At 61.7% G+C, this 57,671-nt stretch carries 49 protein-coding genes and 2 pseudogenes (2 of these 51 running past the window's edge); 24 read left to right on the forward strand and 27 right to left on the reverse strand.

The window, feature by feature from the left end; translation table 11 throughout:
- The 4 genes from NIBR502772_RS11510 to NIBR502772_RS11525 form a co-directional block, all read right to left on the reverse strand.
- Positions 1-511: the start of a 1-phosphofructokinase family hexose kinase gene (locus NIBR502772_RS11510; RefSeq protein WP_141140282.1), read on the reverse strand. It extends 587 nt beyond the left edge of the window; 511 of the gene's 1,098 nt are visible here — the first part of the coding sequence; the start codon lies at positions 509-511; the stop codon falls past the left edge of the window.
- Between the two features lie 20 nt (positions 512-531).
- Entirely contained in the window at positions 532-1,464 is a 933-nt protein-coding gene (locus NIBR502772_RS11515) for a transketolase family protein (protein WP_141140283.1), read from the reverse strand.
- Positions 1,461-2,354, reverse strand: coding sequence for a transketolase (locus NIBR502772_RS11520; RefSeq protein WP_011691649.1), 894 nt, complete (start codon positions 2,352-2,354; stop codon positions 1,461-1,463). Before NIBR502772_RS11520 ends, NIBR502772_RS11515 begins: the two co-directional genes overlap by 4 nt.
- Before the next feature lie 86 nt (positions 2,355-2,440).
- Positions 2,441-3,472: a zinc-binding dehydrogenase gene (locus NIBR502772_RS11525; protein ID WP_141140284.1), complete on the reverse strand. Its 1,032-nt coding sequence runs from the start codon at positions 3,470-3,472 to the stop codon at positions 2,441-2,443.
- A gap of 187 nt (positions 3,473-3,659) precedes the next feature.
- On the opposite strand from NIBR502772_RS11525, the gene NIBR502772_RS11530 reads away from it, so the two are divergent.
- The gene (locus NIBR502772_RS11530) at positions 3,660-4,475 is read left to right on the forward strand and encodes an IclR family transcriptional regulator (RefSeq protein ID WP_141140285.1); all 816 of its coding nucleotides are present in this window, start codon (positions 3,660-3,662) and stop codon (positions 4,473-4,475) included.
- The gene (locus tag NIBR502772_RS11535) at positions 4,475-5,215 is read left to right on the forward strand and encodes an IclR family transcriptional regulator (protein ID WP_011691652.1); all 741 of its coding nucleotides are present in this window, start codon (positions 4,475-4,477) and stop codon (positions 5,213-5,215) included. The genes NIBR502772_RS11530 and NIBR502772_RS11535 overlap by 1 nt, the downstream gene beginning before the upstream one ends.
- Here the strand turns inward: NIBR502772_RS11535 and NIBR502772_RS11540 are convergent.
- The gene (locus NIBR502772_RS11540) at positions 5,212-5,460 is read right to left on the reverse strand and encodes a hypothetical protein (RefSeq protein ID WP_141140286.1); all 249 of its coding nucleotides are present in this window, start codon (positions 5,458-5,460) and stop codon (positions 5,212-5,214) included. The two genes, NIBR502772_RS11535 and NIBR502772_RS11540, sit on opposite strands and share 4 nt — an antisense overlap.
- 493 nt (positions 5,461-5,953) lie before the next feature.
- On the opposite strand from NIBR502772_RS11540, the gene NIBR502772_RS11545 reads away from it, so the two are divergent.
- Positions 5,954-6,733, forward strand: coding sequence for an HAD family phosphatase (locus tag NIBR502772_RS11545; protein ID WP_246848475.1), 780 nt, complete (start codon positions 5,954-5,956; stop codon positions 6,731-6,733).
- A 225-nt stretch (positions 6,734-6,958) separates the two neighbouring features.
- Here the strand turns inward: NIBR502772_RS11545 and NIBR502772_RS11550 are convergent, their stop codons facing one another.
- From NIBR502772_RS11550 to NIBR502772_RS11595, 10 genes are read right to left on the reverse strand one after another with little or no spacing between them, the layout of a single operon-like run.
- Positions 6,959-7,888, reverse strand: coding sequence for a MurR/RpiR family transcriptional regulator (locus NIBR502772_RS11550; protein ID WP_141140287.1), 930 nt, complete (start codon positions 7,886-7,888; stop codon positions 6,959-6,961).
- A 22-nt stretch (positions 7,889-7,910) separates the two neighbouring features.
- Positions 7,911-8,864, reverse strand: coding sequence for a phosphoglycerate dehydrogenase (locus tag NIBR502772_RS11555; RefSeq protein ID WP_246848476.1), 954 nt, complete (start codon positions 8,862-8,864; stop codon positions 7,911-7,913).
- Between the two features lie 5 nt (positions 8,865-8,869).
- Entirely contained in the window at positions 8,870-9,460 is a 591-nt protein-coding gene (locus NIBR502772_RS11560) for a glucose-6-phosphate isomerase (RefSeq protein ID WP_011691657.1), read from the reverse strand.
- Positions 9,457-10,419 (reverse strand): shikimate dehydrogenase, encoded by a 963-nt coding sequence (locus NIBR502772_RS11565; RefSeq protein WP_141140289.1) that lies wholly within the window; start codon positions 10,417-10,419, stop codon positions 9,457-9,459. The genes NIBR502772_RS11560 and NIBR502772_RS11565 overlap by 4 nt, the downstream gene beginning before the upstream one ends.
- Before the next feature lie 9 nt (positions 10,420-10,428).
- Positions 10,429-11,958: a glycerol kinase GlpK gene (gene glpK / locus NIBR502772_RS11570; RefSeq protein ID WP_141140290.1), complete on the reverse strand. Its 1,530-nt coding sequence runs from the start codon at positions 11,956-11,958 to the stop codon at positions 10,429-10,431.
- Positions 11,959-12,003: 45 nt separating this feature from the next.
- On the reverse strand, positions 12,004-13,053 hold the full coding sequence (locus NIBR502772_RS11575; RefSeq protein WP_141140291.1) for a zinc-dependent dehydrogenase: 1,050 nt from the start codon (positions 13,051-13,053) through the stop codon (positions 12,004-12,006).
- Positions 13,050-14,117, reverse strand: coding sequence for a galactitol-1-phosphate 5-dehydrogenase (locus NIBR502772_RS11580; protein ID WP_141140292.1), 1,068 nt, complete (start codon positions 14,115-14,117; stop codon positions 13,050-13,052). The genes NIBR502772_RS11575 and NIBR502772_RS11580 overlap by 4 nt, the downstream gene beginning before the upstream one ends.
- A gap of 6 nt (positions 14,118-14,123) precedes the next feature.
- Positions 14,124-14,963, reverse strand: coding sequence for an SDR family oxidoreductase (locus NIBR502772_RS11585; RefSeq protein WP_141140293.1), 840 nt, complete (start codon positions 14,961-14,963; stop codon positions 14,124-14,126).
- 55 nt (positions 14,964-15,018) lie between these two features.
- The gene (gene eda / locus NIBR502772_RS11590; RefSeq protein ID WP_141140294.1) at positions 15,019-15,687 is read right to left on the reverse strand and encodes a bifunctional 4-hydroxy-2-oxoglutarate aldolase/2-dehydro-3-deoxy-phosphogluconate aldolase; all 669 of its coding nucleotides are present in this window, start codon (positions 15,685-15,687) and stop codon (positions 15,019-15,021) included.
- Positions 15,684-16,712 (reverse strand): MBL fold metallo-hydrolase, encoded by a 1,029-nt coding sequence (locus NIBR502772_RS11595; protein ID WP_246848477.1) that lies wholly within the window; start codon positions 16,710-16,712, stop codon positions 15,684-15,686. The genes eda and NIBR502772_RS11595 overlap by 4 nt, the downstream gene beginning before the upstream one ends.
- A 169-nt stretch (positions 16,713-16,881) precedes the next feature.
- Here NIBR502772_RS11595 and glmS point away from each other — a divergent pair, with 169 nt between their 5' ends.
- From glmS to pntB, 8 genes are all read left to right on the forward strand, one after another.
- Complete coding sequence (glmS, locus tag NIBR502772_RS11600; RefSeq protein WP_141140295.1) at positions 16,882-18,777, forward strand: glutamine--fructose-6-phosphate transaminase (isomerizing); 1,896 nt, start codon at positions 16,882-16,884, stop codon at positions 18,775-18,777.
- A gap of 171 nt (positions 18,778-18,948) precedes the next feature.
- The gene (locus tag NIBR502772_RS11605) at positions 18,949-20,115 is read left to right on the forward strand and encodes a substrate-binding domain-containing protein (RefSeq protein ID WP_141140296.1); all 1,167 of its coding nucleotides are present in this window, start codon (positions 18,949-18,951) and stop codon (positions 20,113-20,115) included.
- A 1-nt stretch (position 20,116) separates the two neighbouring features.
- The gene (locus NIBR502772_RS11610) at positions 20,117-21,667 is read left to right on the forward strand and encodes a sugar ABC transporter ATP-binding protein (protein ID WP_168223528.1); all 1,551 of its coding nucleotides are present in this window, start codon (positions 20,117-20,119) and stop codon (positions 21,665-21,667) included.
- 98 nt (positions 21,668-21,765) lie between these two features.
- Positions 21,766-22,569 carry an ABC transporter permease gene (locus tag NIBR502772_RS11615; protein WP_168223529.1) on the forward strand — a complete coding sequence of 268 codons (804 nt, stop codon included), beginning with the start codon at positions 21,766-21,768 and terminating at the stop codon, positions 22,567-22,569.
- Positions 22,542-22,697 (forward strand): hypothetical protein, encoded by a 156-nt coding sequence (locus NIBR502772_RS22410; RefSeq protein WP_168223530.1) that lies wholly within the window; start codon positions 22,542-22,544, stop codon positions 22,695-22,697. The genes NIBR502772_RS11615 and NIBR502772_RS22410 overlap by 28 nt, the downstream gene beginning before the upstream one ends.
- Positions 22,698-22,749: 52 nt before the next feature.
- Positions 22,750-23,544, forward strand: coding sequence for an SDR family NAD(P)-dependent oxidoreductase (locus tag NIBR502772_RS11620; RefSeq protein WP_141140299.1), 795 nt, complete (start codon positions 22,750-22,752; stop codon positions 23,542-23,544).
- Positions 23,545-24,064: 520 nt separating this feature from the next.
- Entirely contained in the window at positions 24,065-25,621 is a 1,557-nt protein-coding gene (locus NIBR502772_RS11625; protein ID WP_141140300.1) for a Re/Si-specific NAD(P)(+) transhydrogenase subunit alpha, read from the forward strand.
- Positions 25,618-27,093: a Re/Si-specific NAD(P)(+) transhydrogenase subunit beta gene (gene pntB / locus NIBR502772_RS11630; RefSeq protein ID WP_246848478.1), complete on the forward strand. Its 1,476-nt coding sequence runs from the start codon at positions 25,618-25,620 to the stop codon at positions 27,091-27,093. The genes NIBR502772_RS11625 and pntB overlap by 4 nt, the downstream gene beginning before the upstream one ends.
- Before the next feature lie 303 nt (positions 27,094-27,396).
- Here the strand turns inward: pntB and NIBR502772_RS11635 are convergent, their stop codons facing one another.
- Both NIBR502772_RS11635 and NIBR502772_RS11640 read right to left on the reverse strand, forming a co-directional pair.
- Complete coding sequence (locus NIBR502772_RS11635; RefSeq protein WP_141140301.1) at positions 27,397-28,338, reverse strand: LLM class oxidoreductase; 942 nt, start codon at positions 28,336-28,338, stop codon at positions 27,397-27,399.
- Between the two features lie 131 nt (positions 28,339-28,469).
- Positions 28,470-29,690 (reverse strand): MFS transporter, encoded by a 1,221-nt coding sequence (locus NIBR502772_RS11640; protein WP_141140302.1) that lies wholly within the window; start codon positions 29,688-29,690, stop codon positions 28,470-28,472.
- Positions 29,691-29,854: 164 nt separating this feature from the next.
- Here NIBR502772_RS11640 and NIBR502772_RS11645 point away from each other — a divergent pair, with 164 nt between their 5' ends.
- Positions 29,855-30,304 (forward strand): MarR family winged helix-turn-helix transcriptional regulator, encoded by a 450-nt coding sequence (locus NIBR502772_RS11645; protein ID WP_011691674.1) that lies wholly within the window; start codon positions 29,855-29,857, stop codon positions 30,302-30,304.
- Between the two features lie 461 nt (positions 30,305-30,765).
- Here the strand turns inward: NIBR502772_RS11645 and NIBR502772_RS11650 are convergent, their stop codons facing one another.
- Genes NIBR502772_RS11650 through NIBR502772_RS11665 form a run of 4 tightly spaced genes read right to left on the reverse strand, consistent with a single transcriptional unit; the run spans position 30,766 to position 34,515 of the window.
- Positions 30,766-31,551, reverse strand: coding sequence for an SDR family NAD(P)-dependent oxidoreductase (locus NIBR502772_RS11650; RefSeq protein WP_141140303.1), 786 nt, complete (start codon positions 31,549-31,551; stop codon positions 30,766-30,768).
- Positions 31,548-32,561: a hypothetical protein gene (locus NIBR502772_RS11655; RefSeq protein ID WP_141140304.1), complete on the reverse strand. Its 1,014-nt coding sequence runs from the start codon at positions 32,559-32,561 to the stop codon at positions 31,548-31,550. Before NIBR502772_RS11655 ends, NIBR502772_RS11650 begins: the two co-directional genes overlap by 4 nt.
- Positions 32,558-33,592 carry a zinc-binding dehydrogenase gene (locus NIBR502772_RS11660; protein ID WP_141140305.1) on the reverse strand — a complete coding sequence of 345 codons (1,035 nt, stop codon included), beginning with the start codon at positions 33,590-33,592 and terminating at the stop codon, positions 32,558-32,560. Before NIBR502772_RS11660 ends, NIBR502772_RS11655 begins: the two co-directional genes overlap by 4 nt.
- 14 nt (positions 33,593-33,606) lie before the next feature.
- Complete coding sequence (locus NIBR502772_RS11665) at positions 33,607-34,515, reverse strand: SMP-30/gluconolactonase/LRE family protein (RefSeq protein ID WP_141140306.1); 909 nt, start codon at positions 34,513-34,515, stop codon at positions 33,607-33,609.
- A gap of 249 nt (positions 34,516-34,764) precedes the next feature.
- Between NIBR502772_RS11665 and NIBR502772_RS11670 the strand changes: the two genes are divergently transcribed.
- From NIBR502772_RS11670 to NIBR502772_RS11690, 5 genes are all read left to right on the forward strand, one after another.
- Complete coding sequence (locus NIBR502772_RS11670) at positions 34,765-35,817, forward strand: zinc-dependent alcohol dehydrogenase family protein (protein ID WP_141140307.1); 1,053 nt, start codon at positions 34,765-34,767, stop codon at positions 35,815-35,817.
- Positions 35,818-35,870: 53 nt separating this feature from the next.
- Positions 35,871-36,827: a substrate-binding domain-containing protein gene (locus tag NIBR502772_RS11675; RefSeq protein ID WP_141140308.1), complete on the forward strand. Its 957-nt coding sequence runs from the start codon at positions 35,871-35,873 to the stop codon at positions 36,825-36,827.
- Positions 36,828-36,878: 51 nt separating this feature from the next.
- Positions 36,879-38,351, forward strand: a complete 1,473-nt coding sequence (locus NIBR502772_RS11680; RefSeq protein WP_210412282.1) for a sugar ABC transporter ATP-binding protein — start codon at positions 36,879-36,881, stop codon at positions 38,349-38,351.
- 120 nt (positions 38,352-38,471) lie between these two features.
- On the forward strand, positions 38,472-39,383 hold the full coding sequence (locus NIBR502772_RS11685) for an ABC transporter permease (protein WP_198011549.1): 912 nt from the start codon (positions 38,472-38,474) through the stop codon (positions 39,381-39,383).
- Between the two features lie 27 nt (positions 39,384-39,410).
- Entirely contained in the window at positions 39,411-39,722 is a 312-nt protein-coding gene (locus NIBR502772_RS11690; RefSeq protein WP_141140310.1) for a putative quinol monooxygenase, read from the forward strand.
- A gap of 650 nt (positions 39,723-40,372) precedes the next feature.
- Here the strand turns inward: NIBR502772_RS11690 and NIBR502772_RS11695 are convergent.
- The 3 genes and pseudogenes from NIBR502772_RS11695 to NIBR502772_RS22935 form a co-directional block, all read right to left on the reverse strand.
- Complete coding sequence (locus tag NIBR502772_RS11695; RefSeq protein WP_141140311.1) at positions 40,373-42,190, reverse strand: glycoside hydrolase family 15 protein; 1,818 nt, start codon at positions 42,188-42,190, stop codon at positions 40,373-40,375.
- A gap of 1,840 nt (positions 42,191-44,030) precedes the next feature.
- A pseudogene (locus NIBR502772_RS11700) lies at positions 44,031-44,297 on the reverse strand (isocitrate lyase); the annotation flags it as partial.
- 91 nt (positions 44,298-44,388) lie between these two features.
- Entirely contained in the window at positions 44,389-44,511 is a 123-nt protein-coding gene (locus NIBR502772_RS22935) for a hypothetical protein (RefSeq protein WP_256370753.1), read from the reverse strand.
- A gap of 265 nt (positions 44,512-44,776) precedes the next feature.
- Between NIBR502772_RS22935 and NIBR502772_RS11705 the strand changes: the two genes are divergently transcribed.
- From NIBR502772_RS11705 to NIBR502772_RS11725, 5 genes are all read left to right on the forward strand, one after another.
- Positions 44,777-46,705 (forward strand): hydantoinase/oxoprolinase family protein, encoded by a 1,929-nt coding sequence (locus NIBR502772_RS11705; RefSeq protein WP_141140312.1) that lies wholly within the window; start codon positions 44,777-44,779, stop codon positions 46,703-46,705.
- Positions 46,706-46,760: 55 nt separating this feature from the next.
- On the forward strand, positions 46,761-47,204 hold the full coding sequence (locus NIBR502772_RS11710) for an acetone carboxylase subunit gamma (protein WP_246848479.1): 444 nt from the start codon (positions 46,761-46,763) through the stop codon (positions 47,202-47,204).
- A 15-nt stretch (positions 47,205-47,219) separates the two neighbouring features.
- Positions 47,220-49,346, forward strand: a complete 2,127-nt coding sequence (locus tag NIBR502772_RS11715; protein ID WP_141140314.1) for a hydantoinase/oxoprolinase family protein — start codon at positions 47,220-47,222, stop codon at positions 49,344-49,346.
- Positions 49,347-49,409: 63 nt separating this feature from the next.
- A complete protein-coding gene (locus tag NIBR502772_RS11720; RefSeq protein ID WP_141140315.1) occupies positions 49,410-51,740 on the forward strand; it encodes a hydantoinase B/oxoprolinase family protein in 2,331 nt (776 codons plus the stop codon).
- A 124-nt stretch (positions 51,741-51,864) separates the two neighbouring features.
- On the forward strand, positions 51,865-52,683 hold the full coding sequence (locus tag NIBR502772_RS11725) for a hypothetical protein (protein ID WP_141140316.1): 819 nt from the start codon (positions 51,865-51,867) through the stop codon (positions 52,681-52,683).
- Between the two features lie 41 nt (positions 52,684-52,724).
- Here the strand turns inward: NIBR502772_RS11725 and NIBR502772_RS11730 are convergent, their stop codons facing one another.
- The 3 genes and pseudogenes from NIBR502772_RS11730 to NIBR502772_RS11740 all read right to left on the reverse strand — a co-directional run.
- A complete protein-coding gene (locus NIBR502772_RS11730; RefSeq protein WP_168223531.1) occupies positions 52,725-55,316 on the reverse strand; it encodes a LuxR C-terminal-related transcriptional regulator in 2,592 nt (863 codons plus the stop codon).
- Between the two features lie 317 nt (positions 55,317-55,633).
- Positions 55,634-56,032 (reverse strand): carboxymuconolactone decarboxylase family protein, encoded by a 399-nt coding sequence (locus NIBR502772_RS11735; RefSeq protein WP_210412283.1) that lies wholly within the window; start codon positions 56,030-56,032, stop codon positions 55,634-55,636.
- Positions 56,029-56,241 (reverse strand): annotated as a pseudogene (locus NIBR502772_RS11740) (hypothetical protein); the annotation flags it as partial. The pseudogene NIBR502772_RS11740 and the gene NIBR502772_RS11735, both read right to left, overlap by 4 nt.
- 867 nt (positions 56,242-57,108) lie before the next feature.
- On the opposite strand from NIBR502772_RS11740, the gene NIBR502772_RS23085 reads away from it, so the two are divergent.
- Complete coding sequence (locus NIBR502772_RS23085) at positions 57,109-57,609, forward strand: trehalase-like domain-containing protein (RefSeq protein ID WP_371706661.1); 501 nt, start codon at positions 57,109-57,111, stop codon at positions 57,607-57,609.
- Between the two features lie 43 nt (positions 57,610-57,652).
- Positions 57,653-57,671: the start of a glycoside hydrolase family 15 protein gene (locus tag NIBR502772_RS11745; protein ID WP_371706662.1), read on the forward strand. Its footprint extends 1,262 nt past the window's final position; the window shows 19 of its 1,281 coding nt (coding positions 1-19); it begins with the start codon at positions 57,653-57,655; its stop codon lies beyond the right edge, outside the window.

Below are 57,671 nucleotides of genomic sequence, written 5' to 3' on the forward strand. Positions count from 1 at the left end.
GCCAGTCGGCGTCCAAAGTGCGGAGCTCATCCAGGGTGGCCTCGCACACGGACCGCCATTCGGCCTCCGGCAGGAGTCCTGGCTTCTGATTGGCGTTAGTGGTGGATCCGTCCGAGGAAACCAGCACGGTGTTGATGCGCGTGGGAGGCGACACGAGAACCGTGCGGATAAGCTCGCCCTCCCGGCGCATGAGTTCCAGCCCGGAAGGATCCTTGGCCGATACCGGCGCGACCGCGCGGGTGAGGTTACCGGCCAGCCGCAGGGTGCGGGCGACGTTGATGCCGTTTCCACCCAAGTACTGCTCGACAGTGAGCGCCCGGTTGACGGTCCCGGGCACCAAATCTTCAAAGAAGTAGACACGGTCCACCACCGGGGACGGAGTCAGTGTCACCACGACCTGCCGTCTGCCGACAGTCTCTTGCTCTGACTCCTTCCCGGTTCGGCGGGTGCTGAGCGCCCCGTGCCGGGCGGCTTCTCCTGCGCGGCTGGTCTTTTGAGTGATGAGGCTCATAGGGATCAGCGTCCCGTTGGCTAGTCGTCGGCCAGGGCGTGGCTGACTTGCTCAGCGACGCGCACTGCCGAAAGCCCGTACTTGTCGAGCAGGTACGCGTTTGGAGCGGATTCGGACCAGGCGTCTGCCAAGCCAAGTCGGGTGACAGTCTTGCCAAGCGTGGTGCCGGTGACGAGCTCGCTAACGAGCCCGCCGAGTCCTCCGATAATGCTGTGCTCTTCGATGGTGAAGATCGGGGCAGGCCCGGACAGGGCCGTCAACAGGGCCGCCTCGTCCAGGGGCTTGAGACACGGAACATGCACGACGCGCGTCTCGATTCCCTCTGCCGCCAGCAGGCCGGCAGCATCCATCACTCGGGAGCTCTGGACGCCCGTGGAGACCAGGATGGCACCGTCGCCCTCGCGCAGGATATGGACTGCCCCCTGGACAAAGGAATAGCCAGGGTTAAAGACGTCGGCGACGGCGTCCCGGGCAAGCCGCAGGTATACCGGGCCCTCGTGTTCCGCCGCCCACCGGATTGCTGCCTCGGCTTCCACGGCATCGGCCGGGGCGATTACGGTCATGCCCGGCATGGCCCGCATGATGGCAAGGTCCTCGATGTCCTGGTGCGTCTTGCCGCTGCTGCCGTTGAGCAACCCTGCGTAGGAAGCGGCAATCTTCACCGGCGCACCGGTCTGAGACACCAGCATGCGAATCGGATCGAGGGCGCGGTGGGTCAGGAAGACGCCGAACGTGGACAGCCATGGTCGGAAGCCCAACGTAGACAGACCGAACGCTACACCGACCATGTTCTGTTCCGCTATACCGATTTCGAAGAAGCGGTCCGGGAAGGCGTCTGCGAAAAGGTCGGCTTTGGTTGATGTGGCGAGGTCCCCGTCCACGACGGCCACCCGCAAGTCCGTACGGGCGAGGTCCACAAGGGTCTGTCCCCAAACGTCGCGTTGCGCCTTCACTTTGCTTCTCCTTCGAATGTCTGGCCGAGCTCTGCTGCTGCGGTGGTCAGCTGGTCCTTAGTGGCCACGCCGTTATGCCACTTGTACGTGCCTTCGGCGAACGACACACCCTTGCCCTTCGTCGTCTTAGCGAGAATCACCGTTGGTTTGTCGGATCCGCGCAGTTCCCGGACGCGATCGAATGCTGCCTGAATCTCGTCGAAGTCGTGGCCGTCGATGTTGATGACGTTCCAGCCGAAGCTGCTGAAGACTCCTGTCAGGTCCACTCCGGCCCACGGATTGGAGCGATCGAAGCGGTCACCTTCTTCCGAGACCGGCCAGCCGTATTGCTGGAGCCCGTTGAGATCGACGACCGCGGTCAGGTTGTCCAATTTGAAGCGGCGGCATGTGTGGACTGCCTCCCAGACCATGCCTTCTTCGAGTTCGCCATCACCCAGCATGACCCAGGTGTGGAAATCGGCGCCCAGCCGCTTTGCGGCCAGGGCCATTCCGGCGCCCGCCGACAGACCCTGGCCCAAGGAGCCGCTGGATGAGTCGACGCCCGGCGTCAGTTTCATGTCGGGGTGTCCCTGCAGCCGGGAACCGCCTTGATCAAAGGTGGCCAGTTCCTCCACCGGGAAATACCCGCGCAATGCCAGTACGGCGTATAACCCGATGGCGCAGTGGCCCTTAGAGAGGATGAAACGGTCCCGGGACGGTTCCTGTGGGTTGCGCGGGTCAACGGAAAGCTCGTTGAAATAGAGGTAAACGAGCAGGTCCATCGCCGAGAGCGGGCCACCGATGTGGCCGGCCTTGGCGTCCGCCACCGTCTGGAGGACGTGCCATCGACCGCGGGAGGCCAGTTCTTGGAGTTCGGCGGTCGTCGCACGAATTTCTTGTTTGGTTGACATGACATTGTCCTCATTGATCGTAGTCAGGAAGTCGTGAGTAAGAGATTACCGTTATGCGGACTGGTTGTCCATTGAATGAGAAGAATCTAATTGTTGCTGCGCACGATCACCTTGACTGCCCCGGCGGCGGAGCGCGCCTCCGCAAATGCATCGGCAACGGCCTCGAGGGGATATTCGGATATCGGGACTCCCGCGAGTCCAAGTGCCCGGTTTCCGATGAGCTGCACGGATTCGGCGAAATCGGCCGGTTCGTAAACCCGGACGCCGATGATTTCCTGCTCGGCAAAGGCGAGCTCACGCAGATCGATATTGGCCGGTCCGTGGTGCACGGCGACGATCACGATGCGTCCCCGAACCGGCGCCGCCTCCGTTAGTGCCGGCGTGACACTGGAGTGCCCGGCGCAGTCAAACACAACGTCCGCCGTGGCCTCGCGATTTTCGCGAGCGACCGGAGAGTCCTGCGGAGCAAGGGCCCTGAAGCCGAGTGCCTCAACAATGTGCCGGCGCTGCTCACTTGGCTCGACAAGGAGCACATCCTTGGCGCCGCGAAACCTCGCCACGAGGGCCACCAGGATTCCTATCGGCCCGGCACCGAAGATTAGTACCTTCTCTCCCGGTGCCATCCGCGAGCGACGGACGGCGTGGACCGCCACGGCCAGGGGTTCGGCCAGAGCCGCTTCGGTCGCCGGCGCGTCGGCGGAGAACGCGAAGAGGTTCGACACCGGAACGGCCAGGACTTCAGTCATGGAGCCCGGGACGTCGATGCCCAGGAGGCGCAGGTTCCGGCAGACATGCCCCAGCCCTTTTAGGCAGGCACCGCACTGACCGCAAGGCAACAGTGGATTGACAGCGACCCTCGTGCCCGCGGGAATTCCGCTCCCGCCTGGTTCCTCCAGAATGCCGGTGATCTCATGCCCCAGGATGAGTGGCATTGCGGCACGGGGATGGCGGCCGTCAACAATTGGAAAGTCGGAACCGCAGATGCCGGTGTATGACACGCGGACCAGGGCTGCGCCGGGGCCCGGACTGGGTTTCGGGACATGCTGGACCTCGAAATGGTGGGCGGCGGAAAGAACCGCGGCCCGGATTCCGGTGGTGAGGGTGGTTGAGGGCGACATCGACTGCTCCTTTGAATGTCCGAACTGTTCTTTGGGGCTAGCCTCTTCAAGCTACCACCAAGTGGACGCAATATCCGCACGGTGATAACTCGGAACGCAGCGGGGTGGAATGTTCCAAATCTTGCGTCTTGGTACCCCGATACGTATCGTGACTCATGAATGAATGTCCGCTACGTGAGAGGTTCCAATGTCGGAAGCAGTCGACCCCAGCGGTGGAATGAACCTGGTGACAAAATCCGCCCTGGTCCTCCAAGCCATAGCGGATGCCGGCGAACTCTCAGTGAATGAACTCGCCGAACGCACCGGGGAGCCCGCCAGCTCCCTGTATCGGCTCCTCTCAACGCTAGAAATGATCGGATGGGTCGAGCCTGGGTCACGTCGAGGGAAGATGCGCCTGGGTCTCGGATTTGTCAGGCTCGGTGCCAGGCTGGAGTCGCAGCTGGATCTGCGCGAACTCGCCAGGCCCGAGCTCGAGAGGCTCCACGCAGAAACCGGTCAGACTGCGTTCCTCTGTATCCGAAGAGGGCTTCGTGCCGTGTGCATCGACCGAATTGACGGCCTCGATGTCCAGATACACAACCTGAGGCTGGGCGAGTCAATGCCTCTGGGGCAGGGGGCCGCGCCGCGTGCCATTCTGGCATTCGAATCTGCCGATATCGTTGAACGCTACCTCCGGGAACTGCCGGATGATCCCCTGTTCGGACCAGTGGCCCCGAGCCCCGAAAGCCTGCGGGAAAAACTTTCAGAAACGGCTGCTGCTGGAGTGGCCGTGGCCCACGACGATTGGGGCCAGGGAATCGGGGGGGTTGGCGCGCCGATCTTCAACCACAAGGGTTCAGTGGTGGGCGCGCTGTCCATCAGCGGGCAGACGCATCGCGTATTCCACAGCGGCTACGATCTCGTCGCAAGCGTCAAATCGGCGGCCGATACCGTCAGTCGCGCACTGGGCGCATTGCGCGCCACGGAAAGCGCCCCGGACCTCCACGAAAGAAGGGCAGTCTAGTGGCCGCGAAACCGATCCGCGTCATGGCAAATAGCGCCGATCTGCTCAATGCGCTGGCGGACCGCGGTCCGCTGTCGGTGGTGGACATCGCCGATGAACTATCGATGCCCCGTCCCAGCGTGTACCGGTTGCTGGATGCCCTCCAACACGTTGGCCTCATAGGGCTGCGGGACGATGGCCGTGCCCAGTTGGGAACTGAAATTCTGCACCTTGCCGACGCTGCTGTTGAGGGTATCCCGGAAGTACGCGCTGCCCGCCCGGCGATGGCCCGCCTGAACGAACAGACCGGACAGACGGTGTACCTTTGTGCCCTCCGCCATCAGATGGTTGCGTGCCTGGATTGGGTTAAGGGTACGAAGGTCACTCTCCTGCTCCTCAATCCCGGAGGAACCCTTCCACCGCATGCGGGCGCGGCCTCACGTGCCATCCTGGCCTGGGATGAGCCGCTTCGATGGCATGTAACTTCGGCGGCCCCGTTGCAGAAACTCACCCCACATACCCTCGTAACAGCACACCAGATTGAAGCAGATGCCGTGCTCACCCGCGACCGTGGCTTCAGTATCTCCGACGAGGACGTCACTATCGGAGTTGCTGCTTTGGGCGTGCCATTGTTTGACACCCGGGGCGAATTGCGTGGGGCGTTGTCCGTCGCCGGGCTCCGCGACGATATCGTCCCGCATCAGGACGAGTACGGGGCGTTGTTGAAGGAAGCTGCGGCGGAGATTTCGGCCGCGATCTAGGGGAGCGCCGCCGTCGGGCAGAGGACGAATTCGTAGCCTTCGCTTATGTCGAACAGTCGCCGCAGGTTGACGCCTTCGGCCTTCAGCCACACTTTTCGAAAATCCTCGCTGACGACCTCGACAACCCCTGAGTGGACCTCAGCACCATCGCGCTCTATTTTGACGTGATCGCCAGGTTCGGGTCTGTAAACGGCCGCTAAGCTTGGGCCGCAGTCAGCAGGCTCAAGAGGAACTTGGCCCGTCATCAGGCGACCGCACAATGGCTCGGCCACGTGCTGTGGTGTTCCCGATCATCCGATGCCATCGCATAGCCGGAGATGTCCAGTTGAGCCGTAATTGGCTGGCCAACAGAGCCCTGGAACAGATACTTCCTCAGCGCAGCTCCTGGGGCGTCAGGGACAATTCGCGGGTTGGAGCCATTCATTTAGTATTCCGTCCGACTTGAAGGATGCCTGCAAGGTGATTCCTGGCAACTATTATCGTACAATGGACGTAGTATCCGTTCCATGAGACTCTATATTTTCCTTCGATCCAGATGATCTCGCAGTGGCACTTTTGCCGGAGCTCCTTGCTTCCCGGCACGCCTCGGCCGGCATCATCTCCAGGACGAGGGACTAGGTAGAGAGAGGCGCTTAATGAACAATTGTCAGTGCGAGGCGCAATCTGAGGCGTTGCCATCATGACCACGTGCAAGATGATGGGAGCAGCTGCCGCCCTTGGGACGGAGAGGTGACTGCCGTGAATCCTGTGATGAACAGTCGGGAGGATCCTTCGGAGTTTCGCCGTGCTTTCGGCTTGTGGCAGCCGCGCGGCGTGGTCTTTGACTGTGATGGGCTGCTGATGGATACCGAATCATTGTGGATGCTGTCCCAACGTAGCGTCAGCGAGAGCCACGGGGTCCTGTTTGACGCCGAATTTCAACGCAAACTGGTCGGCCTTCCAGCGAGCCGAATCGGGCCGCTCATTGCCGGTCGTGCGGGATCAGATCCGGGCAGGGTCATTGATCAGTTACTACGGGTGAACATAACCATGGTCGCTCAATCTGCTGCGCCAATGCCAGGCGCGCGGCGTTTTGTCGCCGCCGCCTCCTTGCGTGTGGCTACCGCAGTGGCCAGCAACTCGGCACGTCGCATACTGGATACCACGTTGCTTCGTGGGGATTTCGGCGCAGGTTTCGACATCACGGTATCGGCCGACGAGGTCGCGCATCCGAAGCCGGCCCCCGACGTCTATCTCGCCGCAGCAGACGCCCTGGACCTGGATCCGAAGGATTGCCTTGCGATTGAGGATTCCGAGGCCGGCGCCGCTTCAGCACGCTCCGCCGGAATGAAGGTTATCGCCATTCCCACTCCGGGCCAGCAACCTTGGGCGCACCTGACTCGTGACTCGCTTGAGGCGTCCGACCTCCTAAGTTGGGTCGAGGAGTGGCGGCCAACGACAGCGCCAGGACAGAGTTCCAAGCCCGCCCGCCTCACCGGGAGCACCGCGGAACCCTGGAACCCGAAAGCGACTGGGTAGGCGTTCCAATGCCGTATCGGGGGTCTCCGGCCGAGGCGAGCTGGTCCGTGCACACGCCGACCTCGCGGCCCCTCGTTTGAGAACCCATCCTTCGCTTCTGGCGGGACCGGCCTGTCCACCAGGGTCAGTGCGACGCAGGCCTGGTCCAGCAGGCCGAGCGAAACCCGATCAGGCCGCTGCACCAGCCTGGCGGAAGAATTCTGAAGACGGCCAGCCAGTGTCCCATCAGCCAGCGTGTTGTGCAGAGTCAGAGGGGCTGGTTCGTGACTGGCGAATTGCGCTTTGGTAAGTCTGCTTGAGATGTTCAACTGTCGCGTCATAGTGCCTGCTGGCATAGGTTGCGTACAGGATGTCGATGACGAGCAACTGCCCCCACTTGCTCGTCACGGATTCCCCGTAGAGTTCCCCGCCACTGGGGACGGTGGCCGTATAGAGCACAACGTCCGCGTAATTGCGCAGCGGGGAACCTTCGGCTCCGGTGATGGCAATGGTCGCCGCACCACGTTGCCGAGCGAGATGCATCGCATCGATGATCGGGGTGCTGCGCCCGGAGTCGCTGATGCCGATCAGCAAATCACCGGGTCCAATGATCGCTGCCAGCATGACCTGAATTGTGGTGTCGCGGTAAAGCATGCATTTCTTGCCGGCACGGGTGAAGCGCATGACTGCTTCCTCGGCGGCAATGCTGGACGACCCCATGCAGCTGAAAATCACGGTGTTCGACGCATCGATCAGGTCTACAGCCCGCTGAATTGCCTCAACATCCTGCCGTTGACCGGTGCGCCGCAGGGACTGGACGCTGCTGCGCTCGACCTTTCCCGCGATCTCAGCGGCTGTGTCGCCGCGGTTGACGCCTTCGTATACGACCTCAGAATCTGCCGTGCGGGCACTCGTGGCAGCCTTGGAAATAAACGTGGCTTCGGCCAGGCCCAGCAGCATTGATTTGTAACCGTCAATGCCCAGTTCCTTGACGAATCGGGACACCGTGGACTCACCGACCCCGGCTGCCACAGCCAGTTCCGAGATGGTCATGGTTTGCGCTTGCTCCGGGGACTTCAGCACCGCTTCTGCGACCTGGCGGAGTGAAGGCGGGAGGTACGGCAGCCGCCCCGAGATCCGGTGCAGCAGTCCGCCGCCGGTGATGGTCTCCGTCATATTGCAGTCTCCGGTCTAGTCCCTAGGTGGCGAGGGCGTGAAGCAGGTTGTCCACAGCGGCCTGTGTGGCCCGGTCCACGCTTTCCTTAGTGTATCCACCGATGTGCGGCGTTGTGATGACCCTCGGGTGCGTAATCAGCCGGCTGGGTGCAGGGGGTTCGGAACTGAACACGTCGGTGGCCAGATACTCGACCTGCCCGGAGTCGAGAGCCTGTAGCAGCGCCTCGTCGTCGATCAGGGATGCCCGCGCAGTGTTGATGACGCCGGTACCCCATTGGAGCAGCCGGATTGCCGCGGCTCCGAGAACCGGTTGCCCGGACGGCGGAGTGTGCAGCGATATGACGTGGCTCGATGACAAAACACGCTCCCGTGGTGCCCATGAGAAGTCGGGCGAAGGAGCGAACGATGTCACGGGATATTCGTCGAAGGCAATCACCTTCATGCCTAGTCCAAGCGCCATCGTCGCAACCCGCCGGCCGATCTGGCCGCATCCGATCAGACCAAGGACTTTCCCTGACACTTCATTGCCGGGCCGGCGGTTCCATTGGCCCGACTTCAGCTGGGCATCGTGCCAGGGGATGCTGCGGCTCCCGGCCAGAATCAGTGCGATGGTAAGTTCCGCTACTCCCTGGGAGTTGGCGCCTGGCGCGGTGAGTACGTTGATCCCCAGACGCTCGGCCGCTTCGACATCGATCGAATCCACGCCGACGCCGTTCCGGGAGATGGCTTTCAGCCGAGTAAGGTCCTCCAGTACCTGTCCGGAAAGGCGTTCGGTGCCCGCAAGGTAGCCGACGCACTGCGACACGCCGGCGCGGATCTGATCTTCATTGGGCACTGCACCGGGAGACGGATAAACCAGTTCGTATCCTGCGCGTTCCAGCTTCTGCAGGGCAGGGTGCCCCCCGTCTGACAAGGAGCGGGGGGTCACTGCAATGCGGCCGTTGCGGCCTGGCTCGGTGAGGTTCAGCGAAGCCATGGACATCAGGCCTGCCAGCGTGGGTTGTCAATGAACTCCGCCTTGCCATCGCGCTCCACGCATAGTTTCCGGAAGCCCTTGGTTTCAATGGTTCCGTAGTCGTGTCCGGCGTGCCCGGGGAATGCGAAGAATGTGACCAGGGGCTCCGTGGCGGAGACGTTGATGCTTCGGTGGGCGTAGCGCCGCGGAACGTACACGGCCTGGCCGGGCGTGAATTCGGCAGCCTGCCAGTCACCTTCGGGGTTCTCCATCAGCATGTAACCGCGGCCGCTCAAGCAGTAGTAGATCTCCGCCGTGTCCAGGACTTCATGGAAGTGACCCTTGGTCATGTGGTATTCGTCGCCTACTTTTCCCGGATAGGTGATGCTGGTCCCGTAGGCAACGTCGCCGCTGGTCGAGGGCACACCCATGTCGAAGAACTCGTAGACAAGTGTGTCCTCCTGGGCGAGCTGGGCGTCCGCGGCTTCCTGGTCGGCGTACATATCAGCCATTGCTGACAGTCGGCGCTGCAGGGGGGCCTTGGTGGTTGACAGTCCGGTGGTGACATTGAAGTCGGTGACTACTGCTTTGACGGTGGTTGCGGGGGAGGCGTTCATGAGGGGTTCTCCTTCTGGGATACGGTGTGGGCAATGTCGGAAAGACGGTCGAAATCCGCTCCCTGGGTGGGTATGTCGATATCGAATACGTCGGCGATCACTCTGGTCCAGCCATGAATGAAGTAGACCCAGCCGTCTTCGACCCGGACCTGGAGCTCCGGGTGTTGTGCACGGGCCTGATCCAGGAAGACGAGGTCTCCGCGGTAGTTGAAATCCCAGGCAATGGCCCCCTGGGGGAAAATGACGCCGTCCGTCAAGGGCGAGCCCGGACGGTCCTTTCCCAAGCCCGTGGCGTTGATGATCACCGATCCAGGGGATGCGTTGGCGACGACTTCATCATTGGTCGATCCAGCTGTGGCCTGGACGTATGTGATCGGCAGCGCGCTCCCGAGCCGGGCGTGCATGGCCTGCATTTCCTCGAGCCGCAGGTTCCGGCGATTGGTGACGATGATCTTTTTGGGTCCCGGCAGGCCGGCAGCGGCCCGCTTATGCAGATACAGTGTGAGGGCCAGCGAGGAGCCGCCCGCGCCGAGCAGCACCAGGTCCGCTGACGAGTCTTCCCAGTAGTTCTCGGGAAGGATGGCTTCCAGGGACAGGCCGCTGGTGACGGCGTCCATAGCATTGCCCCACAACAGTGGGGACCGTTTGCTGATGCTGCTGATTTCATGGAGAAGCTGTGCGTCAGGGCCAAATTCGTCGAAGAGGTCCCGGGCTGCGCTGACGATGTCCAGCTTGTGGGTCGTCACGAGTGCGCCGAGCGACATTGGGTCGGATTTTATGAATCCGACGACGTCCCGGTAGGCCTCCGGCGGAGCACCCAAAGGAAGGTCGATGCCCTTGAGGCTGGCGTCAAGGTCGAGCTCTTTTGCCCACGCCGGGAAAACTTTCATGATGGAGGATTTGTTTGTCGTGACACCGATGAAGTACATCGTCGGTTCGACGGCGGGCAGTAGCGTCACAGGGCGCTCCTAGGGATTGGTGGTAGATGGGGTGGCGGGTTCGTGCTCTTCCCAGTTGCAGGCGCGGGTGACGGCCTTTTGCCACCCGGCGTACAGGGCAGAGCGTTTTTCTTCAGACATGTCCGGGGTGAAGGCCCGGTCAAGTGCGAATGTGTCACGCAGTTCGTCTTTGCTCGCCCAGAACCCACAGGCAAGGCCCGCCAGAAGCGCGGCTCCGCGTGCCGTGGATTCGACTTGCCGGGGACGGAGGACCGGGACGTTGACCATGTCGGCCTGGAACTGCATGAGGAAGTTGTTCCGCACCGCACCGCCGTCGACACGGATTTCGGAGACGGGGAGTCCGGCATCGGCCTCCATGCAATTGATGACGTCCTTGATCTGGAACGCAATGGATTCGAGCGTGGCCCGGATGATGTGGTTGCGGCTCGAGCCACGGGTGAGTCCGAGGATCGCGCCGCGGGCATACGGGTCCCAGTACGGCGCGGCCAGGCCGGTGAACGCGGGAACAACGTATACCCCGCCGGAATCCTCCACCCGCATTGCGGCGTACTCACTGTCGGCCGAATCATAGATGACCCGGAGCTCATCCCGTAGCCATTGGATGGACGCCGCGGCCACGAAAATCAGTCCTTCAAGCGCATATTCAACTTCGCCGTTGATTCCCCAGGCAATGGTGGTCAGCATTCCGTTCGCCGAGCTGACTGGTTTGTCGCCGGTATTCATGACCAGACTGGCGCCGGTGCCGTAAGTCGCCTTGACCATGCCGCGGTCGAAGCACGCCTGCCCGAACAGAGCCGCCTGCTGGTCTCCGATTGCCGAGGCGACCGGGATATGGGCGCCCGCAAAGATTCCGTCGCAGGTGTGTCCGTAGACTTCGCTGCTTGGCCGGACGTCGGGGAGCATTAGACGGGGTACGCCCAGCTCACCGAGGAGTTTGTCGTCCCAGTCCAGGGTGTTGATGTCGAAGAGCATCGTCCTCGCCGCGTTGGAGTAATCGGTGACATGCGCGGCCCCGGCAGTCAGGTTCCAAATGATCCAGCTGTCGATGGTGCCGAAGCACAGCTCGCCGGCCTCCGCACGGGCCCGTGCACCGGGGACGTTGTCCAGGATCCACGCGATTTTGGTGCCGGAGAAGTAGGCGTCGATGACCAGCCCGGTCGTGGACCGGACATGCTCCTCCAGACCCTTCTCTTTGAGGCCGTCGCATACTCCGGCCGTGCGCCTGTCCTGCCACACGATGGCGTTCATGATGGGCTTGCCCGTGTCCCTGTCCCAGACGACTGTGGTTTCACGCTGGTTCGTGACGCCGATCGCACCGATGTCGTGCGGATCGATCCCGGCTCCCTGAAGGGCACGCCGTGCCACGGCCAGTTGTGTATTCCAGATTTCCATGGGATCGTGTTCCACCCACCCCGGCTTGGGGTAGATCTGGGTGAACTCCTGGCTCGCTTCGCCTACGATCTCTACCTTTGAGTCATAGATGATTGCCCGGATACCGGTTGTCCCGGCATCCAGCGCCATGATGTACTTCGTTGTCATCGCCGGTCCATTTCTGTGTGCGTTGCGGATTCGAGGTGCAGCGCTTTAGTTCGATTCGAAGAGGATCATGGCCTTCATCCCTTGGCCTGATCCGGCGTAGTCCATGGCCTTTTCGATGTCATCCAGTGTGAACGTCTGGCTGATCAGTGGCGAGAGGTCCAGCCTGCCCTCCCCGACGAGGCTGAGGGCTGATGCATAATCGGAATTGCTGGAACCCGTTGTACCGGTCAGAGTCAAGCCCTGGTAGTGGACCCGGTTGGTGTCAAGGGCAACAGGTTGCGCTTTGCCGAGTCCGGCAAAGAAATTGACTCTTCCGTGCGTTGCCAGCAGGTCGACGGCCTGAGCCTGTACCTCGGGCTTGGAGACGCAGGTCAGGGCAACATCAACTCCCAGACCACCGGTTTCCTCGGCCACGACAGTGGCCAGGTCGCGTTCGGTGAGGTTGACCAGCACATCGGCGCCGAGAGTACCCGCGAAGTCGAGCCGCGGTTGCCGGTTGTTCGAAACGATGACTTTCCGGGCGCCGTAGAGCTTTGCCAGCATGACGTGACAGGCCCCGATGGGTCCGGCACCCATGATCAGCACGGTGGAGTCCGGTCGGACATCAAGTTTGCTGACCGCGTTGTAGCAGCACGAGAGTGGTTCGACCAGTGCGGCCTCGGCATAGCCCACAGTCTCCGGCAGATGGAACACGTTGCCTCGGTTGAGGGCAAAGCGGGGTATCCGGACGTACTCCTGGAAGCCCCCGTCCATGGTGATGCCGAAGGCTTCATAGGAGGGGCACATGTTGTTCAGCCCAACGAGGCAGTTGGGGCACGTTCCGCAGCCGACGTTGGGCGTGACACTGACGCGGTCTCCGACGGCGTAACCAGTGACCTCGCTGCCCGCCTCCACAATCTCGCCGGCAAACTCGTGCCCAAGAACACGCGGAGTCCCTTCCGGAAGCTTGAAATGCCCGTTGGCGGCAATCCGACGGTCTGTGCCGCAGATCGAAGCGGCCCGGACTCTGATGATGATGTCTCCCGCGTCGGCTGTCGGTCTGGGGATGTCATCGACCGTGATATTTCCGGGGGAGTGAAGCCGTGCGGCTTTCATGATGTGCGTACCTCTTCCTGCGCCTCGGCGGCCACGGCGAAGAGCACCTTGTTGTACCAGATGGAGCGGTCCGTAAGACGGCGGAACACGGCCGGTGCTTCGCCCAGGGGGCGGACGTGGCTGATCAGTTCGTCCACGTGCAGGTCGCGGCCGAGGTGGGCGATGACCATGTCCCATTCGCTGCGGCCCTTCGGGGTGACCTTGGCGTTCCACGTCCCGTACAGTCTCAGTTCCCGCCGAAGTAGGGACGAGACTGTGTCCTTGGCCAGGTGCAGGTCGCCACTTAGGTCACCGAGCAGGACGACTTGTCCCTGGACCGAGGCTGATTCAATGGCCTGGATGAGCGCTTTCGGGTTGCCGGTGGCCTCGACAACGATCTGCGGGCCCCAGCCGTCCGTGGCTGCTCGGGCAAGATCTGCGGTGTCGCCGGTCTTGGCGTCAATGGTTTCGAAACCGAGCCGCGACATGGTCTCGAGCTTTCGGTCGTCGATGTCCGCCACCAAGACGCGGGAGCAACCAAGGATTCGCAGCCATTGAGCGGCCAGGGCGCCGATCGGGCCAGCCCCAATCACGAGGGCGGTGGCATGGGTTGGGATCTGCACTTTAAGCATTGCGTGCAGGGCCACCCCGGCGGGCTCGACCATTGCCGCGTGCGTCAGGGGCATGTCGTTCGGAACCCGGAAAATGCTTTGTTCGGGAACCCACATCCGTTCGGACATTGCCCCGTGACGTCGAGACCCGAAGTAGTCGTATCCGGTGCCGAGAGCGTATTCGCCGATTTCGGACATGGGATCCCCGTGCCTGTGCAGCAAAGGGAAGACGGCCGCCCGGTCCCCGGCGCTCAGGTGGGGGCTGTCGGGGGCTTCCTCGACGATGGCCGAAAATTCATGTCCGAGCACCAGAGGGTAATGATAGGCCTTGCCGTGTCCGTAGCGCAGGACGTCTGATCCGCAGACGCCGACGGCGCCGACACGGATCAGGACAGGGTTTTCGCCGACCGGTTCCGGCTCCGGAATGTCCGCATATTCAAGGTCGTTGAGTCCGTTGAGGATTGCAGCCTTCATGGCAGCTTAGACCTCCATGCCGTAGCGGTGGGCCTTGTGCGTGGGATAAAGCGCGATCTGGGGGATGGTGACGTCCGGGGTGCGGGTGGCAACGAACAGGGTGATTTCGGCAACGTTGTCCACTTCGATGCAGCTGGCGTGGATACCTTCCTCGATTTCCTTCTTGTCGAGCCAGCCGTCGATGTAGGCCGGGACGTCGCCGTCGTACAGACCCTTGTCGATGATCTCGGTCATCGGAGTCTTGACATGGGAGGGGTTGATGACAGTGACGCCGATCTTCTTGTCTTTGCCCTCCAGGAGGATGTTCTTGCTGAACCCCATCAGACCGTGCTTTGAGGCGCGGTAGGGGCTGTGGCCCGGGCCGGAGGCAACACGGGCGGAGGACGATCCCATGTTGATGATGCGGCCGCCGTTTTCCTGCTTCTCCATGATCCGGAAGGCCTCCCTGCACATCAGGAAGACAGCGGTCAGGTTCGGAGTCATGGTCTTGTTCCACTCATCCAGGGTGACGTCGACGACGGGCGGCGCCAGTGAGTCACGACCGGCGCTGTTGACGATCAGGTCTACACTTCCCCAGTTGGTTTTGGCCCACGCGAACAGGTCGACTACGGACTGTTCGTCGGTGACGTCGGCGAGAATGGAATGGACGTCCCCGCGGCCGTAGCCGCGGATGCTTGCGGTGACCTTCTCGAGTCGTTCTTCGTCGATGTCGACCAGGAGGACCTTGCTTTCGTTGGCTGCGAAGATCCGGGCGACGGCTTCGCCGATTCCGGAAGCTGCGCCGCTGATGATGGCGACTTTGCCGGCCAGGGCGACTCCGGTCTGGGGGACGTATGTTTCGCTCATTGTGATTTCTCCTGTTGGTTTTTGAAACTGTGGTGGTGAGGTTTGGGGGGCCTGCTTAGGCCCGGGTTCCCGCCGTGTGGGAGCGAGGGGAGCTGGCGGCGAGTTCAGCTGCTTGGCCTGCCTTGGTGGTGATTTCCTCCCAGCGCCGGCCGGTTACGGCATCCTTGGTGGCGATCCAGGATCCGCCGCAGGCGGCCACGGATGGCTGGGCCAACCACGCTGAGACGGTGTCTGCGGTGATCCCGCCGGTGGGCATGAACGACACGTCCGGGTACGGGGCGCTGAGGGCCTTGACCAGGGGTATGCCACCGATGGCCTCGGCCGGGAAGAGCTTGAGTAAACGCAGCCCAAGGGACCGCGCCGCCTCGATTTCTGACGGCGAGGTGACGCCTGGAATGATAGGGATGGAGCGTTGCCTGGCCCGCTCCACGACCGAGGCGTTGAGCCCCGGGGAGACGATGAAGTGTGCACCGGCGTCTGCTGCTGCGTCGACGTCTTCTTCGGACAGGATGGTCCCGGCCCCGACCAGCAGTCCTGGGACGTTGTCCACCATGCGGGCGATGGCGTCGGCCGCGACGGGGGTTCTGAAGGTGATCTCCGCGACGGGAAGGCCCGCGTCGACAAGTGTCTTGCCCAGCGGAATTGCGTCGTCTGCATATTCGATTTCGATGACGGGCACTATCGCGAGTTCGCGAAGTCTCTGGAGCAGGTCCTCGGCGTTCATGCCGTTTGCCTTCTTTCGTTCTGCGGGATGTTGGCTGTCCGGGCGGGGGTGATGTGGTAGGCCTGTCCGAGGGACGGGAGCGTCCACTGCACGTCGCCGGCTAAGCGCGTGAGCTCCTGTGCCGCGACGCCGGGGTCTACTGTGTTGAAGTCAAAGAGGCCGAAGTGGTGCCCGACGACGGCCGGGATGTCCGCCGCCGCGCACAGTTCGAGGGCTTCATTTACCGTGAAGTTCCCTGGCACCCCGTTCTGAAGCCGGTGGCTGTCCCTGCCGTTGATGGGGAGCAGCGCAAGGTCGACCCGCATGTTGCGGAGGAGTTCTGCCTGGCCCTGGTAGGGGACGCAGTCGCCAGAGTGGTATATCTTCACGCCTGCGATGTCGATGATGTAGCCCAGGAAAACGGAATCCCCGTTGATGTCGGTTTCCAGATCTTCGTGGGCTGCCGGGACGACGGTGACGCTGATGTCGCTGGCTAGTTCCACGCTGCTGCCGGCTGTGACCGGAATCAACAGCTCGACGGGGATGTGCCGGTCCATGGCCACCTGGGTTCGTGCCCTGGGGGCAAGGAAGAAAGGACGGTTCCTCGTCTGCAGGGCCCGGACGGTCTCCGGATCCAAATGGTCAGTATGGGCGTGGCTGTGAAGGACAGCCTGTATGCCCACCATCTGTTCCGGGTCCACAGGGACTGGATGAAGGCGAGTGTGCGGGAAGATGGTCCCCGCGTATTTGGTGGCGAGACTGTCCGAGAGATAGGGATCAATGAGTATCCGGCGTCCGTCGTGTTCCAGAGCAAATCCGGCCTGGCCCAACCACCAGAACCTGACGTCCCCCGATGGAGCGGCGGCAGCGGTGAGGTAGTCTGCAGCCGGTCCGTCGGGAATTAGGCGGACCAGAGGGAAGTTCACAGGGTCACCATCCGCTTCGGAGGGAACGGTCGGTTCGTCCACGTCGATCACGCCGCCATCGGAGGCTGCCGCGTGTGCGACGGTGACACGGTGGCGCTGTTCCCCGGAGAAGTTTGCCACAAAGCCGTGACACGCCGTTGTGTGCGATTGAACATTTTCGGTGCCTTTCTGGTGTCCAGTAAGCGGTCGCCGTTGCCATTGGCGTTGCTCTTGATCACACAGTAGCAAGAATTTTCCGACAAGAAAATAGTTTGGGAAGAAAATTCCCAACAGATGTAAGCTGGGGGCCATGTGTGGAATCGTGGGATATGTCGGAAGCGTCAACCAAGACCAGGGCAATATCGGAAATCGTGCCCTGAACGTCGTCCTCGGTGGCTTGAGCCGCCTTGAATACAGGGGGTACGACTCGGCGGGCGTGGCCGTGCTCGCTGACCGCGGGATCAGCTCCCGAAAGAAAGCTGGAAAGTTAGCGAATCTTGAAAACCTTCTCCGCTCCAACCCGCTGCCCCCCGCGCAGGTAGCCATAGGCCATACGCGGTGGGCCACGCACGGGGCGCCGACGGACGCGAACGCCCATCCGCACCTTGCTGATGATGGCCGATTGGCAGTCATTCACAACGGGATCATCGAAAATTCCGGCCCGTTGCGGAGCTGCTTGACGGCCCGTGGCCACGTGTTTCTCTCGGAGACCGACACCGAAGTCGCAGCTGCACTACTGGCTGATGTCTACCTCACCCTGGGTGGGGATCAGGCTGGCGGTGATGCTCTGGCGGCAGCCATGCGCCGTACCTGCGCGGAGCTGGAGGGGTCCTTCACGCTTCTTGCGGTACATAGCAATCATCCCGGACTCATCGTCGCGGCGCGGAGGAATTCCCCGCTCGTGGTTGGCCGGGGTGAACGCGAAAATTTTCTCGGATCGGATGTGTCGGCGTTCATAGACTCAACCCGCCGCGCCATTGAGCTCGGGCAGGATCAGGTTGTCAGCCTCACGGCTGACGAAGTGACCATCACTGATTTCCACGGCAAACGTGCTGCCGGTAAGGAATTCGTCGTCGACTGGGACGCCAGTTCGGCCACGAAGGATGGCCATTCATCGTTCATGGCGAAGGAGATCCAGGAGCAGCCAGAAGCGGTCCGCCGCACTCTCCGAGGGAGGATCGGCGCAGACGGGACGCTGTCTCTGGGCCAGCTTGGAATCAGTGACGCAGCTCTGGCCGGCGTCCGGAAGATCATCGTCGTGGCCTGCGGTACGGCCTCCTATGCCGGGCAGATTGCGAAATACGCCATAGAGCGCTGGTCCAGGATTCCGGTTGAAGTCGACTTTGCCCACGAGTTCCGTTACCGCTGTCCGATGCTTGATGACAGGACGCTGGTGATAGCCATATCGCAGTCCGGCGAGACGATGGACACGCTGATGGCCGTGCGGTACGCCCTTGAACAAGGAGCCAAGGTGCTCGCCATCTGCAACACCGTGGGAGCGACTATTCCGCGTGAATCCGACGGTGTGTTGTACACGCATGCAGGTCCTGAGGTGGCCGTGGCCTCCACTAAGGCGTTCCTTACCCAGGTGACAGCCGCGCTCCTGCTCGCTCTCTATCTTGCCCAGTTGCGGGGGACCGGGGACCCGCTGGAAATTTCCGGGGCAATCCTCGAACTAGGAGGCATGCCGGAAAAGATCCAACGGGCACTGGCGGCGGAGGAACAGATCGCCGCGCTCGCCGAATCGCTGGCCGATACGACGGCGGTACTCTTCATCGGTAGGCATGTCGGGCACCCGGTGGCCATGGAGGGGGCCCTGAAGCTGAAGGAGTTGGCGTACATTCACGCCGAAGGCTTTGCGGCCGGCGAGCTTAAGCATGGTCCCATTGCCCTCATCGAGCCCGGACAGCCGGTCATCGTCATTGTGCCCTCACTCGTGAGGAGTCGGACCCTTCACGCGAAGATGATGTCGACGATCCAGGAGATCAAGGCGCGCGGCGGTCGCGTCATCAGCGTCTGTGAGGAAGGGGACGCAGTGACTGGGGCGTGGGCGGATGTGGTCGTGGCCGTGCCGGCATCAAACCCGCTCCTGGCGCCACTACTAACCACCATCCCGCTGCAAATTTTTGCTGCCAGGCTGGCGGACGCGAAGGGGCTGGACATTGACCAGCCTCGGAACCTCGCCAAGTCAGTCACCGTAGAATAGCCGCGATGGCCATAGATAGAACTTTTTGCCGAAACTATGGTCATGACGGGAAATTCCTGCTAATTTGATGCTGTTACCAATGACGGTAATGCCACTGCAGCACCAACTGGTCCCGGCCGCATAGATCCTGCCGCCAGAGCGCCTGCAGTGCACATTCAGAGAGGGCCCACCATGTTTCAACGGAGAAACCGCTACCGGGGGAGCGCGGCAGTAGCCGTGCTTGCCTGCCTTGTCGCACTGACCACGGCCTGCGGTCCCGCCCCGGCCAGCCAGACGTCACAGGCAGACTCCGAGGCGTCAGCGGCGTTCACGGCAAAAGTCACCGCCGACGTCGCAGCTGCAACCGCACCGCAGACCACCACGACCAACCCCGTCCCAGCCAGCGCATCGCTCTCCAACGGGCCCAAGAAGATCGTGATCATTCCTTGTTCCATGGCCGTGGAAGGGTGCGCGCGGCCGGCCCGTTCAACGCAGGAAGCCTCGCGGCTGCTTGGCTGGGACGCGAGCATCGACGACCCCGCGAGCGACAGCACCAAGATCTCCGCGGCCATCCAGCGGGCAGTCTCCCGGAAAGTCGATGCCATTGCGTTGACGTCCATCGACGCCGCTGCAGTTCAGGGTGACATCAAGTCGGCCAGGGATGCAGGCATCGCCGTCACCTGCAACATGTGCGGCAACAAGGATGACCTTTACCAGTCGCTGATTCCAGCTCTGGACGCAAACAACAAAGCAGGATACCTCTTGGGGGAGTTCGCGTTCCTTGAAGCGCGCAAGCGTTTCAATTCAGCACCGAAATTCATCGTCCTGACCGATCCGGAATTCGACACCGTGAAGGCGCGCGTGAGCGGCCTCAAACAGTTCATTGAGGACTGCAAAGCTGCCGGAGCAGGTTGCGAGCAGGTAGCCGAGAGCTCGTTCCTGGCAGGTGAAATCAGCACCGTCGCGCCAGGGCGCGTTGCCCAGTTGGCCCGCAGCAACCCGCGCTACAACGTGCTGTTCGCAGGATTCGACGCGGCCATGCTGTTCTTCTCCCAGGGGCTACAGCAGGCAGGGCTGGCTGATTCCAAGAAAGCTTTCGGAATTTCGGTGGACGCCGACGTGGCCAATACCGAGATGATCCGCAAGGGGGGTTTCCAGGCGGCGTCCATCGGATTCGCCTTCGGCCGTGCAGGTTACGGCCAGGTGGACAATCTCAACAGGATCTTCAGTGGCCAGAAGCCGCAGGACCAGGGCATCACCGGCAAGCTCGTTACAGCGGAGAACGCCCCGGCTTCCGGCGGCTGGGATGGAGACTTCGACGGAGTCGCCCTTTACAAGGGACTGTGGAAGGTCGGCTGACGTGAACACCGCCGATTCGCCCCGCACTGTCCTGACGGTGCGGGGCCTGTCCAAGACCTTCGTCGGACAAAAGGCTCTCGATACGGTGGCCCTGGAGCTGCGCGCGGGGGAAGTACACGCGCTCCTGGGCCAGAACGGCTGCGGAAAGTCGACGCTTATCAAATGCCTTGCAGGGTTCCATCATCCCGACGAAGGCGCAGAAATGACCCTCGACGGCGTTCCCGTCACGTTGCCTTTCGAGCCCGCCCAAGCGGCGGCAATGGGTCTGGTGTTCGTGCATCAGGACCTTGGACTCATTCCGAACCTGTCCATCACCGAGAACTTCGAAGCCTCAAGGAGCTACGGATCGGGGTTGTTTTCGAGGATCCGCTGGTCGCGAATGCGGGAAAACACCGTTGCGGAACTCGCCCGCTTGGGGCACGCCGACCTCGACCCCAACACCCCCGTGGGGCGCTTGCCGATCGCGCAACAGACCATCGTGGCGATAGCCAGGGCGCTAAGCTCAGCCGGTGAAGGGGCCAAGGTGCTGGTGCTGGATGAGCCCACGGCTGCTTTGCCCGACTCGGAAGCTGCGCTGCTCTTCGCCGCCGTCCGGAAAGTGGTTGAAAGCGGCGTGGCTGTGCTCTATGTGACCCATAAACTCGAAGAGCTGGCCTCGTTCGCGGACCGGGCCACGGTCCTGCGGGATGGCCGGAATATTGAAACCATCGGCATCGCTGACACGGATCGCAAGAGCCTTGTCCGCCTGATCGTGGGGCGGGACGTCGAGGCTTTGCCCCTCGCCCGTGAGCTGGGGATGCCAGGACGTGAGCTCATGGACGTCCGGGGACTAACCGGAAAACGACTGAAGGATGTCTCATTCACGATCCGTGCCGGCGAAATCATCGGCGTCGCCGGGATGCTCGGATCCGGCCGGAGTGAACTCGCCCGTATACTCTTTGGCGCCCAGGAACCCGTCCGTGGCACCATCACAGTCAAAGGCAGTGAATGCCGGTTCCGGACGCCGAGGGACGCGGTGGCGCGGAAGATCGCACTCATCCCAGAGAACCGTCGTCGGGACGGCGGAGTGCTGGACATGAGCGTCGGGGAGAACCTCACCATTACGTCCATCGACCGGTTCTGGCGGCGAGTCAGGCTCTCAACCGGAACGGAACGAAAGTGGATAGCTCAAAAGATCGGCGAGTACGACGTCAGACCGGCGTCCTCCCAAAGGCTTTTCAAGGTGCTGTCCGGGGGAAACCAGCAAAAAGTGGTCATCGCCAAATGGCTGGAAACCAGTCCCGACATTGTCATCTTCGACGAACCCGTCCAAGGTGTGGACATCGGCGCCCGCGCGGAGATATTCGACCTCATCAACCGCGCGGCTGAACGGGGCGCCGCGGTCGTGCTGATCTCTTCCGAGATCGAACAGATGATTGCCCTCAGTCATCGGATCCTCATTCTCCGGCATGGACGCATCGTTGCCGAGGAATCAACCGCCGGCCTTACCGCCGGCAAGGTCACGCAGTCGATGTACTTCGACGGCGAACGAACTAAGGAAACAACGTCATGACCTCGACCCTCGACCCGTCATCTGCCCCATCAACAGCCCGTGAGCCTAGAAAAACCGGATTTCGCATCCTGCGAAGGCGGCAAAATGAGGCGCTGCCATTGTTCTTCGCCCGGATAGCGCTGCCGCTGCTCCTGATGCTCCTGATTATCGTTTTCTCCCTTGCGGCCCCCGACACCTTTGCAACGGTGGACAACCTCAAAACAGTGCTGAACCTGCAGGCGGTACTGACAATCCTTGCAATCGGGCTGCTCCTTCCGCTGATCGTCGGAGAACTTGATCTCTCCGTGGCTGCCAACCTGGGCCTCGGACTGATCCTGGTGACAGGCCTGACTTCACAGCAGGGCATGCCGGCGGTCCCCGCCATGATCACCGCCATTGCGGCCTGCACCGCTGTTGGACTAATCAACGGCCTGCTGGTCAGCAAGGTGGGGATCAACTCCTTCATCGTCACTATTGGCATGAGCACCATCCTCACCGGACTTATCGGCGCCTACACGCTCGGGAACGTCTTCTACGAGAACATCCCCGAGGAGCTAACCGGGCTCGGGCAAGGCAACCTGCTCGGCATTCCCTTGCCCGTGGTCGTCGCGGCAGCCATAGGGCTGATTGTCTGGTACATACTGTCCCAGACGCCCGCCGGGCGCTTTCTGTACGCAATTGGCGGGTCGAGGGATGCCGCGCGCCTCTCCGGGATCGCCGTACCGCGGTTCACCATTGGAGCGTTCGCTGGGGCGGGGGCCCTGGCCGGAATCGCCGGTGTGATCCAGGCAGGAATCCTCGGAAGCGGCAGCCCAACGGTGGGCCCCCCATGCTGCTTCCTGCCTATGCCGCAGTTTTCCTGGGCGCCACCGCGTTCCTCCCGGGTACTTTTAACGTGTGGGGCACCATCGTCGCCGTCATAACGCTCCAGGTCGGCACCACAGGGCTGGCACTCATCGGAGCGCCGTTCTGGATTGAGCCGTTGTTCACCGGAACGGCCCTCATTGCCGCAGTCGCCGCAACCAGATTCCTGCGCGGCGAAGCCACCTAGGCGCTGCATCAAGACCTGAATAAGCCACCACAACAACAAGAAGGCGAAACACGTGAACATCAATCTTGAAGGAAAAAAAGCGCTGGTTACAGGGTCCAGTCAGGGAATCGGGCTCGCGATTGCCAAGGGCCTCGCGGCGGCGGGTGCCACCGTGACCATCACAGGACGCAATCCGGAACGGGTGGAGAAAGCCGCCCAGACGGTTAACAATCTCAACCTTCCAGGGACCCTGATACCACTGGCTGTTGACCTCTGCTCGGACGAGGGAACCGCCCAACTCTTCGAGGCTCTTCCCGCCGTGGACATCCTGATCAATAACCTGGGCATTTTTGAGCCCAAGTCGTTCTTCGACATCGACGACGACGAATGGATCCGATATTTCGAAGTCAACGTCCTCACGGGAATCAAGACTGCCCGCCAGTATCTTCCGGGGATGATGAAGTGCGGCTGGGGTCGAGTCGTATTCATCTCGAGCGAATCTGCACTGCAAATTCCGCCAGAAATGATGCACTACGGAGCAACAAAGACTATGCAGCTGGGAATCTCACGTGGGCTGGCGGAACTGACCGCCGGGACTGGAGTTACCGTCAACTCAGTGCTTCCAGGACCGACCTTCTCCGAGGGCGTATCCGACTTCGTTGTGAAGATGGGCGGTGACTCCCAGCTCTCCGCCCAGGAACAGACCGACGACTTCGTCAGGGAGCACCGACCGACCTCGCTGCTCCAGCGCGCAGCGACAACAGACGAAGTCGCCAACTTGGTCGTCTATCTCAGTTCCCCGCAAGCGTCGGCGACCGTTGGCGCCGCCGTTTCCGTGGATGGCGGCACCCGCCGAGCAATCTTCTAAGAAGCACCCCAGGAGTTCACGGCTCAAGCGGAGGAGGGGCGCGGGAGGGGTGGGCACGGGCGTGCCCACCCCTCTTTGCACATACGCCGCAATTGAGCGCTGGGTTAAGCCGCCCCCGTGGGATCAGCATCTTGCTTGGGCAGAACCGCCGCTCCAAGCGCGGAACTGTCGCCGCCTCTTCTGGCGGAACCCGCACCGGTCTGGCCCCTCACCGCGGTGCCGAACGGGCGCTCCTCAAGTCGACGCTGTAATTCTGCTTCGTCGCGCACCGGAGTTCCGGTGACAGCCCGGGAGCCCAGCCGACGTGTTCAACCGGCAGCACGTCATGGAGCTCGTGCACGCATCCGAAGTGGCCACTGCCGACCACGAGGACGAGAAATGTCAGCATGTCCAAATTCATGCCCCCGCGGCTAATTCCCATTGGAGAACCCGTCTATGGGGAGCAGGAGATCGAGCGTCCACACAGTGGCTTCGCCGAATATTTCGCTACGTCGGATTGACTGGAAGAGGAAGAGTGAACGTGACACGTATTGGCATTGTGGCCGAGTTGGGTCGCGAGACGAGGGTGGCGGCGACGCCTGTCACCGTGGGGAAGTTGTTGGAGTTGGGCTACGAGGTTGTGGTCGAGAAGGGTGCGGGGGAGGCTGCGTCGTTCCGTGATGCCGCCTACGAGGCAGCGGGCGCAATGATTGTGGGCGCCGACGAGGCGTGGGGCAGCGACGTGGTTTTGCGGATCAATCCGCCCACTGAGGAGGAGATCGGCCGCCTGGCCGACGGTTCCACACTGATCGGCTCATTGAGTCCGGGTTTGCGTCCGGAGCTGGTGGAGGCACTGGCGGCGCGGCCCATCACGGCGCTGGCGTTGGATGCCGTGCCGCGGATCTCGCGGGCGCAGTCGATGGACGTGCTCAGTTCAATGGCGAACATTGCCGGCTACCGCGCCGTGATCGAGGCAGCCCACGAATTCGGCCGGTTCTTCACCGGCCAGGTGACCGCGGCGGGCAAGGTTCCGCCGGCTAAGGTCCTCGTGGCCGGTGCCGGGGTTGCAGGCCTGGCAGCGATCGGTGCTGCGTCCAGCCTGGGTGCGATTGTGCGGGCGACGGATCCGCGGCCCGAGGTGGCCGATCAGGTGAAGTCCATCGGCGGGACCTACCTCAAGGTGGAGGTCGAGGAGGAGATGAAGTCCGCCGACGGGTACGCCAAAGCCACGTCAGAGGCGTACAACGCCCGTGCTGCGGAGATCTACTCCGAGCAGGCCCGGGACGTGGACATCATCATCACCACGGCCCTGATTCCGGGGCGTCCTGCGCCGAGGCTGTTGACGGCAGAGGATGTGGCCGGCATGAAGTCGGGCAGCGTGATCGTTGACATGGCTGCCGGGCAGGGCGGGAACGTGGAAGGCTCGGTCGCCGGGGAACGGGTGGTGACGGAAAACGGTGTGGTGATCCTCGGTTACACCGACCTTCCGGCCCGGTTGCCGGCCCAGGCCTCCCAGTTGTACGGGACGAACATGCTGAACCTGCTCAAGCTCCTGACGAAGGAGAAGGACGGCCAGCTGCGAATCGACTTCGACGACGTCGTGCAGCGCTCAGTGACCGTGGTGCGCAACGGGGAGAAGACCTGGCCGCCGCCCCCGGTCCAGGTCTCGGTCGCACCGACGGCACAGCCGCAGACCACAGCCGCCGAGAGCGCTGCGCCGAAGAAGAAGGAAGGGCTCAGCGCCGCCGGTAAGGCCGGACTCGTTGCCGCGGGCATCGCAGCGTTGTTTGTGGTCAATACGGTTGCGCCGGCGCCGCTGCCGCAGCATTTTACTGTGCTGATGCTCTCGGTCGTGGTGGGCTTTTATGTCATCGGGAAAGTGCACCATGCCCTCCACACCCCGCTGATGTCGGTCACCAACGCCATCTCCGGGATTATCGTCGTCGGTGCACTGCTGCAGGTGACCTCCGAGAACCCTGTCATGCAGGTTCTCGCTGCGGTCGCGGTCCTGCTGGCCAGCATCAACATCTTCGGCGGGTTCGCTGTTACCCGGCGGATGCTCGCGATGTTCTCCCGCGGTGACAAGGCACGTTCATGAGCGCCGTACCCGAAGCCGCAGCAGGAATTTTAACGAGGAGCTTTACTGTGTCTGACACCGTCTCCGGTCCATTGACCGCCGACTCCATCGCGGGGGCGGCCTACATCGTCGCAGCCCTGCTGTTCATCCTCAGCCTTGCCGGGCTGAGCAAGCATGAAAAGGCCCGGGCAGGGGTCATCTACGGCATCACCGGGATGGTCATCGCCCTGGCGGCCACCATCTGGCTGACCCTCCAGGGCGCCTGGGGCACCGGCCATGGCCTCACCGGATTGGTCCTGCTCCTGGCTGCGGTGCTGGTCGGCGGAGCCATCGGGCTCTGGCGCGCACGCGTGGTGGAGATGACGGGCATGCCCGAACTTATCGCGCTGCTGCACAGCTTCGTTGGCCTCGCCGCCGTGCTCGTGGGCTGGAACGGCCACCTCGAAGCCCCGGCCCTGTCCCCGGACCTGACGGCTGTCCATCATGCCGAGGTGTTCATCGGGGTCTTCATCGGTGCGGTGACGTTCACCGGCTCCATCGTGGCGTTCCTGAAACTCTCGGCCCGGATGAAGTCCTCACCGCTGATGCTGCAGGGGAAGAACGCGATCAACCTCGGTGCCCTCGCCGCGTTCGTTGCCCTGACGGTCTGGTACGTCAACGACTCCCAGCTGTGGCTGCTGATCGTTGTCACCGTCCTCGCCCTGGGGCTGGGCTGGCACCTGGTGGCCTCCATCGGCGGCGGCGACATGCCCGTCGTCGTGTCCATGCTCAACAGCTACTCCGGCTGGGCCGCCGCCGCCGCAGGCTTCCTGCTCAACAACGACCTGCTCATCATCACCGGCGCCCTCGTCGGCTCCTCGGGCGCGTACCTGTCCTACATCATGTGCAAGGCCATGAACCGGTCCTTCATCTCCGTCATCGCCGGCGGCTTCGGCATCGCCGCCCCCGCCGCGGCCGACGCAGAGTACGGTGAGCACCGCGAAATCACGGCCCAGGCCACCGCCGAAATGCTGACCAACGCCTCGTCCGTGGTCATCACCCCCGGCTACGGCATGGCCGTCGCCCAAGCCCAATACCCAGTCGCTGAACTCGCCCACCAGCTCCGCGAGAAGGGCGTCAACGTCCGCTTCGGCATCCACCCCGTCGCCGGGCGCCTGCCAGGGCACATGAACGTACTCCTCGCCGAAGCCAAAGTCCCCTACGACATCGTCCTGGAAATGGACGAAATCAACGACGACCTCGGCGACACCTCCGTCGTCCTCGTCATCGGCGCCAACGACACCGTCAACCCCTCCGCCGCCGAAGACCCGGGAAGCCCCATCGCCGGAATGCCCGTCCTCCGCGTCTGGGAAGCCGAAAACGTCATCGTGTTCAAACGCTCCATGGCCGCCGGCTACGCCGGCGTCCAAAACCCCCTCTTCTACCGCGACAACTCCCAAATGCTCTTCGGCGATGCCAAACAACGCGTCGAAGACATCCTCAAAGCGTTCTAAGCGAACGGAGGACGGAGGCGACGGGACGTCGTGTCCGCTGACGGGTTTTCGCCTCCCCGCAAGACCACAGCACGAATACGATGGCCGTCGCGACGATCCGGGAGAGGTACCAGCTCTCGGATCACTCGCGCCGGACAATGATTTGGGAACTCGGCACGAACCCGCCGCGTGAGCATCGTGGCCCGAGACTGGACCGCAGGCCCCGGCCACACACTTTACCTGCAAACCCCAACCGACTGAACAAGCTGCTGCCCGCGGTGGCCATGCCAGCGAAAATTTCGCAGCAAAGGCGTCGTGAACTCGTCAACCGCGAGCAACGCCGTGGGGAGGTTCCGGCGCCTCACCGCTGAAGGCGGGCAGCACATGCTCGGCTATCTCTTCGAGAGCCTCTTCGACTGGCCGGGAACTGGGACGGAAGTTTAGTGCAACGTGCGCAATACCCGCGCCCTCGAGCTCGCAGAGATAGCTTTGCAGCTGGCGGCGCCCCAAACGCGCCCCGAACCTGATGGGCTCCGCCGGGGCGTTGGGGTCGTCGAGCAGATCCACCAGCATCGTGGTAATCGCCGGTTTGTACTCGCCCCCCGGGACTGAGTGTTTCCATTTGTCCGTTACGGGCTTCATGAAATGGGCCGGACGGTGATAGGTCATGTAGCCGTCCATGTTTTCGGCCACCCACTCCGTGCTCTGCTGGGCACGCCCCACCGCGATCAGCGGAATTGACCCCTCATGTGGTGCCGGAAGGACCTTCATGCTGGCACTCGGGAGTTCAGCGCTGTCGCGCCAGAGACGCCTGAGCGTACTCACGGCTGTTCGGTACTGTTCGCCGCGCGACTCAAAGTCCACGCCGAAATTCGGATATTCAGCGGGACGGTCCCCGGAGGCGACACCGAGGATCAGCCGTCCCCCGGACAGCTGATCGACGGTGGCCGCCATTTTCGCAACATGCAGCGGGTGCCGCAGGGGCAGCACGACGGCGGCTGTTCCCAACAGAATGTTGTCGGTGACACCAGCGAGGAACCCGAGATAGGCAAACGGGTCAAAAACCTGTCCGGCGTCACCGAACTCCGGAATCCACAACGGCACGTCACGCAGCCACAACGCCTTGAAACCCAGCTTGTCCGCGAGCACTGCCCGCTCGCGATGTTGCTGCAGGTCCGGTATTCCGAAGGTTGAGGTCATTTTCTTCCCGGCCGGGCCGCGAGCAGCGAAGTCGTTGTCGAGGGGGAGCTCGACCCCCAGGGTCATTCCCCGGCCCTGCCTGCTCAGAACATCTAGTGCGCGAAACCGCGGCTGACCTGATTTCCGGGCTTGAGTGGATGAGAGGGCGGCCGTACGATCCGAAGTCATGATTGCTTCCTTGAGGTGGTGAGGTTCCGCTAAATTGATGCTTCTACGACGGCGTCAGTCGCGGTTTCAGAGGTGTTGTCGCCAATAGTGGCCGCCGTTTTAGAGCGTTTGGCGCTGATTGCGGCGATGGCCATCACGCCGAGGCCCAGGAGCGTGATGCCGGCTCCGGCCCAGATCGGCGAGGTGTAGCCGAGGCCGGCGGTGATGGTCACGCCGCCGAGCCAGGCGCCGAGGGCGTTTCCGACGTTGAACGCGCCGATGTTGGCGCCGGAGGCCAAAGTGGGGGCGCTGTGGGCGTATTTCATGACCCGCATCTGCAGTCCGGGGACCGTCGCGAAGCCGAAGCCGCCGAGCAGGACGATGGAGGCGATGGTGAGGGGCTGGTTGCCGGCGGTCAGCGCGAACCCCACGAGGACCGCCACGAGCACTGCCAGGACCACGAGGAGGGTGCGGTCCACGTTTCGGTCCGCGGCCTTGCCGCCCACGGTGTTGCCGATGAACAGTCCAACGCCGAAGAGGATCAGGAGCCAGGGCACGGTGGAGGCCGCGAAGCCCGTGACCTCGGTGAGGGTGAAGGCAATGTAGGTGAAGGCGCCGAACATGCCGCCGTAGCCGAGGATGGTGACGAGGATGGACAGCCAGACCTGGCCGGAGCGGAAGGCGCGCAGTTCGCTGCGGAGGCTCCCGGGGGCGGTGTCGCCGCGGCCGGTCTTAGGGACCAGGGTCAGGATGCCGACGAGGGCCAGGACGCCGATGCCCGTGATGGCCCAGAACGTGGAGCGCCAGCCTGCCGCCTGGCCGAGCATGGTGCCGAACGGAACGCCCAGGACGTTGGCGGCGGTGAGTCCGGTGAACATGATGGCGATGGCGCCGGCTTTCTTGGTGGGGGCCACCATGTCAGCGGCCACTACTGCCCCGATGCCGAAGAACGCACCGTGGGCCAGGGCGGCAACGATCCGGCCGATTATCATCATGGAGTAGTCGGGGGCGAGGGCGGAGACCAGGTTACCGCCGATGAAGAGCACCATCAGCACGGCCAGGACTGGCTTGCGCTCGAAGCGGGTCACGGCCGCGGTGAGCAGGAGGGCGCCGACGACGACGGCGAGGGCGTAGCCGGAGATCAGCCAGCCGGCCGTGGCCTCGCTGACGCTGAAGTCAGCGGCAACCTCGGGCAGCAGGCCCATGATCACGAACTCGGTGAGTCCGATCCCGAACCCGCCGAGGGCGAGGGCTATCAGGCCAATAGGCATGGTGAAGCTCCTTCAAAAACTGTACGGAATGGGGTAGGGCGCGTAAGCTAGTAGTTGCAGACGCGTTATTTATTGTTGCACAAGCAGATACCACGCGCAAGCAACTATTATTTGTTGTGCCCCGCTTCACAGCCGCGGGCACACGATCCGAAGGGAAGTACCAGATGGGCATCAAGGACGACGCCGTTGAAGTCCGCGCGCAGGGCTGGCGGACCCTCGCAGCCCTGCACGGCCTGATCGAGTCGGAACTGGAACGCTCGCTCCAGGCCGAAGCCCAGCTCTCCGTCGTCGAATACACGGTCCTCGACGCCCTCAGCCGCCAGGACGGCTGGCACATGCGCATGCAGCAGCTGGCCCGCGCCACCGCGCTCAGCGCCAGCGCCACCACGCGGCTGGTAAACAGGCTCGAGGACCGCGGCCTGCTGACCCGCATCCTCTGCGCCGATGACCGGCGCGGCATCTACACCGAACTCACCGACAACGGAATCAGGCTGCTTGAAGAGGCACGCCCCACCCACGACGCCACGCTGGAACGCGCCCTCGCCGAAGCCCAGACAGTACCCGAACTGGCCCCGCTGGTCGACGCGCTACCCAAACTGCACGCATCCGTTTGAAATGCGCAAGCTGGGCGAGTTCAATGTGGCTCGAACGGAATTCCGTTAGCACATGAGTAGATTTGAAAGACGGGGTTGACTCGAGGTTTGCGATGACAGCTCCGCGGATCGCCGAATCACCCGCAGCGTTGGAGTGCTGGCCGCATAGTAGTTTGCCAAGCGCAGCATGTGTTCTGGCATTCGGCGATGTCACGGGTACGGACCGTCGGTGCACGGCTTACCGGAAGATAACGGTCCAAGCGTCATCGCCACCGGGGCATACCAACTCGCCCGAATGTATGATAGCCGCCCCGCTCGTAAGTGCGGGGCGGCTATCGCGAATCGCCTTCTGGCGTAGGCAACGTTTTCAGCTCGTTGCAGTCAACCGCCACCCGCAGAAGTTCCCGGCAGTTGCCCGGCGAGCCGGGCAACTGCCGCTGTCCGCTACTGACTCCTGGGGCGTGGTGCAGTTTCGTAGTTGATCACATCGAGGAGTACTCATTGCCTGGCAGGTCGCCGTTGACCGTGTACCCACCATCTACGGCGAGAACTGCACCGGTCGAGTACGACGCCTCTTCCGACGCTAGGTAGGCGATCGCCGACGCGACCTGTTCGGCCTGTGCGACGGAACCGAGAGGGATACGGCTCTCCAATGCAGAGAGAACCTCGGGCGTGTACATGGGTGTGGTCAGAGCCGACCACGTGGCGCCCGGCCGTACCGCGTTGACGGTGATGCCGTACTCGGCCCAGTCGGCTGCGAGCGTGAAAGTCAGGGCCTCGATCCCGCCCTTGGAGGCGGCATAGCCTGCCGAGTCGCGAAGAGAAATCGTGGCGTGGATTGACGATACGTTGACGATCCGACCAGGCTGGCTGGCCGCCACCAGATGGCGGGCGACGGCGGTAGACATGAGGAATGCCCCGCGGAGGTTGACGCCGATTACGGCATCGAAGTCCTCTACGCTCATCTCAAGCGCAGGCGTGATCTTAAGGATGCCGGCGCAGTTGACCAGACAGAAGGGTATGCCCAGCCGGTCGACAACCGCCCGCACCGACCCCTCCACGGAGCGTTTTTCGGAGACGTCAGCGGCGAAAGGAGCGGCGCGGCCGCCAATCTGATCGATGAGCCTAACCGTCTCATCCGCACCCTCTTGCGAGATATCAAAAACTGCTACCAGCGCACCCTCCGAGGCGAGCCGCAGGGCTGTAGCACGACCGATCCCTGCGCCTGCTCCGGTAACGATGGCGACTTTTCCCTCGAATCGGTTCATGTCTTCACTCCCAGTTGCGCCACACCCGTTGCGTCCATCCCGATGGGGATCTCCTTCTGGGAGATCGGCTGCACGCCCAGGGTAAGTTCGATCTGCAGCGTGTCACCGCCGGAGATCTTGATCGCGCCATGTTCGCTCTCAAGGGGGCCGAACGGCGAAGTGGTGTGCGGCTCCACTGCGACGATGTGCGCTGTGCCCCACCACGGGTAGCCGCCAGGCGCGTGGGCTTCTTCCCAGATCCAGAGTTCGGGGAGGATTTCTGCGGGCCACGACATCGTTACCAAGAGATCCGATCCCGGGGATTTAAGCCCGAACCAGCCTTCGGAGACCGTAGCGTACAGCAGGTCGGCACTGCGTGATCCTGCTGGTGCCAGATTAAAGACCCCGACGCCGTCAACAGGGGAAGCGTCGATCCGAGCGCCGGGGGCATGCAGCTGCGAGGAGGAAAACTTTTCCGGATGACTCGTCAAGGCGGCGAAGGCGCCGTACACCTGGCCTGACCCCGCAATGGTCTGGGTATTGAATGCGGGGTGGAAGCCCCAGTGGACCGGCAGTTCGGTGTCGGAAATGTTCTCGACACGAGCGGAGACATGAAGTACTCCGCCATCAAGTCGGAACGTCTTCGTCAAAGCGAACGGGTACCGCGTGAGCACGGTAGTACACGTCAGCGTCGACTCCGTTTGCTCTACGGTCCAGGGTCGTCGCAGCGCCTCCCCGTGGAAAGGCAGAGTTGCCCCTTCTACTTCTGTCGCAGGTCCGGCGTTCGGAAAAAGTTCCTGCATGCCGCCTGGGTAGTTGTCGAAGTACGAACGAGGATCAGCATCGTAGTCGCCCCGCACAGGCGGCAATCCGCGCGACCTCGGGTTCTGCCAGAGAACTTCGGTCTCCGTCGGGCGCCAGATCACTGAAAGGACATCCGCACCGCGCTCAGGGTTGACGGTGACAGCAAGCAGGTCGCTCTCAAGCCGGTAGGTTTGACAGTCGGCATTCCGTGAGATTGTCACCATCATGCCCAACCGATTACGGTTTTGCCCACGCTGCCGTTCGCGAAATCGGCGAAAGCTGCCGGACCGTCTTCGATGTTCGAGATGCGGGTAATGATCGGGTCGAGGTCGACGCTGTGCTTCTCAACTTCTCTGACAGCTTCCATCATGAGTGGGACGCTGAACACGAACATGCCTCGTAGTGTCACTTGACGCATGATGAGATCGGGAACGGGATCGATATCGAATCCGGGCCCGAGACCGACGAACACGACGGTTCCCCATGTGCGTACCCCTTCGAGCGCCGCGCGCCGGCCATGGATATTGCCTGAGGTCTCGATAACGACATCCGCCCTTTCTGCACGGAGCGTGGAGATGTCGAAATTGTTGGAGTCGTAGACGTCCGTGAACCCGATCTTTGAGGCGAATTTGCGACGTTGCGGACTCGGGTCGGTCGCGATGGCGTGGAGGCCCAAAGCTCTTGCCCAGGTGAGCACGGCAAGGCCGACAGGTCCGGCGCCGATCACAAGCACCGTTCCTCCCGGGCGCACCTCGGAACGTTGGATCGCCTGATATGCGGTGGTAGCCCCGCAGGCCAGGAACGCACCGGTGGCGAAGCTCACCGAGTCCGGCAGCACCACGGCGTCCTTCGCCGTCACTATGACTTGGTCCTGGCAACCACCTGGCCGGTTGAGGGAGTACACACGTGCGTTTTCGCAGTGCACGTCCCAACCCTTGCGGCAGGTTTCGCAGGTTCCACACCCGGAGTAGTGCTGAACAGCGACGCGGTCGCCGACGCTTGGGTGGGTGACACCCGGGCCGATCGATGCGACAACACCGGCTATCTCGTGACCTGGGGTCATTTCGGGGGAGCGCGGCTGGGTGGCGTTCTGCATCTGGTTGTGGGTCATATGGAAGTAGTGCAAATCGCTGCCGCAAAGGCCGGCGGCCTTCACGTCCAGCACGATCTCACCGGGACCCGCTTCCGGGAGCGCGGCATCGACAACGGAGACGCGGTCCTTCTCGGCGAAGCGCAGGGCGCGAACGGTTGTGGTCATGATGATCCTTTCAGTCAGGCGGCCGGCGCGTCGACGCGGGCGGCCATGAGGACAGATTCGTTCGTGGTTGTTGGATCGCTAGTGCCCAAGGTCGGGCTACAGCACAGAAAGAGCGTCCGGCCATCTTCCCCGCCGAGGGCAAGTGAATAGACGCTTAGCTCGCCGACGTCGATCGACTCAACGATTTCGCCTTCCGGTGAGACCCGGAGGGCAGCATGGGAGTTTGATGATGCCACCCAGATTGCGCCGTCAGAATCGGTTGCGAGGCCATCGGGGAGAACTTCGAGTTCCCGGGTGGCCCTGGCGATGTCGAGGTAGTCGGGAGCTTCGCCGAACTGCTTCCAGGTGCGCCTGGTGCCCAGCTCCGGGCGGCCGTCGGCGCCGACGGAGCAGTAGAACGCAGATAGGCGGGCCGCAAATGTCTCCGCCACGATGATCTCAGTGCGGTTGGGCGTGAAGACGATGCCGTTAGGGAACACCAGTCCGGGCGCAATGAGGTCGGCTGTTCCGTCGGGCGACACCCGCACAAGTCCCGTCCGTTGCAGCGAATCGGGATGGGCGTCAGAATTGCCGAAGCTGCCGACCAGCGCCCAGCCTTCCGGGGTCACCAGCATGTCATTCGCATAGCCGGTGATGAGGTTCCCGAAGCGTGCGTGAGCTGACAGTTTGCGGCCGTCCCAGCGCATGACTGCACGGTTTAACATCGATGTGACCAGGAGCGAGCCGTCTGGGGAAAACCCCAGTCCGGATGGGCGGCCGGGAACCGAGCACACGGTTTCGTGGGTGCCCGACGGGTCGAACCGCAGCACCCTCTCCGAGTAGAAGTCGGAGGCGAATAGCGCCCCTTCGTGCCAGCGCGGGCTCTCTAGGAAGCTAAATCCGGATGCGATTGTTGTCGCTTCCTCACAGGGGGAACGGGACACCGCTTACACCTTCTTCATCGAAGTGGAATATTTTCATTGGGCGGACAGCATGTCCGTAATACAGTACACCTGGAGCGTTTAGCGCGCTCCGCCCGAGTGCGGCGGAGACGTGACCGCCGATTGATCATGGGAATTTAATTTCAACAAAGTCTACGCCAATGGTAGTAATTTCTGAAGAGCATGCATAAGATGGACGCTATGTCCGACAAGAGATAAGTCGATCTGAAATCATTCGCGAAGGAGCGAGCAATGCTGAGCGGTTCCCTTACAGCCACGATGAAGGCCGTCGTATTCGACGAAGGGTCATCCTGGAGCCTGGAGCAGATCTCCATTCCCGTGCCCGGACGGGGCGAAGTGCTGCTGCGTCCGATACGCGTGGGTGTGTGTGGGACGGACGAACACCTCCTTCATGGAGGCTTCATCGCGAAGTTCCCACTGATACCGGGCCACGAGATCGTCGCAGAGGTCGCGGCCTATGGCGACGGCACGACCGGCCCGGCCGTTGGCAGCGAAGTGGTCGTAGACCCGACTGTATTCTGCGGCGACTGTCCATCGTGTAAGAGAGGACAGCCAGGTTACTGCGCCAGTTTCGGATCGCTCGGATGCGACCGCTCGGGCGGCTTTGCAGACTATATGATCGCCAGCGCATCAAAGATCTTTCCCACGGGCGGTCTCCACGCCGACATAGCAGTGCTGACCGAGCCAACTGCCTGCGCCCTGCACGGAGTCGACGTGCTGGCCCTCAAGCCGGCTTCCGACGTGCTGATCTTTGGCGCAGGTCCGACCGGCCTCATCCTCGCCCAACTGCTGCGAATGGCCGGCGCAGCGCGAGTCACCGTCGCCGCCCCCACTGCCTCCAAGCTCGCCGTCGCACTTAAGCAAGGAGCGAACCACGCCGTTCAGATCGACCGCGCGAATCCGGACGCCGCCGCCGAGGAGTTGCGGCGAATCGCGCCTGAGGGCTTCGATGCGGTTGTCGAGGCAACCGGATCTACATCGGTACTTGAGCTCGGCCTCAGCCTCACCCGCAACGGCGGCACAGTTCTCGTCTATGGACTCGCCGGAGAAAACGCCCTCGCAGCTGTGAAACCCTACGAAGTTTTCAGCCGGGAACTCACCATCAAAGGTTCATTTGCCCAGGCCAACTGCATCGGGCGTGCCCTGTTCGCGCTTCAGTCCGGCCAGATCTCGACTGCCGGGATTGTCACAAGTGTCGTCAATCTCGACCAGTTTCAGACCGCCCTCGATAACCTGCACGATTCCGAGCAGATCAAGTCGGTCGTAATTCCCACTCGTCCCTGACAACCCACACGAAGCCGTGAGGCAGTTCCAGGACAAAACTTAGGAGCAAGTCTGTGAAAACAACCCGCAAAAACATGATTGCCAACGTCAGTGTTATCGCGGCCGTATGCGTGTTCGGATCGGTCGGACTCACAGGATGCGCAACGGCATCCGGCGCCGCCGGCGACCGCCCGATGAAGATCGGAGTGACGGTCGCCAACAGCACCAATCCCTTCTTCCAACAGGAATCCAAGACCGCCGAAAGCTACGGCAAGTCGGTCGGCGCCGAGGTCCTCTCTCAGGTGGCCAATGAAGACGTGCAGACCCAGTCGAACCAGATCGACCAGTTCATCACTGCCGGGGTCAAATTCATCGTGATCGACGCCGCCGACACCGACGGCGTCGGGCCGGCCGTCAAACGCGCCGTCAGTGCGGGCATCCCCGTCATCGGCGTTGACAACCAATCCAAGAATGCCACCGTCAACATCACCACCGACAACAAACAGGCAGGCGAGATCTCGTGCCGTTCCCTGGCCGACAAGCTGGGCGGCAAAGGCAAAATAGCCATCCTGAACGGTACGCCGGTGTCCGCCGTTGACGATCGCGTCACCGGCTGCAAAGGCATTCTCGGTCAGTACCCCGACATCAAGATCGTGGCGGACCAGCGGGGTGAAAACAGCCGTGACTCGGCATTGCCCATCGCCACAGATATCCTGACCGCAAACCCCGATCTTGACGGCTTCTTCGCTATCAACGACCCGAGCGCCGTTGGTGTGCAGCTAGCGGCCGAACAGAAGGGCGCATCAGTCGTCATCACGTCGGTCGACGGTGCCAGCTCGGCCACAGACGCGATCGCTGCCGGGGGTCTGATCACCGCAACTGCTGCGCAGGACCCTGCAGCGCTCATGCGCCAGGCCATTGATCTTGGGATCTCGATCGTGAACGGCAAGGAGCCTGATCAGAAAGTGATCCTCGTTCCGACGGAACTCGTCGACGCCTCGAATGTCGCCAAGTACAAGCCGTGGGGCTGAGAGACCTTGACTGACATGCTGGCCCCGCGAGTGGTTGCTCGCCTCCGGGGAGTGACAAAGTCGTTCGACGGAACAACTGTAGTAAGAAATGTCGACCTTGACTTCCGCTCGGGTGAGGTCCACGTGCTCGCGGGCGAGGACGGCGCAGGCAAGTCGACGCTGACGAAGCTGCTGGCAGGTATCCATCAGCCCGATCACGGCACGGTAGAGATCAACGGCCAGATGGGACCGTTTGATGTCAAGTCTTCCCGTACGGCCGGAGTTACGCTCGTCCACCAAGAACTCCTCATTGCGCCCAATCTGACCGTCGCCGACAACCTCGCAATGGGGCAGGAGAACCGCAATCGGTTCCGCGGCCTCGATCGAACTGCGACTTTGGAGAACGCCCGTGCGCAGCTCGCCCACATCGGCGCGACCTTCCCGGTCACGATGCGAGCGGAGGAACTTACCGTCGCTGATCATCAGCAGATCGAGATCGCCCGTGCCCTCGCGCAGAAACCGAAAATCCTGATTCTCGACGAGCCGACGTCCGCGCTGTCCTCCGCTGAGACTGAGCGGCTGCTGCGCATCGTGGACGAGCTTCGCCGAAACGGCACATCCGTTATCTACATCACGCATCGAATGGAGGAGATCGAAGCCCTGGCCGATATCGTCAGCATCATGCGCGACGGATCGCTCGTCGAAACGATGCCGAAAGCCGAGGCAACCCCGGATGCGATCGTGCTCAGGATGGTGGGCCGAAAGATCGACTCGCTGTTCACCGCGGAGCGACTGGAGCCTGGGAGAGTCGTTCTTCGGGTTGAACAACTCACCAACGGAAAAGACATCGGCCCGATTGATCTTGATGTGCGGGCCGGTGAGGTTGTGGGAATCGGAGGCTTGATCGGATCCGGTCGGAGCGAGTTCGTGCGCCTCATCTTCGGAGCCGACAGAGCAAGTTCCGGCACCGTCTCGGTCGACGGGTCCCCGGTCAACGTGACCGGGCCGGGCTCGGCGGTACGCGCCGGGATCGCGCTGCTCCCTGAGAGCAGGAAGACGCAGGGGCTTGTGCTTGACCAATCGATCGCCGCCAATATCGTGCTCGCGAGCCTCGGTCACATCTCCTCTGCTGGAGTCGTAACGCCCGCAGCAGTAAAGCGGGTTGCCAGCAAAGCGCAGAAACGGTTGGGGATCAAGTCGGCCTCACTCGGCCAAGAGGTGACCACACTCTCCGGCGGCAACCAGCAGAAAGTGCTGTTCGCGAAGTGGCTGGAGACCAAACCCAAGGTCCTGATTCTCGACGAGCCCACCCGTGGGGTCGATGTCGGAGCCAAAGCGGAGATCTACCAGATCATCAATGAGTGCGCTCATGCGGGCGTGGCGGTCCTTGTCATCTCGTCCGAACTGCCGGAGCTGATCGGACTCAGCAGCCGCGTACACGTTATGCGCGAGGGCCGGTTAGTTGCAGAAATCGACGCCCAGAGCCTTACCGAAGAGGCCGTCATGAACCATGCTTTCGGGATCGCCCAAGCGACCCAGGCTTAGACCATTAGGAGACCAGTTACCGTGACCATGTCCCAGCTTCAATCGCCGCCCTCCCCAGTGCTCGACAGAGTCCGTCCGGGGCGAGGCATCGTCCTCGCAGCCCTCTCCCGAAGCGGACTCGTGGGGATCAGCGCCGCGCTCGTTTTGCTCGTGATAGTCATGGCATTGATCGCCCCGTATTTCTGGAGCGTCAACAACCTGATCGAAGTCGTCCGTCAGGTCGCGGCGATCGCCATCCTCGCCGCGGGGGGCACATTCGTCATCCTCACGAGCGGGATCGATCTCTCTGTCGGTTCCGCACTGGGTGTGACGGCCATGGTCTCCATCGTCATGGCCAACTCGGATGCGCCGTGGTTCATCGCGGTCGGCCTCGCCCTTATCGCCGGCGCGGTCATCGGCGCCATCAACGGCCTTTTCACTGCCCGATTTGCGTTGCCAGCGTTCATCGTAACGCTTGCCGCACTCACCTACCTGCGTGGATTTGTCTACGTTGGCACCGGCGGCACCACCCTCGTTCCGGAAAACGTGACCTTCTCCTGGATCGGTCAGGGACAAGTCCTAGGCATCCCGATTGCAGCCCTCGTCCTGATCGCGGTGTACGTCCTGGGCTGGTTCCTACTTGAGCGAACTGTCTTCGGCCGCCAGGTCTACGCGATCGGCGGCAATTCCGAGGCGGCCCGACTGAGCGGCATCCCGGTACGACGGATTATATTCAGTGTTTACGTCATTTCCGGTCTCTGCGCCGGAATTGCGGGAGTCATCGTGTCGGCACGGCTTGAAAGCGCCGTTCCTGATCTCGGAAGCGGCTACGAACTCAACGCGATCGCAGCAATCGTGCTCGGGGGTACCTCCCTGATGGGTGGCAGGGGGTCATTGATCGGTACTCTCGTCGGTGCGCTGTTCATCGCTGTGCTCTCAAACGGAATGACCTTGCTGAACGTGCAGTCGTTCTATCAGCAGATCATCATGGGTGCGGTCATCCTCCTAGCGGTCTTTGTCGACCGCCTACGTCGCGGAACATCCGTCGCCTAACCGGTTCTTACACCAGCAAAGGACATCATGAATGGACTAGTAGTCGTCGTCAGCCTCAGCCCTGCAAACGGACATCGCGAAAAACTCCTCGCCGTTTGCCGCAAATACTGGCCCGGTGTGCAGGAAGAACCCGGATGCGAGCTATTCGCCCTCCACGAGGGCCCAGACTCCTTCATGGTTATCGAGCGCTGGTCGAGTCGCTTGCTCTGGGAGCAGCACCTTGCCACGGCTGATAACGCCGCCCTCAACGCCGAGCTGGCACCGCTTCTAGCAGAGCCCGCGAATGTGTGGCCGCTAACTGCTGTGCCGATCGGTGACAAGTCGAAGGCAATCCTGTGATTCCTAGCGACGCGTAAGGCTAGGTCCGTACCCGGTCCACGCGAGATCACGGACTACTTGGTCAGGAAACATAGGCCGACATCGCTACTTCACCGCGCGGCCAGGATAGAGGTAGTCGCCCAAGATGGTCGTTTCACTAGACCGGGCCTCGGGCCATCAGAGGGCGCGGTATCCGCCGGTGACTGGACCCGGCGCGCGATGTTGAACCGCCGTGAGGCCCGACCGAGCTGTGGAGTGCGCCGGTACAAACACCTAGAAGGGAGCCAGGGCTCAGCGCCGGCACCTTCCAATTCCGGTCCTGGCCTTACTCTCGGGCGGCATGATCCTGGTTTCGCGAAGTCCATTTTCGTCAGCTAATTACTGGAGAGGGCGGCCAGGAAGCGGGCGTTGATTTTGCCGGACGGGAAGAAATGGGATGCTCAAGATTTCGCCGCCAATCCCAAGGACTGGAGGACGCGTCATAGGTGCCATCTCACATGCCTTGGCTGCGGCTCCCGCGCCTTCTTTCGGCACACTTCCAGGCGTGGGAGCCAGCATCCTTTGATGCTCGGCCACGTCGGTGGACCTGCCCCTCATTGCCTACAGCCACGGCGTCTTCAAGTACCTGCAGTAACGGACCCGGCTTGCGTCGGCCGGCACAGGACCGAAGCTCAATGTTTGGGATGCAGGCTGAGGCGGTCCACGCCGTGCATGGCGTCTGCCGCTCGCACTAGGGTCAGATGGGAGAAGGCTTGTGGAAAGTTTCCCGCCATCCGCTTTTCCTTCATTGAATATTCTTCGCTGAGCAGGCCCAGCTCGTTGGCGAGCCCGGCCAGCACGTCCATCAGGTTCCTGGCGTCGGCCCAGCGGCCTGACCGCGCGTACTGTTCTACTAGCCAGAAGGAGCATGCGAGGAACGCATGTTCTCCCGGTTCCAATCCGTCTACTCCTGTTTCGGTGCGGTAGCGCATCAGCAGGCCCTCGGCAGTGAGCAGCTCCTTTTCCAACTGGTCAACCGTACCGAGCATGCGCTCATCGTCGTAGGCAAGGAAGCCAACCTGCGGCAAGGCCAGCAGAGCAGCGTCCGTCTGCCGACCGCCGTAGGTTTGGGTGAAGGAGTTGAGGTCCCGGTTGAATCCGAGATCCATGATTTCCGCGGCCAATCCCTCACGGAGTTGCTTCCAATGCTCTGCCGGTCCAGCTAGGCCATGATCGCGAACAGCCCGCACTCCGCTGTCAAAGGCGGCCCACATCATCACCCGGGAGTGGGTGAAGTACTGGGCATCGCCGCGCATTTCCCACAGGCCGAAGTCTTTGTCCTCAAGGTGATTTTCCACGGATCCGAGCAGCGCACGCTGGAGTGCCCAGGAGAAGTGGTCTTCCTTGCCTCCGGCGAGCCGAAGCCTTTCAAGTGCCACCATCACCTCACCGACCACGTCAGCCTGGTACTGGGACACGGCAGCGTTCCCGATTCGCACCGGCCTGGAATTCTGGTATCCGGGAAGGTGGGGGAGCTCCTTTTCCGTCAGGTCCCGCTCACCCCCCACGCCGTACATAATCTGCAGGTCCTCCGGATCGCCCGCGAGTGCACGTAAAAGCCAGTTGCGCCACTTCAGCGCCTCCGATTCATAGCCATGTGTCAACATGGCCTCCAACGTCAAAGAGGCATCGCGCAGCCAACAGTAGCGGTAGTCCCAATTGCGTGACCCACCAAAATCTTCCGGTAGGGATGTGGTGGGCGCAGCGACAATGCCGCCTGTCTCGTAGTGGGTGAGCGCACGAAGCACAAGCAGCGAACGCTTCACTGCACTGCCGTATTTGCCGTCATCGCGGCAATTTCCTGCCCAGGTGGTCCAATAGGCCACAGCCAGTTCAAGGGCGGCATCGACATTGACGGCCGAGGGCACATCCTCGTGCGAGGGGAACCATGTCAGTTCGAAGTCCACGTTCTTCCCCTGTGCAACCCAAATTTCCCCGGCATGCCGGTGACCTTCCGCAATCGGAAGATCTTCTCCCCGGAGGGCCAGGGCGTCCGGACCCGACATGGCCAGGAGAATCTCCGCACCCTGACCCGGCGCGCTATCACGGACCCGGCTCACCCAAGGCAACACGGTGGCGTATTGGGGTCGGATTCTAATCTCGTGGCGCATGAGGACCGTCCCGCTGAGTCCTGTCATGCGACGGACAAGACGCGAACGGTTGTCACCCACCGGCATGAAGTCCGTCACCAAGACCTTGCCGGCATCGGTCTGCCATGTTGTTTGGAGTACAAACGTCGAGTCGACGTAGTGGCGGTCAATGACCACGGCCTCCGGCGCGCTCGGCGCCAACAGCCATCGACCATGTTCCTCACCCCCGAGTAGGGCAGCAAAGACCGCGGGCGAGTCGAAACGCGGGAAACACAGCCAGTCAACGCTGCCCCGCCGCGAAACAAGAGGCCCGGTGTGAAGATCGGAAAGCAGCGCATAATCCTCTATTAGTGCGGCCATGCTTCACTAAATCACGACGGGCCGCAATCCACATAGGCCTGTCTTCCCCTAGCGCTTTGATCTCCATGTGCCGCCGTCTGGGCCACCGTGCCGAGCATCTGGCCCTAGGAATAGAAGGCCGAGCATTGGTTTCCTACCGCTGACGAGCTGTTAGAGCAAGGCCTCGGAGGACGAAGTCCACTGACCTCGGTGGCTGCTGGGAGAATCTTCGGTAGTGGGGCGTCTCAAGCATGGGTAAGTCGAAGTCCGGGAGTGCAGTCGAAGAATTCCGGCTGCACGACGCGTGCAAACGGAATAACGAGCCATTGGTTGCCGTAGAACTCCACGTAGGAGTCGGCGGGGCAACGTGCAAAGGCTTCTTCGCGAGTCATCGTGTGTTCCCTTCAATAGTGTTCGAACGGGTAGGGTTTGACCCGAGCCGCGTCATCCAAGCACTCCAGCACTGCGACTTACGGATGCGAGCGGGATGTCGCTGTGCTGTTAGTCTTCATGATAACCGAAATTTTCTACCAAAATATAGTCTTGGGAAGAAATTTCCCATTACGGCACCCATGACCGCAAAGCCGGGCCGGATCTCTCCCGGGGCGACCACGGTTTCGGCTGGGAGATAGCGGAGGCGACCGGAACCATCCAGGTCCCCGCTGCGACGGAATACCGGTTGTTCGACACATCACCTCTGCCGGTAACCAAGCACGAGCCGTCCGGCAAGTCACGCCGCAGCTTCGTCCGATGGGCCAAGAGGATACAGCGTTGGGCGTTGGCATCCTCCTTGCGGGCCTTCTTGACCCCTGGTAGCTGCCATCGCCCCGCCCGTCTGGCTACCTGCGTCTGGTCATGCAAGTTCCCTCGCTATAGCCCATGAAAGCTCTGACGCGAGGAAAATACCGAAATTCCGTTCCGGAATGCTTCGGGCGCAGAACGCAGAGTTGCCGCGCCCCTGTCGGGGGCGCGGCAGTCGCGGTCGGTTATTCAAAATCTGTCAGAAAAGGGTGTGCACAATGTGCACACCCCGGGCGTCGGACTCGGCCGTACTAGTGCCGGATCGGGCCGGATTCCGTTTGTTACCGGGGGAGCCCACTGTTTGCAGGGGCTGGAATGCGGTTCGAGTCCCACCTCGGGCACAGCATGACCCCTCGTCAGAGGGGTTTTTTGCTTTAATGTGTTGACATAAACCCTCCACGGGTACCTCTGACGCTGTCCGCGGTCTCTACCTGGCGCCGCGGTGGCCTGTGAAGTTCTGTGGGTGGCGGGGTCAGGGTCCTGGCTAGTGGGCCCTCCGCCTGCTGCAATCTAGGGTTATGGGTCGTCCTTTCTTGCTGTTTCCGATGGCCAGGTGTTGGCCTTCACTCATTCATGGCCAAGAGCTGTGGTGACGACATGACCAAGCCGAATCCTCTTCGACGATCTTCCTTGGATAGCTGCTTTCTGCGAGCCAGGTACGGTGCGCTCATCGCGTGTTTGTCCGGCCAAAGAGGGTGTGCACATTGTGCAGACCTTGTCCACGGGCGGCTTTCGACCTGCTCTTTGATCCCCTCCACCTGGTTCTTCTGACAGAAGATCTCTGTTTCCGGCGACATGACTTTGCGGCCCAGTTCGACAGTGTCATTGGACGTTCCGGGTTCAGCGGGAACGTCTTTGGGGCATCTGCGGCAGGCGAACGAGCCGTCGACAGAGTTCAGGTGTGTGGGATCCGGACCTTCCGTCGATCAGTCATACCTGTCCATGACTGGGAGGACGGCTTTCGACATGACTTCCTGAATGTGCTTTCGTACCTTGGCCGGCCTCGAAGCCCCTTGCGCATCTTCAGTGGCCGGCATTTACGGCGACCGGAGGGTCAGGACGTGCCGACTTCGCGCTGGTGCTTGGTCGCGGTGTAGCCGCGGGATTCGGAGGCGAATTCCTTTTCCTGCAGCTCGACGCAGGCGCTCATGCCTTCACGGGCGTAGCCGTGGGCGAGGTCGAACATCGAGTAGTTCAGGGCGTGGAAGCCGGCCAGGGTGATGAACTGGAAGGTGAAGCCCATGGCGCCGAGTTCACGCTGGAACTTGGCGATCGTGGCGTCGTCCGGGTGCTTGCGCCAGTTGAACGACGGCGAGCCGTTGTAGGTTGCTTCCACAGCTTCTCGGAGCCGCGGCCGGGCGAGGGTGGGTTCTTCGGAGACGCGGCCGTGGAGGCGGACGACATCCGTTGCCTTGTAGTCATGGGTCACACCCCTTCCCGGGGGTGGCGGCCCACTCGAACTCCAGTTCGCCGGCCTGCTCTTCGGGCGTCTGCTGGGTGGGCTCGAATGCTGCAGGCATCTCCTTGATTGAGCTCCGCATGAATCCTGAATCGGTCAGTCCCGCTTCCTTGCGGGGACGGGACTGGGCTTCTGTAGGCAATACTTTTCTGCACTTCCTCCGCACTTACTAGTGCTAAATCAATGCCCACCCGGGTGGCCTGCAGAGTCCACCCGGGGAGGTAGTAGCCAGCCACACCATGTGTGGGGCGAGACTGAGATCGGTCCTCGTTGTGGCTGGAATCACAGCCGAACGGTGAGGAATGTGCAGCACGTGTCTCCGCGCCTCAACATACAAAGGAGTATAAATGGAACGGCTCATTAACATCGATAACGGTGGGACGCTGACCGATATTTGTGTCTGGGATGGTGAAAGTTTTTCGTTCACGAAGACGCTCACCACGCCTTTCGACCTCTCGCAATGTCTCTTCGACGGCATGGCCAAGGCTTCCAAGGAAATCTTCGGTGAAGAAGATCTTCCGGGACTCTTGCACTCCACGCGTCACATCCGGTACTCCACCACCCAAGGTACAAATGCGCTTGTGGAGCGTAAAGGACCCCGGATCGGGATCCTCACAGATAGCCCCGCCCTGGCCGACGAACTTCGCAAGGGCGACGCGGCAGCGGAGCTGTTCGAAGAACTCGTCGGGACCCGCGTAGCGGTCATCAATTCCGAACAAGGAGGGGACGCGTTATCGCAGGAAATCGTCAAGCACGTTAATCGATTGACGACCGATGGTGCGGCCAGACTTGTGATCGCCATGGCGGACAGGGAAAAGGAAAAGGCCGTCAAAGGTATCCTGCTGCGAAAATTCCCCCGGCATTTGCTGGGGTCAGTGCCTATCCTTTTCTCTTGGGAATTCACGCCCGACGCCGTCCGGGGGCGGCGCGTTTGGTCCGGAATCATCAACTCGTTCCTGCACCCGACCATGGAACGCTTCCTGTACAGCGCCGAGCACCGGTTGCGGGATCACAAGGTCAAAAACCCGCTCCTGATCTACCGCAACGACGGGGCCTCCTCACGTGTGGCTAAGTCAGTGGCGTTGAAGACCTATTCTTCCGGTCCCCGGGGCGGGCTGGAAGGAACCAAGGCGCTCTCCGAGGCCTACGGACTTGCACACGTGCTCATGATCGACGTCGGCGGGACAACGACTGACGTCGGTTCGGTGAAAAACTCGACCATCTCGACGGACCGCCGGGGATCCATCCAGGGTGTCCCTGTCTCCTTTGAGATGAGCAACGTCCACTCCAGCGGAGTGGGAGGCAGCTCCGTCATCGCCCTCCGCGACGGCGTCATCACGGTCGGCCCTGAGAGCGTCGGGGCCGCACCGGGCCCGGCATGCTTTGGCTTCGGCGGCAAGCAGGCAACCATCACCGACGTCAACCTGCTCCTGGGGGTCCTGGATCCGGACACCTACCTCGACGGAGGGTTCAGCCTTGACGCCGAGCGGTCGCGGGCAGTCATCACCGAAGTCATCGCAGACCCGCTCGGCATAACGGTGAATGAGGCACTGATTCGAATGGAGGCTGCCTACTTCGAGCGCCTGTCTCAGTCCTTTGCCTCCGACGTCGAGGATGCAGACGCCACCACGGTTGCTGCCTTCGGAGGCGCCGGACCGATGAGTGCCTGCGGAGCCGCACGGATCGCGGGCGTTCGCCGAGTACTGGTGCCAAGAATGGCTGCGGTCTTTTCAGCCTTCGGAATCGGCTTTTCTGATATTGCACAGACCTACGAGGCCAACGTGGCCGGAATGGGAGCCGCAGAGTTCGGCGAAACGAAAGACACGCTTCTGGCCCGTGCGACGCGGGACATGTTCCAGGAGGGCCATGGCATCGACGAATGCCGGCTTGAATGGAGCATCGTGCTTGAAGACGCCGAAGGACAGCTGATTTCGGAGCTCCCGCACCTGGAATCCGATCCGCGGCCCGGCGCCAGCGAACACAACACCATGCTGGCCCTGACGGCACGCTTCGAACTGCCGCACGCGTCGATCAGGCGGACCGAATCCGCGCTCGAGACACCCGCCGTCGCCACCGCCACCCGAAAGGTCCGCTCCGCTGTGAACACGGTGGACGAGGTCCCGGTATTCGGGCTGGAAGGCCAGGTACCGGGGGCAACAGCCGCGGGCCCGGCCATCGTTGAAGGCCCTTACTTTACGGCCCGTGTGCCGCAGGGCTGGAGGTTTGACGTGACTGTTTCCGGTGACCTCATGCTCACAGACACAATCCAGAACTGACCATCACACAACTATTTTGAACGAAGAACAGGTGAGACACGCTATGCGGATCCCAATGACCGAATATCTGATCATCGATCTCGACACGGAGCGATGGACCTGCAAGGTCTGCAGCCATGATCTCGGGGACGCGAGAGGCAACTACAAGGAGGGAACCCTGGTTTATGACCGGGACCCAAGGGAAATCCACCAGTCGATTCTGGACCCGGAAAAGTACGAATTCACGTTTGCTCCGGACCCCTCCTTCTGCCGGATCCTTGAATTCTACTGCCCGGGTTGCGCCACGCAGCTTGAAACGGAATATGTGCCGCCAGGACACCCGCCGACCGTGGACATGCTCTGGGACATCGACTCGCTCCGCGAAAAGTGGGACAAGCGCGGGACCGATCCGGCGTCCGTCATCAACTACGGCCCCGGTGAAGAGGCCGTTGCCGACTTCAGCCCGGCCCTTGGCTCCTACAACAGCCTCTCCCCGTCCGCACCTCATTCGCACAGCTAAAGGAAACCACTGGTCATGAAACGAATTTCCGTTGACATCGGCGGTACATTTACCGACTGCTTCTTCGCCTGGGACGGCCGGTATGTTGAAGCGAAGGCGCTGACAACCCACCACAACCTGGCCCAAGGCTTCAACGAAGCCCTCGACCTTGCCTGCTCGCGAGCCGGGCTCGACCGTGATCTCGTCCTTGCGGAAGTCGATTCGGTCCGCTACGCCACAACCCTGGGCACCAATGCACTCATTGAAGGCAAGGGGCCGAGGGTCGGGGCACTGGTAACCCACGGATTCGAGGACACCATCCCGCTCTCCCGCGGCCGCGGCTACGGGGAAGGTCTGGACCCTTCCAAGCAGCAGAACATGCCCGACGCGACCCGCCCGGATCCGCTAGTGCCCCGGAGCCTGATCCGGTCGGTCAAAGAACGAATCAACTCGGCGGGCAAGATCGTCGTTTCCCTAATGGAAGACGACGTCCGCACTCAAGTCCGCGAACTCGTGGACAACGGTGCCGAAGCCATTGTGGTCTCATTGGTCAACTCGACTGAAAATCCGGTCCACGAACAGCAGATCCTGGACATCATCCTGGACGAGTACCCGGCCCACGAACTCGGGGCCATCCCCGTTCTGCTGGGAAGCCAGGTGTCCGGCCGGAAAGGCGAATATGTGCGGGCAACCTCCACCATTGTTGACGCCTTTCTGCACGAGATCATGTTCCACGCACTCGGGCAGCTGTCCAACAACCTGCGCGGGTCCGGATATGACAAACCCATGCTTGTCATCCACAACTCAGGCGGCATGGCACAGTCGAATTCCACCGACGCACTGCAGACCATCCACTCCGGACCGATCGCAGGAGTAGGTGCTGCCCAGCACCTGGCGGACAGCACGGGTTTGGGTAATGTCATTTCCACGGACATGGGAGGCACGTCCTTCGACATCGGGCTCGTCCCCGAGGGAGGGGTCAAGCACTACGACTTCCAGCCGACTATCGGACGCTGGCTGGTCTCCGTTCCGATGATCCACCTGTTGACCCTGGGCGCCGGAGGCGGTTCGATAGCAAGCTATGACCGAATCCACCATTCGGTGCAGATCGGGCCGGAATCCGCCGGTTCTGACCCCGGTCCTGCCTGTTACGACCGTGGCGGACTCCGCCCGACGGTCACCGATGCTGACCTGGTCCTGGGATACCTAGATCCGGACAACTACGCCAACGGCTACATCAAGCTGAACAAGAAGCGCTCCATCTACGCTATTGACGAAGCTCTCTCCGATGAACTGAATATGGACACCGTTGCGGTTGCCAAGATCATCAAGAACGCCGTCGACGAGCAAATGGCCATCGGCATGTCGAAGGAACTGCGCGTGCGGGGATATCTCCCGGAAGACTTCACCATGCTGGCCTATGGCGGCAACGGTCCACTGCACGCGTGCGGCATCGCCGACCACGCAGGTATCCGCAAGATTCTCGCCCCACCGTTCTCCTCGGTCTTCTCAGCCTGCGGAGCCGGCAACATGAAGCCGCTCCACATCCACGAGCGGGGCTCACATGTGGTCCTCTACAACCCCACGGACCGTAGCCTCTACAAGAGCTACGACGAGCTCAACCGCGTCATCCAGGACCTCGAAGCCAAGGGCCGCGAAGACCTGATCCGACAGGGCTACAACTCTGACGACATCCGTCACAGCCTCGAGATGGACCTGCGTTACGGCAACCAGCTGGTGACCACGGCAGTCGTCTTCGACATCAACCGGGTCAACGGCGTCGCCGATGTACTTCACCTCATCCGGACGTTCTCCGACATCTACGGTCAGCGGTACGGTGCCGGCAGCCAGGCACCCGAGGCCGGCATCAGGGCACAGACTGTTCGTGTGTCCTCCTACGTGGAGGGTGACGTGGTCAAGTTCGATTCAATCGACTCCGGGCAGGACCGGACCATGCCGTCCCCCATCGGCACGAGGCAGGTCCACTTCGTGAAAATCGACGGAGCCGTTGATACGCCGGTCTACGACGCCGAGGCGCTGCACCACCAGCACGTCATCCACGGCCCGGCGATCGTTACTACCGAAAACACCACCTACCTCGTCGAGCCGTCGTGGCGCCTGGAACCGACGTCCCAGGGTGCCGTGTGGTTCCTCAAAGACTGACACCGTGCCCCACGAACCTCACCACGACCTTCCAGCTATTCCCATTGAAGGAGCCAGACAGCAATGACGCTTACAGCAAATGAAACCAGCACCGCCGGAGGAGCCGACGACGAGTCGCAGCCGCTGACTGCCCAGGAGCAGCAGTGGGTGGACCAGTTCATGGACGACACCACCCTATTCCTCGGCCCCGACCCGGCCATCATGCGCAGCCACCAGATCACCTCCCGTTCGGCCTATGAAGAGGAGTGCATCTCCAAGGGTGTGGACCCCATCCAGGTCGACCGAATCCGGAAGCGGCTGGCCGGTGCCCTGGATGAGGGCTACGAAATGTGCGAGGCCATGGGAGCCGCCCCCGGTGCGAAGTGGGGGGATCTGACGACGGCGATCTACACCGCAGAAGGGGACGTCACCTATCTGTCCTGCCACGGAGTCATCGCGTTCTCCGCGATCCTGCACCACCCGATCCGGTACATCATGAAGTACTGGAAGGACGAGCCGACGGTGGGGATCAACCCCGGCGACGGATTCATCCATAATGATGCCCGGTACGGGAACGTCCACAACACCGACCAGTCGATGATTACTCCGATCATGCGCGATGGGCAGATCATTGCGTGGGTCGCGGCGACCATCCACGAGGGTGAGAACGGTGCCTGCGAGCCCGGCGGAATGCCGTCCGGCTCCGAAACACCGTTCGATGACGGATTGCGGATGTCGCCGTTCAAGATTGTTGAAAAGGGCGAACTGCGCCGGGATCTGCTGACCTTCCTGCAGCACTCAGTCCGCGACCCCAAACTGCAGCTGGCCGATATTAAGGTCAAGATCGGTGCAGTCCAGCGAATCCAGGAACGCGTCGACAGCATCATTGACGAAGTGGGGATCGAGACATTCGTGGCCGCCCTTCGAGTGACGGTGGAAGACGTGGAGCAGGAAGTCAAACGCCGCATCAGCGAGCTTCCTGATGGAACCGTGACCTTCAACCAGTTCATGGACTCCACGCTGAAAGAAAACATACTGATCAAGTTCGCCTGCAAGGTGACGGTCAAGGGCGAGAACATGACAGTCGACCTGCGCGGGACCGGCCCGGAAATCCTTAACCGGGCCATCAACTCCCCGCTGTGTTCGGTCAAATCGATGATGATGCAAGCGATCCTCGCGTTCTGGTGGCCGGACCTGCCAAGGTGCACCTCGGCGATGTCCCCCATCGATATCATCTCGGATGAACACACTTGGGCCGACGCCGGTTACGATGCGCCGATGGGGCAGTCACTGCAGGCCTCTTTCCGGGGATTCTCTGCCCTTCAGACAGCGTTTGCCAAGATGCAGTTCTCCAACCCGGAAAAGTTCTCCAATGTGCTGGCTCCCTGGTTCAACCAGATCAACACGTTCCTGTGGGGAGGCTTGACCCAGCACGGCGATCAGGTGGGCAACCTGTGCGCGGACCTCAACGGCATGGGCGGCGGGGCCAAGGCGTTCCGCGATGGTGAAGATGCCGTCTCCCCGTTGTTCTGTGCCATGGCCGACACAGCTGAACAGGAGGTCATGGAAGAGGAGGTTCCTTTCATGCAGCTTGTCAGCAAGCGGATCGTCCGCGACAACCAGGGCTTCGGGAAAAACAGCGGCGGCATGGGCTACGAGATGATCGTTGCCGCCGAAGGAACACCGATGTGGGGCTTCATGACCGTTACGTCGGGCTCCAAGTTTTCCTCTGTGACAGGGATGTTCGGCGGCTACGGCTGCAGCACCAACCCGCTGGCCATGGTCAAGGGCATCAACATCTACGACATCATCCGTAAGGACTCCAGCCAGTTCGATTTGTCGATGGAACGAATCATGAACGAACAGCCCTATGAAGGCGGGAAATACACCACCGCCCACATGGGTCTTCAGTTCGACGTCGCCAAGGACGGCGAGCTGTACATGATCGCCCAGGGCTCCGGCGGCGGCTACGGTGACGTTTTGGAACGCGACCCGGAGTCGGTGGCCAAGGATCTGGAGCTCGGCCGCATTTCGGCGCATGTTGCCACGAGCATCTACGGCGTTGTCTGGAATCCTGAGACCTTCGTGGTGGACGAAGAAGCAACGCTTCAGCTGCGCCAGGATGCCCGGCGTGCCCGCATCGCCCGGGGCAAGCCGTATAAGGAGTTCCTCGAGAGCTACGTGCAGTCTGAGCCGCCGAAAGACCTGCTCTACTACGGGTCCTGGGGGGACGACACCGACGAGCTGACAGCAACGCACTTCACCAACAACGGCGCGGAACGGGTCAAGGCGACAGTGGACAAGCTGCCGCTGATCATGCTTCCGGACCGCCGGGAAGTGAAGATCGGCCTGTTGGAGGAGAGGATCCGCGAACTGGAAACGAAGCACGGGGAACTCATCCAGCGCAAGTCTTAGCCCTCCAACGTAATCCTCATTCAGTACCCGACCCATTCAAGAAGCCTTCAGCGCCGTATCCTCCGCATTCCAGGACGGTGCGGCGCTGAAGGCGCGGAACAACAAATCTCTGGAGAGAGACGCCATGACCAAGACCATCACCACTCCTGCCACACTTATTGCCGCTCCTCAGTCGGGTCGGCCAAAAGCCGTGCTGTTCGACCACCACGACTACGCATCTTCCGTAATACTCCGCGGAAACGATGTGCCTTGGAACAATGCCACAGCCTACGCGGCATTCTTCGCCCAGGCCCAAGGGCTTCTTAGGCCGGATGCAGCGCTTTTGGACTTGACGCGGCTCTACGATCATCTGACCGCCGGAAATACCAGGCTGGAGACGACAATGGCAGCCAGATCCCGGACGGGGTACGCGCTTCGGACCTTGTTGGCAGACAACGATACAAACAAGGCGGTGCTTGAATTCGCCACGGTGTTCGCGCAGACGTCCCGTCAGCCGGTGGTCGTGCGTATCCCCTCGCCGATGGAGTGGCTCATCAGTACACACCGCTTCGGGGGCGCTGACGACGTCGGCGACCTGTCCGCGGACGACGCCGAGAACGCGTCGATGTACGTCAGCGACTGGTTACGTTCCTTCGCGACGCTGCCGGTCGCCGGTCTCTTGCTGGATAACCGAACGCCTGACGAAGGGCGCCGACGCGTGCCCGTCGCATTGGAGGCCTATACGCCCATCGCCAACGTGACCAGCAATTATCGATGGACTTTGGGGCAACTGGACGACGCACAAGTGCAGTTGCAGGGCGACACTCCGGTGGGCGCGTACATCCCCGGAAGGTTTTGGCTGGATGCGGACGTACAGCTCCCGCCAGCAGACTTCTACTTCGCCGAGATACCAAGTTCAGCACGGCCGGAAGACGTGCTGTTGCGCCTCGACGCCCTCGGGTAGCAGACCGCAGCCTGCCGGCCCATGCATGGCAATTTCGCTGTTCAATCTGAACGCAGCAAATGTCTGCGGCGCGCTTCGTCGACACAGCCTTGGCGGTCGCCGACGCCAAGGCTGCTGAACAGATTCTTGAGATACCACTTCACCGTGTTAATCCCCAAGTGAAGTTCGTGGGCGATCTCGCGATTGGACCGGCCCTTGTCAACCAGGAGCAGAATAGTCTGTTCTCGTTCTGACAAACCGGGCTCTGCAACTGCCAGCATTGGCGACCCGCTGTAGTGTGCTGCTGCGCTTCGGGAAGGGGAACTGCCGCGGTTGACGGCTGCATTTGAATCCAGCCGGATCAGGAGGCTGAGAAACCCTCCGAGATCTGGGTGGCAATCGTAGTTCACCGTGCCGAGCCTCAATTTTTCAGAGACAGAGCGCACCAGTTCGGAGCAGGCGGCGCCGCCGTCCAGTACTGGCCTGACAAGGCCTAACCTGCAACATGTGTTGAGCGCCGGCAGGACGGTCTCTTCAGCCTCGTAATGGAGTCCTGCCTGCTGGAGCGCAGCGGACAACAGTAGGCGGGCGTGCAATTCCGACCGTGGGCCCAAGTAGGCCGCGGCCCTTTCCAGCAGAAGACGGGCTGTCTCGACGGCGGAGAGGTGCTCTGGAGTAGCTGCGACAGCGGGCGCGGCATCGGCCAGCGCCGCACGGATCTGGGTAGCCAGGAAAATCTGGTAGCTGGATTCGGACAGTCCTTCCAGCCGTTGTCCCGGAGTACCGTGCACTACGGGAACGCCCGGGGCGAGGCCCGGTTGGAATGGCTTGGGTCTGAGGCCCATATGCACTCGTTCAAGATTGATGACGAGTTTAAGCCTCGGAAGTCCCAGGCTGTCGGCTACCGAGTCGCCTTCATCGAGTATCTCAGCAGCCTTAGACGAGTCTCCACGAAGTTCCTTGATTCTGGCGAGAGTGGCAAAGGTGGAAATCATGAAGTCGACGACTCCGCCTTCTGATCCCAGCTCATGTGTTTCCTCAAGAAGCCTTTCAGCTTTGTCTAGCGCGCCACGTTCGTAAAGTAGCTGGCCTTTCATTGCTCCGGCCAGTCGGGCTGCGTGCGAATGTCGTCCGGCATGGCTTCGTCCCAGATCGACGGCCATGTCGAATTGCTTTTCGACCTGATCCATGTCGAGCAGAGCGTAGGCTGCCAGACCCGCAAAGCAGTGTCCGTAGACATTGCTGAATGGGCCCGAGACTTGGTTATGGAACTTGTTCGCCCAAAGTTGCTGTTCCAGTGCAAGTTCATACTGGCCGTCGTGAATTTTTTTGAACGTCGACAGATTCGCACCGACGGAAACGATCCAAGGTCGGAGCCTGCTCGCTTGGGCGAAGCACTCTTCATCCAGTGCTCCAACTCGGCTCACATCGTCGCCGTACATATCAATGCAGCTCTGGACCACGAGGCTCTCAACTTCGAGTTCAAAGCGGTCGTCGTCGCCTAATGTCGCATCGGAGGACATCACCGCTCGGGCCTGATCGAGGGCGATCTGCGCTTCCGCGGCGAGGTGAAGCAGCGTGTTTGCCCACGCTATGGCCATCTGGAGCCGGGCCTGGCCAGCAACACGATCAGCCGGGATTTTGCCGACGAGTGCAAGCAAGGTAGCCATACTTGAATGTTCCACCAGCCACATCGCACGGGACTCCACGATTTGCACGGCGAAATCCACGTCATGTGCGGCCAATGCATGGTCGACGGCATCGCTTGGAAATCCGTTCTCCGAATACCAGCGCGCTGCCGTCAGATGCAGCTCCTTGATACGACCCGGGTAGTCGCGCTCTAGGCGTCGTCGCAGATAGTCCTCGAAAAGATGGTGATAGCGGTACCAGGTGCCGTCCTCGTCAAGCGGCTGCAAAAACAAGTCTTGGGCCTGGACCTGTTCGAGCATGGCTTGGCCCTGTTCCACACCCGACAGCGCGGACGCGAGTCCCGCGCAGAGCCGCTCCGGAACAGAAGAGGTCAGAAGGAAGTTCAACACATCAGGTTCCAGAGTGTTGAAAACGTTCTCCGCCAGATACTCACCAATCGACTGATGCGCTCCGGACAGGCGTTCGATCAGGTCCGAGGCCTCCCGATGATCGCGCAAAGAGAGGGACACCAGTTGCAGGGCAGCAATCCAGCCTTCCGTTGTCCGATGGAGACTGGCCACGTCGTCTCCATCAAGGTCCAGACGGTTGATGTCTACGAGAAATGATTGGGATTCCGTCCGGTCGAACCGCAACGAGACGGCATCCACCTCAACCAGCTGGCCGCGTACCATAAGGCGCCCGAGCGGGAGCCCTGAGCGGGTTCGGCTGGTGATGATGAAGGACAGATGCGCCCCTCCGGCGTCCAACAGGCGTTCTACGACGGCAAGAGTGCGCTTGTCGGTGACCAGATGCCAGTCATCCAACACGACGACTATGTCCTCACCGCCTTCATCAATGGCATTGACAAGAGCCGGGATGACATACCGTTCTGCGTCATCGGGCCGTTCTTCTAGCAGCTGCTGCAAGTCCTCATCGAACTCCGGCCTTGCCCTTCCGATGGCCTCCAGTAAATGGGACAAGAACCATACGGTGTTGTTGTCATCGCGGTCCAGGGAGAGCCACACGCTCGTGCGTCCTTGTGAGGACAGGACCTCCGTCCACTGGGCCGCCAGAGTGGATTTTCCGAAGCCTGCCGGTGCATGGATCAAGGCAAGGCGCCAACTAGGCTCGGCGGTGAGAAAACCCGTTAGGCGCGTCCTGGGAACCCATTTCCCGACAGGTTTCGGGGAGCGGAACTTGCTTGAAGCACCGGGCGGAACTACCGCCATCTGCCACCTCCTTGTGGGCCCACGTACGCCGAAACGCTGTATACCCTCTAAAATCCTATGGCAACAAATGTTTGAAAAACACCGCAGTCACCTTCTGGTCGTTCGGCCGGGATTCAGTCCGGCTGCCGCATCTCCCTCAGGACCGTCTCCGCTACGCGAAAAGACTCAAGAGCAGCAGGCGCGCCACAGTAGATCATTGTCTGCAACAGTACTTCCTGTATTTCCTGCTCGGTCACACCGTTTCTGACTGCACCGCGGACATGTCCTGCGAATTCGTGGGGACGGTTGAGTGCCGTCAGCATCGCAAGATTCAGCATGCTTCGCGTCTTCAGATCCAGCCCCGGCCTGGACCATACCTTTCCCCACGCGTACTCGGTGACCAGGTCCTGGACTGGCTGGGAAAAGTCGCTGGTCTGTCCAAGGCTGCATTCGACATGGGCTGCACCCATGACATGGTTGCGGATCCCTAAACCCGTGTCGTAGCTCTCCTGATGTGTTCCGGAAACTGTCACCAATGTGCATCCTTCTTTTGATGGCTGCTTAGTGGCCGGCCGACGTGCCAGATACCTTTGAGGACGCTGAGGCATTTGGTGATGCCCGTGCCCCCCATGTTCTGCACGACGGCCCGGCGCGGATTCGCCAGCTGCATGTCGCCGGCGGTCCCGGTGAGCTGCATCGCGGCGATGACGTGCGGGGATACGCCCGTGGCGCCCAATTCGTGCAGGTCAGAGTCCAGGGAAACCGTGAACTCTGCTTGGGTCTTCTCGCGGATTTCTTCCAAGGTGGCCCCCGGCGCAAGGTGGGTCAGGGTGAGTTACCGGGACCACGTCCCGCAGCGGGGGCCGCGCCGGATTTCACCTTAGATGTCCTGCCGTACACAGCTTCTCCTCATTGAGCTGACAACGCGAGTTGTCCTGACGTGTTCCATCACGTGGAAAATGTTCACCCACCTCGCCGGCCGCTGGTGGTGGCTTTTCGTGTCCGGCCAGGCTCCACTTTCGGCCTCAGGTGCTTGTCTGTGGCCGCATCCGGACCAAGCTAGGGCCGAAACTCAATAACTCCCGCTTCTAAGGCCGGGCGTGCAGACGAAGAACCTCGGTTGCTCGACTGGTGCGAACGGAACTATTAGCCACTGATGGCCGTATAGCTCCACATATGAATCGGGAGGGCAACTATCGTAAGCTTCGTCGCGAGTCATCTCCGGGCCCCGTATTTCCGGAATCGGTCCGCGCCATTCATAGCACCCTTGACTAACAAGCCTTGGTAACTCCGGAAAAGAGGAGCCGTGGGAGCCTCACAACTGTCGATGCTGACGAACCGTTCCATGGCTACTCCCTCGTATGCTGCGTCGCTTTGAAACCGCTGGTGAGGGTCCCGACGCCCTGGTTGGGAGATGCGCCGTTCCCTGTATTCAGTCTGGCTCCGAAGGCGGAGTGGCCCACAACTACCTTCCCGGGTGAAATAATCCGGTGAAGGCAGCCTACCCGGGTGGGTCGAGGAGTAGTCGTTCTCCGGTTAGGGCTCCCGGGCGAAGATTACCGATAAACATATTGGCCCCGACTGGAAGCCCCTGTGATTGAGTTGAGTTATGGCCGTACCTATAGAGGACTATGCGTTCCTATCGGATCTCTCTACCGGGGCTCTAATCTCCCGGCAGGGCGGGGTCGACTGGCTCTGTCTTCCCCGCTTTGACTCCGCATCAATCTTTGGTGCGTTGTTGGGGAGTGAGGAACACGGACGATGGCTGCTCACGCCCAATGACCCGGATGCTCACGTCGTGGAGCGCCTTTATGTGGACTCCACTTTCGTCCTTGAAACAACTTGGAAAACTTCCAGGGGAAAAGTCCGAATTACTGACTTCATGCCTGTAGGAGAAGGCCGTTCATCGCTGATGCGTAGAGTTACCGGCGTGAGCGGAGCCGTCACCTTGCGTCAGGAGTTGAGGATCCGCCCGCGTTACGGCGCCGTATTGCCGTGGATGAGCCGTCGTCGAGTGAACGCCACGCCAGAGGGATCCGAAGTATTGTTTGCTATGGCTGGCCCGGATGCTTGGGGCGTTGAGGGGGCGCCATCTACCCCGCGCCCATGATCATGGGCACGTAGGGGAATTTGAGATTAAAGCGGGTGAAACCGTGGACTTCGAGCTGACGT

This window comes from Pseudarthrobacter sp. NIBRBAC000502772 (assembly GCF_006517235.1).
In the GTDB taxonomy this organism is placed as follows: Bacteria; Actinomycetota; Actinomycetes; order Actinomycetales; family Micrococcaceae; genus Arthrobacter.

Coding starts and splice junctions, on each gene's coding strand:
- NIBR502772_RS11520 (WP_011691649.1), bottom strand. CDS start 2,354: ATGTCAACCAAACAAGAAATTCGTGCGACGACCGCCGAACTCCAAGAA.
- NIBR502772_RS11525 (WP_141140284.1), bottom strand. CDS start 3,472: ATGTCGCCCTCAACCACCCTCACCACCGGAATCCGGGCCGCGGTTCTT.
- NIBR502772_RS11530 (WP_141140285.1), top strand. CDS start 3,660: ATGTCGGAAGCAGTCGACCCCAGCGGTGGAATGAACCTGGTGACAAAA.
- NIBR502772_RS11540 (WP_141140286.1), bottom strand. CDS start 5,460: ATGACGGGCCAAGTTCCTCTTGAGCCTGCTGACTGCGGCCCAAGCTTA.
- NIBR502772_RS11550 (WP_141140287.1), bottom strand. CDS start 7,888: ATGACGGAGACCATCACCGGCGGCGGACTGCTGCACCGGATCTCGGGG.
- NIBR502772_RS11555 (WP_246848476.1), bottom strand. CDS start 8,864: ATGGCTTCGCTGAACCTCACCGAGCCAGGCCGCAACGGCCGCATTGCA.
- NIBR502772_RS11560 (WP_011691657.1), bottom strand. CDS start 9,460: ATGAACGCCTCCCCCGCAACCACCGTCAAAGCAGTAGTCACCGACTTC.
- glpK (WP_141140290.1), bottom strand. CDS start 11,958: ATGACAACGAAGTACATCATGGCGCTGGATGCCGGGACAACCGGTATC.
- NIBR502772_RS11575 (WP_141140291.1), bottom strand. CDS start 13,053: ATGAAAGCCGCACGGCTTCACTCCCCCGGAAATATCACGGTCGATGAC.
- NIBR502772_RS11580 (WP_141140292.1), bottom strand. CDS start 14,117: ATGAAGGCTGCAATCCTCAACGGACTCAACGACCTTGAATATGCGGAC.
- NIBR502772_RS11585 (WP_141140293.1), bottom strand. CDS start 14,963: ATGAGCGAAACATACGTCCCCCAGACCGGAGTCGCCCTGGCCGGCAAA.
- eda (WP_141140294.1), bottom strand. CDS start 15,687: ATGAACGCCGAGGACCTGCTCCAGAGACTTCGCGAACTCGCGATAGTG.
- glmS (WP_141140295.1), top strand. CDS start 16,882: ATGTGTGGAATCGTGGGATATGTCGGAAGCGTCAACCAAGACCAGGGC.
- NIBR502772_RS11605 (WP_141140296.1), top strand. CDS start 18,949: ATGTTTCAACGGAGAAACCGCTACCGGGGGAGCGCGGCAGTAGCCGTG.
- pntB (WP_246848478.1), top strand. CDS start 25,618: ATGAGCGCCGTACCCGAAGCCGCAGCAGGAATTTTAACGAGGAGCTTT.
- NIBR502772_RS11635 (WP_141140301.1), bottom strand. CDS start 28,338: ATGACCCTGGGGGTCGAGCTCCCCCTCGACAACGACTTCGCTGCTCGC.
- NIBR502772_RS11640 (WP_141140302.1), bottom strand. CDS start 29,690: ATGCCTATTGGCCTGATAGCCCTCGCCCTCGGCGGGTTCGGGATCGGA.
- NIBR502772_RS11645 (WP_011691674.1), top strand. CDS start 29,855: ATGGGCATCAAGGACGACGCCGTTGAAGTCCGCGCGCAGGGCTGGCGG.
- NIBR502772_RS11650 (WP_141140303.1), bottom strand. CDS start 31,551: ATGAACCGATTCGAGGGAAAAGTCGCCATCGTTACCGGAGCAGGCGCA.
- NIBR502772_RS11655 (WP_141140304.1), bottom strand. CDS start 32,561: ATGATGGTGACAATCTCACGGAATGCCGACTGTCAAACCTACCGGCTT.
- NIBR502772_RS11660 (WP_141140305.1), bottom strand. CDS start 33,592: ATGACCACAACCGTTCGCGCCCTGCGCTTCGCCGAGAAGGACCGCGTC.
- NIBR502772_RS11670 (WP_141140307.1), top strand. CDS start 34,765: ATGCTGAGCGGTTCCCTTACAGCCACGATGAAGGCCGTCGTATTCGAC.
- NIBR502772_RS11690 (WP_141140310.1), top strand. CDS start 39,411: ATGAATGGACTAGTAGTCGTCGTCAGCCTCAGCCCTGCAAACGGACAT.
- NIBR502772_RS11695 (WP_141140311.1), bottom strand. CDS start 42,190: ATGGCCGCACTAATAGAGGATTATGCGCTGCTTTCCGATCTTCACACC.
- NIBR502772_RS22935 (WP_256370753.1), bottom strand. CDS start 44,511: ATGCGGAGCTCAATCAAGGAGATGCCTGCAGCATTCGAGCCCACCCAG.
- NIBR502772_RS11705 (WP_141140312.1), top strand. CDS start 44,777: ATGGAACGGCTCATTAACATCGATAACGGTGGGACGCTGACCGATATT.
- NIBR502772_RS11710 (WP_246848479.1), top strand. CDS start 46,761: ATGACCGAATATCTGATCATCGATCTCGACACGGAGCGATGGACCTGC.
- NIBR502772_RS11715 (WP_141140314.1), top strand. CDS start 47,220: ATGAAACGAATTTCCGTTGACATCGGCGGTACATTTACCGACTGCTTC.
- NIBR502772_RS11720 (WP_141140315.1), top strand. CDS start 49,410: ATGACGCTTACAGCAAATGAAACCAGCACCGCCGGAGGAGCCGACGAC.
- NIBR502772_RS11725 (WP_141140316.1), top strand. CDS start 51,865: ATGACCAAGACCATCACCACTCCTGCCACACTTATTGCCGCTCCTCAG.
- NIBR502772_RS23085 (WP_371706661.1), top strand. CDS start 57,109: ATGGCCGTACCTATAGAGGACTATGCGTTCCTATCGGATCTCTCTACC.